Source organism: Bombella saccharophila (assembly GCF_026385475.1).
GTDB lineage: Bacteria > Pseudomonadota > Alphaproteobacteria > Acetobacterales > Acetobacteraceae > Bombella > Bombella saccharophila.
Genome location: NZ_JANIDW010000002.1, coordinates 55,213 through 111,694, shown reverse-complemented (window position 1 = coordinate 111,694; position 56,482 = coordinate 55,213). Strand labels below are relative to the sequence as shown.

Annotated in this window: 56 protein-coding genes and 3 tRNA genes (2 of these 59 running past the window's edge); 31 read left to right on the top strand and 28 right to left on the bottom strand. The window is 53.3% G+C overall.

What is annotated here, in order from left to right; translation table 11 throughout:
- Together NQF64_RS04835 and NQF64_RS04830 are read right to left on the bottom strand one after the other, a co-directional pair.
- Positions 1–215, bottom strand: the start of a protein-coding gene (locus tag NQF64_RS04835) for a hypothetical protein (protein WP_266106666.1). It extends 361 nt beyond the left edge of the window; 215 of the gene's 576 nt are visible here — the first part of the coding sequence; it begins with the start codon at positions 213–215; its stop codon lies off the left edge, out of view.
- A 56-nt stretch (positions 216–271) separates the two neighbouring features.
- Complete coding sequence (locus NQF64_RS04830; protein ID WP_257875114.1) at positions 272–1,012, bottom strand: Crp/Fnr family transcriptional regulator; 741 nt, start codon at positions 1,010–1,012, stop codon at positions 272–274.
- Positions 1,013–1,279: 267 nt separating this feature from the next.
- On the opposite strand from NQF64_RS04830, the gene NQF64_RS04825 reads away from it, so the two are divergent.
- From NQF64_RS04825 to NQF64_RS04810, 4 genes are all read left to right on the top strand, one after another.
- Complete coding sequence (locus NQF64_RS04825) at positions 1,280–2,137, top strand: OmpW/AlkL family protein (protein ID WP_099026577.1); 858 nt, start codon at positions 1,280–1,282, stop codon at positions 2,135–2,137.
- 221 nt (positions 2,138–2,358) lie between these two features.
- On the top strand, positions 2,359–3,474 hold the full coding sequence (locus NQF64_RS04820) for an efflux RND transporter periplasmic adaptor subunit (protein ID WP_266106665.1): 1,116 nt from the start codon (positions 2,359–2,361) through the stop codon (positions 3,472–3,474).
- A gap of 14 nt (positions 3,475–3,488) precedes the next feature.
- Positions 3,489–6,581: an efflux RND transporter permease subunit gene (locus NQF64_RS04815; protein WP_266106664.1), complete on the top strand. Its 3,093-nt coding sequence runs from the start codon at positions 3,489–3,491 to the stop codon at positions 6,579–6,581.
- Positions 6,582–8,153, top strand: a complete 1,572-nt coding sequence (locus NQF64_RS04810; RefSeq protein ID WP_099026580.1) for an efflux transporter outer membrane subunit — start codon at positions 6,582–6,584, stop codon at positions 8,151–8,153.
- Positions 8,154–8,225: 72 nt separating this feature from the next.
- Here the strand turns inward: NQF64_RS04810 and NQF64_RS04805 are convergent, their stop codons facing one another.
- The 4 genes from NQF64_RS04805 to NQF64_RS04790 all read right to left on the bottom strand — a co-directional run bounded on the left by NQF64_RS04805 (position 8,226) and on the right by NQF64_RS04790 (position 12,193).
- Positions 8,226–8,822, bottom strand: a complete 597-nt coding sequence (locus NQF64_RS04805) for a histidine phosphatase family protein (RefSeq protein WP_266106663.1) — start codon at positions 8,820–8,822, stop codon at positions 8,226–8,228.
- A 52-nt stretch (positions 8,823–8,874) separates the two neighbouring features.
- The gene (locus tag NQF64_RS04800) at positions 8,875–9,810 is read right to left on the bottom strand and encodes a ribose-phosphate pyrophosphokinase (RefSeq protein ID WP_099026582.1); all 936 of its coding nucleotides are present in this window, start codon (positions 9,808–9,810) and stop codon (positions 8,875–8,877) included.
- A gap of 179 nt (positions 9,811–9,989) precedes the next feature.
- Positions 9,990–10,979: a hypothetical protein gene (locus NQF64_RS04795; protein ID WP_266106662.1), complete on the bottom strand. Its 990-nt coding sequence runs from the start codon at positions 10,977–10,979 to the stop codon at positions 9,990–9,992.
- A gap of 137 nt (positions 10,980–11,116) precedes the next feature.
- Positions 11,117–12,193 (bottom strand): energy transducer TonB, encoded by a 1,077-nt coding sequence (locus NQF64_RS04790; RefSeq protein WP_266106661.1) that lies wholly within the window; start codon positions 12,191–12,193, stop codon positions 11,117–11,119.
- Positions 12,194–12,255: 62 nt separating this feature from the next.
- Here NQF64_RS04790 and NQF64_RS04785 point away from each other — a divergent pair, with 62 nt between their 5' ends.
- The 7 genes from NQF64_RS04785 to NQF64_RS04755 all read left to right on the top strand — a co-directional run bounded on the left by NQF64_RS04785 (position 12,256) and on the right by NQF64_RS04755 (position 16,390).
- Entirely contained in the window at positions 12,256–12,921 is a 666-nt protein-coding gene (locus NQF64_RS04785) for a DNA-3-methyladenine glycosylase family protein (RefSeq protein WP_266106660.1), read from the top strand.
- A 129-nt stretch (positions 12,922–13,050) separates the two neighbouring features.
- Entirely contained in the window at positions 13,051–13,269 is a 219-nt protein-coding gene (gene infA, locus NQF64_RS04780; protein WP_043559458.1) for a translation initiation factor IF-1, read from the top strand.
- A gap of 8 nt (positions 13,270–13,277) precedes the next feature.
- Entirely contained in the window at positions 13,278–13,898 is a 621-nt protein-coding gene (locus NQF64_RS04775; RefSeq protein ID WP_266106659.1) for a Maf family nucleotide pyrophosphatase, read from the top strand.
- The gene (locus tag NQF64_RS04770; RefSeq protein ID WP_266106658.1) at positions 13,858–14,979 is read left to right on the top strand and encodes a ribonuclease E/G; all 1,122 of its coding nucleotides are present in this window, start codon (positions 13,858–13,860) and stop codon (positions 14,977–14,979) included. Before NQF64_RS04775 ends, NQF64_RS04770 begins: the two co-directional genes overlap by 41 nt.
- Positions 14,961–15,182: a DNA gyrase inhibitor YacG gene (locus NQF64_RS04765; protein ID WP_407651810.1), complete on the top strand. Its 222-nt coding sequence runs from the start codon at positions 14,961–14,963 to the stop codon at positions 15,180–15,182. Before NQF64_RS04770 ends, NQF64_RS04765 begins: the two co-directional genes overlap by 19 nt.
- Positions 15,183–15,291: 109 nt before the next feature.
- Positions 15,292–15,367: transfer RNA gene (locus NQF64_RS04760), tRNA-Phe, on the top strand.
- Positions 15,368–15,532: 165 nt separating this feature from the next.
- Positions 15,533–16,390 carry an aldo/keto reductase gene (locus tag NQF64_RS04755; RefSeq protein WP_266106656.1) on the top strand — a complete coding sequence of 286 codons (858 nt, stop codon included), beginning with the start codon at positions 15,533–15,535 and terminating at the stop codon, positions 16,388–16,390.
- Positions 16,391–16,394: 4 nt separating this feature from the next.
- On the opposite strand, the gene NQF64_RS04750 is transcribed toward NQF64_RS04755, so the two are convergent.
- Entirely contained in the window at positions 16,395–18,284 is a 1,890-nt protein-coding gene (locus NQF64_RS04750) for a glycoside hydrolase family 32 protein (protein ID WP_266106655.1), read from the bottom strand.
- 78 nt (positions 18,285–18,362) lie between these two features.
- On the opposite strand from NQF64_RS04750, the gene NQF64_RS04745 reads away from it, so the two are divergent.
- Genes NQF64_RS04745 through NQF64_RS04735 form a run of 3 tightly spaced genes read left to right on the top strand, consistent with a single transcriptional unit; the run spans position 18,363 to position 19,974 of the window.
- The gene (locus NQF64_RS04745) at positions 18,363–18,512 is read left to right on the top strand and encodes a hypothetical protein (protein WP_180794206.1); all 150 of its coding nucleotides are present in this window, start codon (positions 18,363–18,365) and stop codon (positions 18,510–18,512) included.
- Complete coding sequence (locus tag NQF64_RS04740; RefSeq protein ID WP_266106654.1) at positions 18,509–19,471, top strand: bile acid:sodium symporter family protein; 963 nt, start codon at positions 18,509–18,511, stop codon at positions 19,469–19,471. Before NQF64_RS04745 ends, NQF64_RS04740 begins: the two co-directional genes overlap by 4 nt.
- 8 nt (positions 19,472–19,479) lie before the next feature.
- Positions 19,480–19,974, top strand: coding sequence for a DUF892 family protein (locus NQF64_RS04735; RefSeq protein ID WP_266106653.1), 495 nt, complete (start codon positions 19,480–19,482; stop codon positions 19,972–19,974).
- 55 nt (positions 19,975–20,029) lie between these two features.
- On the opposite strand, the gene htpG is transcribed toward NQF64_RS04735, so the two are convergent.
- The 5 genes from htpG to NQF64_RS04710 form a co-directional block, all read right to left on the bottom strand.
- Positions 20,030–21,904, bottom strand: coding sequence for a molecular chaperone HtpG (gene htpG, locus NQF64_RS04730; RefSeq protein WP_266106652.1), 1,875 nt, complete (start codon positions 21,902–21,904; stop codon positions 20,030–20,032).
- Between the two features lie 169 nt (positions 21,905–22,073).
- Positions 22,074–22,871, bottom strand: a complete 798-nt coding sequence (locus NQF64_RS04725; RefSeq protein WP_266106651.1) for an SDR family NAD(P)-dependent oxidoreductase — start codon at positions 22,869–22,871, stop codon at positions 22,074–22,076.
- 50 nt (positions 22,872–22,921) lie between these two features.
- Positions 22,922–23,632 (bottom strand): copper resistance protein B, encoded by a 711-nt coding sequence (locus NQF64_RS04720; RefSeq protein WP_407651820.1) that lies wholly within the window; start codon positions 23,630–23,632, stop codon positions 22,922–22,924.
- A 206-nt stretch (positions 23,633–23,838) separates the two neighbouring features.
- Positions 23,839–25,554, bottom strand: coding sequence for a copper resistance system multicopper oxidase (locus tag NQF64_RS04715; RefSeq protein WP_266106649.1), 1,716 nt, complete (start codon positions 25,552–25,554; stop codon positions 23,839–23,841).
- Positions 25,555–25,619: 65 nt separating this feature from the next.
- Entirely contained in the window at positions 25,620–25,982 is a 363-nt protein-coding gene (locus NQF64_RS04710; protein ID WP_143813633.1) for a hypothetical protein, read from the bottom strand.
- A gap of 101 nt (positions 25,983–26,083) precedes the next feature.
- Between NQF64_RS04710 and NQF64_RS04705 the strand changes: the two genes are divergently transcribed.
- Positions 26,084–26,293, top strand: coding sequence for a heavy-metal-associated domain-containing protein (locus NQF64_RS04705; protein WP_099026593.1), 210 nt, complete (start codon positions 26,084–26,086; stop codon positions 26,291–26,293).
- Between the two features lie 72 nt (positions 26,294–26,365).
- Positions 26,366–27,817, top strand: coding sequence for an MATE family efflux transporter (locus tag NQF64_RS04700; protein WP_266106648.1), 1,452 nt, complete (start codon positions 26,366–26,368; stop codon positions 27,815–27,817).
- Here the strand turns inward: NQF64_RS04700 and NQF64_RS04695 are convergent.
- Positions 27,814–29,787 (bottom strand): S9 family peptidase, encoded by a 1,974-nt coding sequence (locus NQF64_RS04695; protein ID WP_266106647.1) that lies wholly within the window; start codon positions 29,785–29,787, stop codon positions 27,814–27,816. The genes NQF64_RS04700 and NQF64_RS04695 overlap by 4 nt on opposite strands.
- A 35-nt stretch (positions 29,788–29,822) precedes the next feature.
- Between NQF64_RS04695 and NQF64_RS04690 the strand changes: the two genes are divergently transcribed.
- The 4 genes from NQF64_RS04690 (at position 29,823) to NQF64_RS04675 (ending at position 32,625) form a co-directional block, all read left to right on the top strand.
- Positions 29,823–30,584: a DedA family protein gene (locus NQF64_RS04690; protein WP_266106646.1), complete on the top strand. Its 762-nt coding sequence runs from the start codon at positions 29,823–29,825 to the stop codon at positions 30,582–30,584.
- Positions 30,581–31,006 (top strand): DUF805 domain-containing protein, encoded by a 426-nt coding sequence (locus NQF64_RS04685; protein WP_266106645.1) that lies wholly within the window; start codon positions 30,581–30,583, stop codon positions 31,004–31,006. The genes NQF64_RS04690 and NQF64_RS04685 overlap by 4 nt, the downstream gene beginning before the upstream one ends.
- 35 nt (positions 31,007–31,041) lie before the next feature.
- On the top strand, positions 31,042–32,040 hold the full coding sequence (locus tag NQF64_RS04680; protein WP_266106644.1) for an FRG domain-containing protein: 999 nt from the start codon (positions 31,042–31,044) through the stop codon (positions 32,038–32,040).
- 108 nt (positions 32,041–32,148) lie between these two features.
- Positions 32,149–32,625, top strand: coding sequence for a DUF805 domain-containing protein (locus NQF64_RS04675; RefSeq protein WP_323670698.1), 477 nt, complete (start codon positions 32,149–32,151; stop codon positions 32,623–32,625).
- Positions 32,626–32,658: 33 nt separating this feature from the next.
- On the opposite strand, the gene hemJ is transcribed toward NQF64_RS04675, so the two are convergent.
- The 3 genes from hemJ to hemE are packed head-to-tail and all read right to left on the bottom strand — an operon-like array spanning position 32,659 to position 34,890.
- Positions 32,659–33,105, bottom strand: coding sequence for a protoporphyrinogen oxidase HemJ (gene hemJ, locus NQF64_RS04670; RefSeq protein ID WP_266106643.1), 447 nt, complete (start codon positions 33,103–33,105; stop codon positions 32,659–32,661).
- Positions 33,106–33,123: 18 nt separating this feature from the next.
- The gene (locus tag NQF64_RS04665; protein ID WP_099026598.1) at positions 33,124–33,822 is read right to left on the bottom strand and encodes an HAD family hydrolase; all 699 of its coding nucleotides are present in this window, start codon (positions 33,820–33,822) and stop codon (positions 33,124–33,126) included.
- Positions 33,823–33,825: 3 nt separating this feature from the next.
- Complete coding sequence (hemE, locus tag NQF64_RS04660; RefSeq protein ID WP_155572520.1) at positions 33,826–34,890, bottom strand: uroporphyrinogen decarboxylase; 1,065 nt, start codon at positions 34,888–34,890, stop codon at positions 33,826–33,828.
- Between the two features lie 153 nt (positions 34,891–35,043).
- Here hemE and NQF64_RS04655 point away from each other — a divergent pair, with 153 nt between their 5' ends.
- The 5 genes from NQF64_RS04655 (at position 35,044) to NQF64_RS04635 (ending at position 38,318) form a co-directional block, all read left to right on the top strand.
- On the top strand, positions 35,044–35,634 hold the full coding sequence (locus tag NQF64_RS04655; RefSeq protein ID WP_266106642.1) for a Maf family protein: 591 nt from the start codon (positions 35,044–35,046) through the stop codon (positions 35,632–35,634).
- 103 nt (positions 35,635–35,737) lie between these two features.
- A tRNA-Ala gene (locus NQF64_RS04650) sits at positions 35,738–35,813 on the top strand.
- A gap of 141 nt (positions 35,814–35,954) precedes the next feature.
- A complete protein-coding gene (locus NQF64_RS04645; protein ID WP_266106641.1) occupies positions 35,955–36,854 on the top strand; it encodes a metal ABC transporter solute-binding protein, Zn/Mn family in 900 nt (299 codons plus the stop codon).
- Positions 36,851–37,513: a metal ABC transporter ATP-binding protein gene (locus tag NQF64_RS04640; RefSeq protein WP_266106640.1), complete on the top strand. Its 663-nt coding sequence runs from the start codon at positions 36,851–36,853 to the stop codon at positions 37,511–37,513. The genes NQF64_RS04645 and NQF64_RS04640 overlap by 4 nt, the downstream gene beginning before the upstream one ends.
- Complete coding sequence (locus NQF64_RS04635) at positions 37,506–38,318, top strand: metal ABC transporter permease (RefSeq protein ID WP_266106639.1); 813 nt, start codon at positions 37,506–37,508, stop codon at positions 38,316–38,318. Before NQF64_RS04640 ends, NQF64_RS04635 begins: the two co-directional genes overlap by 8 nt.
- Here NQF64_RS04635 and NQF64_RS04630 read toward each other — a convergent pair.
- Positions 38,315–38,497 carry a hypothetical protein gene (locus NQF64_RS04630; RefSeq protein WP_099026604.1) on the bottom strand — a complete coding sequence of 61 codons (183 nt, stop codon included), beginning with the start codon at positions 38,495–38,497 and terminating at the stop codon, positions 38,315–38,317. The two genes, NQF64_RS04635 and NQF64_RS04630, sit on opposite strands and share 4 nt — an antisense overlap.
- Before the next feature lie 270 nt (positions 38,498–38,767).
- On the opposite strand from NQF64_RS04630, the gene NQF64_RS04625 reads away from it, so the two are divergent.
- Genes NQF64_RS04625 through NQF64_RS04615 form a run of 3 tightly spaced genes read left to right on the top strand, consistent with a single transcriptional unit; the run spans position 38,768 to position 41,698 of the window.
- Positions 38,768–39,448 carry a histidine phosphatase family protein gene (locus NQF64_RS04625; RefSeq protein WP_266106819.1) on the top strand — a complete coding sequence of 227 codons (681 nt, stop codon included), beginning with the start codon at positions 38,768–38,770 and terminating at the stop codon, positions 39,446–39,448.
- A complete protein-coding gene (locus NQF64_RS04620; protein ID WP_099026606.1) occupies positions 39,445–40,812 on the top strand; it encodes a lipopolysaccharide biosynthesis protein in 1,368 nt (455 codons plus the stop codon). Before NQF64_RS04625 ends, NQF64_RS04620 begins: the two co-directional genes overlap by 4 nt.
- On the top strand, positions 40,760–41,698 hold the full coding sequence (locus tag NQF64_RS04615) for a hypothetical protein (protein ID WP_266106638.1): 939 nt from the start codon (positions 40,760–40,762) through the stop codon (positions 41,696–41,698). Before NQF64_RS04620 ends, NQF64_RS04615 begins: the two co-directional genes overlap by 53 nt.
- Positions 41,699–41,704: 6 nt before the next feature.
- On the opposite strand, the gene NQF64_RS04610 is transcribed toward NQF64_RS04615, so the two are convergent.
- The 8 genes from NQF64_RS04610 to mnmE all read right to left on the bottom strand — a co-directional run bounded on the left by NQF64_RS04610 (position 41,705) and on the right by mnmE (position 49,355).
- On the bottom strand, positions 41,705–43,135 hold the full coding sequence (locus NQF64_RS04610) for a nucleoside/nucleotide kinase family protein (protein ID WP_266106637.1): 1,431 nt from the start codon (positions 43,133–43,135) through the stop codon (positions 41,705–41,707).
- 235 nt (positions 43,136–43,370) lie between these two features.
- Positions 43,371–43,721 (bottom strand): DUF3147 family protein, encoded by a 351-nt coding sequence (locus tag NQF64_RS04605; protein WP_099026608.1) that lies wholly within the window; start codon positions 43,719–43,721, stop codon positions 43,371–43,373.
- A gap of 36 nt (positions 43,722–43,757) precedes the next feature.
- Positions 43,758–43,833 (bottom strand) — tRNA-Lys (locus tag NQF64_RS04600).
- Positions 43,834–43,920: 87 nt separating this feature from the next.
- Entirely contained in the window at positions 43,921–44,814 is an 894-nt protein-coding gene (locus NQF64_RS04595) for a ParB/RepB/Spo0J family partition protein (RefSeq protein WP_266106636.1), read from the bottom strand.
- A 5-nt stretch (positions 44,815–44,819) separates the two neighbouring features.
- Positions 44,820–45,644, bottom strand: a complete 825-nt coding sequence (locus tag NQF64_RS04590; protein ID WP_407651808.1) for a ParA family protein — start codon at positions 45,642–45,644, stop codon at positions 44,820–44,822.
- Positions 45,604–46,182 (bottom strand): 16S rRNA (guanine(527)-N(7))-methyltransferase RsmG, encoded by a 579-nt coding sequence (gene rsmG, locus NQF64_RS04585; RefSeq protein WP_266106634.1) that lies wholly within the window; start codon positions 46,180–46,182, stop codon positions 45,604–45,606. The genes NQF64_RS04590 and rsmG overlap by 41 nt, the downstream gene beginning before the upstream one ends.
- Positions 46,182–48,053: a tRNA uridine-5-carboxymethylaminomethyl(34) synthesis enzyme MnmG gene (mnmG, locus tag NQF64_RS04580; RefSeq protein WP_266106633.1), complete on the bottom strand. Its 1,872-nt coding sequence runs from the start codon at positions 48,051–48,053 to the stop codon at positions 46,182–46,184. Before mnmG ends, rsmG begins: the two co-directional genes overlap by 1 nt.
- A 9-nt stretch (positions 48,054–48,062) precedes the next feature.
- The gene (gene mnmE / locus NQF64_RS04575) at positions 48,063–49,355 is read right to left on the bottom strand and encodes a tRNA uridine-5-carboxymethylaminomethyl(34) synthesis GTPase MnmE (RefSeq protein ID WP_266106632.1); all 1,293 of its coding nucleotides are present in this window, start codon (positions 49,353–49,355) and stop codon (positions 48,063–48,065) included.
- 88 nt (positions 49,356–49,443) lie between these two features.
- Between mnmE and NQF64_RS04570 the strand changes: the two genes are divergently transcribed.
- From NQF64_RS04570 to cydB, 3 genes are all read left to right on the top strand, one after another.
- Complete coding sequence (locus tag NQF64_RS04570; RefSeq protein ID WP_099026719.1) at positions 49,444–49,905, top strand: methylated-DNA--[protein]-cysteine S-methyltransferase; 462 nt, start codon at positions 49,444–49,446, stop codon at positions 49,903–49,905.
- 226 nt (positions 49,906–50,131) lie between these two features.
- Positions 50,132–51,547: a cytochrome ubiquinol oxidase subunit I gene (locus NQF64_RS04565; protein ID WP_266106631.1), complete on the top strand. Its 1,416-nt coding sequence runs from the start codon at positions 50,132–50,134 to the stop codon at positions 51,545–51,547.
- Position 51,548: 1 nt separating this feature from the next.
- A complete protein-coding gene (cydB, locus tag NQF64_RS04560) occupies positions 51,549–52,568 on the top strand; it encodes a cytochrome d ubiquinol oxidase subunit II (RefSeq protein WP_155572504.1) in 1,020 nt (339 codons plus the stop codon).
- A gap of 228 nt (positions 52,569–52,796) precedes the next feature.
- On the opposite strand, the gene rho is transcribed toward cydB, so the two are convergent.
- From rho to NQF64_RS04545, 3 genes are all read right to left on the bottom strand, one after another.
- Positions 52,797–54,107 carry a transcription termination factor Rho gene (rho, locus tag NQF64_RS04555; protein WP_099026616.1) on the bottom strand — a complete coding sequence of 437 codons (1,311 nt, stop codon included), beginning with the start codon at positions 54,105–54,107 and terminating at the stop codon, positions 52,797–52,799.
- Between the two features lie 279 nt (positions 54,108–54,386).
- Complete coding sequence (locus NQF64_RS04550; RefSeq protein WP_099026720.1) at positions 54,387–55,919, bottom strand: GMC family oxidoreductase; 1,533 nt, start codon at positions 55,917–55,919, stop codon at positions 54,387–54,389.
- Positions 55,920–56,350: 431 nt separating this feature from the next.
- Positions 56,351–56,482: the 3' portion of a gluconate 2-dehydrogenase subunit 3 family protein gene (locus NQF64_RS04545; protein WP_266106630.1), read on the bottom strand. Its footprint extends 501 nt past the window's final position; the window shows 132 of its 633 coding nt (coding positions 502–633); its start codon lies off the right edge, out of view; it ends in the stop codon at positions 56,351–56,353.

Sequence of the window (56,482 nt, the reverse complement as noted above, 5' to 3'; positions counted from 1 at the left end):
TGAAGGGCTTTGATCTTCCCTTCTTCATTCTGAATGGATTTGGAGACGCTATCCAAGCTGCTCTGGACAGAAAGCGGGTCATTTGGATCATACGCATGGGCATGCGGGATCAACGCAAAAGAAGATGCGAGAAGCATTGTAGAGAATAGGATGCGGGTTTTCATGTCAAACTCCCATAGATTATGCAAAAAACGTGCAGCAACACTTAACACCATAGCCATACGCTTAAAAAGTTAAAAAAAGGCCATTTACCAAGCCTTGATCTACGCTCTCACTCTAACCCATTAGCGATATCAGCCAAATTCCCCAATGCCAATAACGTCACAGAGCTCGCTCCCTTTGTGCTAATGAGCCCCTCTCTTTTAAAGAGGCTAAAGGTCCGACTTACCGTCTCTATCGTCAACCCTAAATAATCGGCAATGTCCATTCGTGACATAGGCAAAGGCAGGGTCATCGGGCCATTCTCATTCCGCCATTGCTCTGCATAAACGCAGCAAGGGCGTGCCTGCTCTATCAAAAACGTGGCCAATCGCTCCCGCGCTGTTTTACGGCCCAACAGCATAAGGCGTGATTGCATCTTCACAAGCTCGCTTGAGGCCTCCTTTTGCAACCGCCCTCGTAAACGAGGAAAGCGTTCCACTAGCCGTTCAATCGACGAATGTGAAAAACGACATAACGTCACATCACCCAATGCTTCTGCGGTAAAAGCATAAGCATCCGACGAGGCTAGACCCAAAAAATCCCCTAACTCAGCAAAACCAATAATTTGCCGGCGCCCATCCACCATAAGATTAAATAATTTAGCACGCCCCCCTGTCAGAACATAAAAATGATCCGCCGCGCATCCTTCCTCTATAAAACAACGTCCAGACGGAACAATTACACGTGAAGACTCTGCCACTAACGCAGGGAGGTCCGCATCATCAATAACATTACAGATACTAACAGACCGACCAGAGCAGTGCCCGCACCGCTCCCCAACAGCCTCCATAAGGTCGCGACCTGTCTCCATTCTTTGTCCCCTGCTTGAGTACTCCGCCATGGCATAGGCGATGCAGGCTCAGCATGAAAAAACAACCTTTTCTATAACACTTATCAGGAAAAGCTATTCTTGCGATAAAAATTAAAAATTTATAGTTTATTCTTTCAAATCTATTACAGTTATAAATTTCCTCTTGCCTTCCTCGAAAAATGGTTTTAGGGGGAAGGAGGAACGATTAAATTTTGTCCATCTTTCGTCCTTCGCCTTACTATAGACACATTGAGGATTCTAGCAAAAATGAGCCGCACATTCACTCGGATGGCCGCTGCCGCGCTGTTTACGTTCGGTGCCACTTCCTTTGGGGTTGCTAAAGCCGCTGCTTCAGCGCCCGTGACAGCCTCCACCACCATGCAGGCTGCTCCAGATGCATCCGTTCATCTCCAGCCGCCAGCCAGTGAGCATTGCGGTCTCTTTAAAACATGCGCCAATACAAAGATCGGCCTTGGCAAAGGGGACTTTGTGGTACGCCTCTCTGCTTTAGGGGTTATTACCAATAACACTGGCTCTCGCGTACGTTTGGCTGAAGGCTCCCCTGCAGCGGCTCTCGCTGGCGGTAATACCTTCCGCCATAATGTATCTGTCACAAATCAGGTAATGCCTGAGCTAACGCTAGAATATTTCCTGACGAACCATATCTCTCTTGACCTCATCGCCTCCTCCACCCGCCATGAAGCGGCGGCCCATGTAGGTAACCTTGGCAAGCTGGATGCTGGCAGCTTCTGGATTCTCCCCCCCACACTGACAGCAGCCTATCATTTCCGCCCCAATAAACGCTTTAACCCCTATGCAGGGCTTGGTATCACAGTTGCCATCTTCCATAACATGCACCCTGCTCAGAACCTGAACGGGATTGGCAACGGTGCTGTTTTTGATGCCATGCATATGAAAACCAACGTCGGCCCAAGCTTCAACCTTGGTTTTGATTATCAGTTAGTAGGCAACTGGTTCTTCAACTTTGACATCAAGCAGATCCTACTCTTCAACCAGAGTATCCATCTTAGCAAGCGTAACAATGGCATCACAGGCGGGCGCGTCCATGTTCATGATGATGTACACCCAACCGTTGTTGGCGCAGGTATTGAATATCGCTTCTAACCCTACCGTTTGAGAAGCAACGCAAAAAACGAGCTGTAGAATGACTACAGCTCGTTTTTTTGTATTTATTTTACGATATGATTTTTAAACCATAATACAGCTGGTTACTGCGTTTTAAATACCTTTTTACACTCACCCTATCGTGACAAAAAAACCTATCTATGCGAGAAAGGTGCTGGTCTTTTGCTGTAACAAGCTAATGAGCGGAGAATCTTCTGATAATGCGTCTCTCGCGTAACTTCATAATTATCGGCACTTCCCTGCTCGTTCTTCTTCTCTGTCTTGGGTTATGGGCCCTCATACCTGGCCGCTCTATCGAGACTAATCCCCAACCGGCCGTTATCCATGATGGTGACCTCCTCCGCATCCGTGCGGGAGGCCCGCTTGATGGCCGCCTGACGGTCGAGCCTGTAGCAACAACTCTATCCCCCCACCAAGTTGCTCTACCAGCGCAAATTATCACCGCCCCCGGACAAAGCGTTGATATCCACTCCCCTGTTGTTGGGCGCGTGGCAAGTTTGCATGTCCAGACAGGCCAGCATGTCCAAGCAGGCGATAGCCTTGCGACCCTTTATTCTGGTGATTTAGCTCAAGCTTGGTCAGATTCCCGCAAAGCGCAATCTGCCCTTACCCTAGCGCGCAATGCGTATCGCCGCGCGGTAGGTGTTTTGGCCGCGGGGGGGAATGCTGTCAAAGATATGCAATCCGCCCAGAATGACCTTAAACAAGCTGAAGCCGAGGCCCGCCGTGCTCAACAAAGACTACAAGCCCTTGGTACCAGCGGGGATGAAGGCTCCCAGCCGCTTATTGCACCTTTCTCTGGTGTTGTTACGGCAATTTCCACCGGGGTAGGACAAAATATCACAGACATGACGGCCATCCTCATGACCGTCTCCAATATCAACACCGTATGGGTGCAAGCGAGCTTACCAGAATCTCTTTTGCCCATGTTGGGCACGACTATGACGCTGGAGGCCCCTTTCCCCGGTCAAACATGCAGTGGTCCCGTAACAGCGCAGGACCCGGCCTTCCGTACCGATACACGGCGGATGAACCTCTATTTGCGGTGTAATAACCCCCAAGAGCGGCTCCATCCCGGCCAATTTACCACAGCGACCCTAAATATCGCACAACAAGCACAGGCATTACTGCCCAAAACAGCCCTGCTTATGGATAATGATCAAGTGTCTGTCTTTGTGGAAACGGCCCCTAAAACATATCGCCGGCGTTATATTACAATCAGCTATGAAGAAGGAGAATCCGTACGCATCCTTTCCGGCCTCCATGCAGGTGAGCGCGTCATCACCCATGGCGCTATTCTGCTCAATGACTACTAAAGGCTTCTGAGCAGATGTTTATCGAGAAATTTATTTCATGGTGCTTTTATCATAGCAAAGCAGTAGCCTTCCTCACCTTTGCCATGTTCGCAACAGGGATGATCGCGTGGAAGCAACTCCCCGTGGAAGCTTATCCCGACCTCGGTCCTGCAAGCGTGCTTGTCACCACCCAGGTGAATGGCCTTGCTGCTGAGGAGATGGAACATCAAGTCACCACCCCGGTAGAGCGCGAGCTGGCCGCCGTCCCCGGTGTGGTGGAGAGTCGTTCTAGCACCACCTTTGGCCTCTCGCTCATCACGCTTATTTTTGATGATAACGCCGATATTTACCGCGCACGTCAATTAGTCCAAAGCCAACTAGATGGCCTACAGCTCACCGGTGGGGCGCAACCCTCTCTCGGCCCTATCTCCGGCCCTAGTGGGGAGATTTACCGTTACACGGTAGAATCAGACGATCGCGACCTCATGACCATTTCGGACGTGCAACGCTGGGAGATTATCCCCGCCTTACAGCGCGTCCCCGGCGTAGTGAATATTGATAATTTCGGCGGCTTTACGCGGGAATATCAGCTCATTTTAGACCCGCATGCCCTTATTCGTTACGGCATTAGCATCAGCGATGTGATGAACGCCATCCGTAATAGCAATGTCAATGCTGGGGGTGGGCGTGTAACCCGTGGGGAGCAATCTTACATCATCCGTGGTGTGGGGCAGATTCACTCCCTTGATGATATGCGCAATACCGTCATCGGCCATCATGATGGTGTGCCGGTCCTTCTCTCCGAGCTTGGTCATATCGAGTTTGGCCATCAAGTGCGTGAAGGGATGTTGGGCAAAAACGGTAACCCCGATACGATTGAAGGGGTCGTGACCATGCTCCGCGGGGCCAATCCCTCCCAAGTGTTGGATGACCTCCATGCAGAGGTTGATAAGCTCCAAAAACAACTCGCCCCACGGCATATCCGCATTGTTCCTTATCTCGACCGCGATAATCTCGTTAAGTCCACAACCGATAAAGTCAGCGAGACCATTTTAGAGGGGATCGGCCTTGTATTGGTCATTTTGACCTTCTTCCTTGGTTCTCCGCGTAGTGCGGCTATCACGGCGGTAACCATTCCTTTTGCGCTCGCTTTCGCCTTCATCCTTATGCGTGCATGTGGGATGGCCGCTAACCTGTTCTCCCTCGGCGCGGTGGATTTCGGCGTGATTGTTGATGGCGCGATTGTTGTCACAGAGGTCATCCTCCGCCATCGTGAAGATTATCATACAAGGCCGCTCGACCCTTCCGATATTTTGGACATTACCCGCCGAGCGGGACGCGCTATTTTTGCCTCCACGCTCATCATTGTTGTGGCTTATAGCCCTCTCTTTGCCTTTGTTGGGAGTGAGGCCAAAATCTTCCGCCCTATGGCATGGACTGTTAGCTTCGCCCTCCTTGGGGCCTTGCTTTGTGCCCTCTCACTCACCCCGACAATGTCCTTTCTTGCCCTGCGGAAGCCGCGGCCCATCTGGCATAATAAGCCACTCGCATGGCTGCATAAAAAATATGATAGATTGCTAGGGTACTTCCTCCATCACCCGACCATTCCTTTCATCAGTGCAGGCGTGGCCTTGGTCGCCGTTATCGCTCTTGGTGCAACTACAGGGCGGGAGTTCCTCCCCGACTTGGATGAAGGTGCACTCTGGCTGCAAATACAAATGCCTACCGGTATCTCACTAGAGCAAGGGCAAGAAAAAGCCTCCGAGGTACGCCGTGCTGTGCGTGAGTTCCCGGAGACATCCTACGCCATTACTCAACTTGGCCGCTCTGATGACGGGACAGACCCATGGACGCCATCTCATATTGAGATGCCTGTTGGCCTAACCCCTTATAATCAGTGGGCAAATGGAGAGACGAAGGCGCAGTTCATCACCAAATTACGGGCACGGCTGAACAAAATCCCCGGTATTTCCTTCTCTATCAGCCAGCCGATTGAAGATAATCTGAGCGACCAGCTCGGCGGGGCGCATAGTCCGCTTGTGATGCGCATCTATGGTGATGACCTCACCGGTTTACGCGTTCTTGGTCAGCAGATTGTCAATATCTTATGGCAAGTACCCGGTACAGTGCAGGCGGATATCTTCCAAGAGCCTAAAATCCCTCAAATAGAAATCACGCCAGACCGCCTCAAAGCCGCCCGTTATGGCATTAGCATTAATGATGTGACAGACCTCATTAATAGTGCCATTGGGGACGAACCTCTTACCAGCGTGATTGAAGGTGACCGTTTTTATAACGCAACGCTACGTGTTGATAATGCCCAGCGCTCTAACCTTCAGCTCCTAGGGCAATTACCCTTGATCACGAGTGATGGCAGTGCCGTCCCCTTAGCGGATATCGCGCGTATTCGCCTCCAAATGGGGGAGAGCAGCATCGCTCATGAGATGGGTCAGCGGCAAATCACCCTCCAAGTGGATAATGGCAGCCGCCCTATGTCCCAATATTTAGCGGATGCCCAAAAACTCATTGATCAAAATGTCCATTACGACCCTCAAAAGTTCCGTATCGAATGGGCAGGGACATTCCAGCAAGCACAACGCGCGCAAATCCGCCTTATCGCGGCCTTAGGGGTGATGTTTGCTGTAATGTTGGGCTTGCTTTATGCGGAGTTCCAAAAGCTACGCCATGCGCTGCTCATCCTCGGCATTGTTCCACTAGCTGCCCTTGGTGGGCTAATCGCGCTGCATGCCCGTGCGGAAACCCTTAATATTGCAACCGCTGTGGGCTTTATTGCTCTCTTTGGTGTGGCCATTCAAAATGGGATCATTATGGTCTCCAACATCAATCGTCATATTAAAGAAGGAATGGGCCTGCGTGATGCCACCCAACTTGGGGCGACGGAGCGTTTCCGCCCCGTTTTGATGACTGCCACGGTTGCTAGTGTCGGTATGCTCCCTGCAGCTATGGCTACCGGGGTAGGAACAGACGTACAACGCGGCCTCGCCACGGTTGTTGTTGGCGGGCTTGGTATTGCAACCTTGCTCACCCTTTTCATTCTACCTGTCTGCTTCTGCCGATTGGAGGAGCAAGTCAAACATCGTGCCCTACGCAATGGGGAGGATGGCTAAATGACCACGCCTTTGCATCAATCTCCACGCCCTCATAAAGGCCAGTGCAATCCTCTTTTGCGGGCTTGTAGTACCCTCGCTTTACTCGCCGTAGGGCTGGGCGGGTGCATTGTAGGGCCATCCCCTAAAGACATCCCCCCCCTGCCAGACAAAACCGATTATACAAAAAAGCCAATTACCCAAACGGCAGGCGGGACTAATACAGCAAAAGATAGCCTCCTGCGGCGACAACATTTTACGGCTGGGGCTGATGTTGCGGGTAAATGGTGGGAAGCGTTCCAAAACCCACAACTCAACCAACTTGTTGAGCAAGCTCTTGCTAACAGCCCAACGCTTAAAGCCCAACAGGCGGGCCTAAAGGCCGCATGGGAGCAACGGCGTGTGGAAGGTGCTTCGCTTTATCCGAGTGTGTCCGCGCAGTTCCTCCCCACGCGCAACAAGACCTCCAAAGCCCTCTCCCCTGTGCCGAACAATAATGAATGGCTCTATAACTTACATACGGCTCAGCTCAATATCGGCTATGTCCCTGACCTCTGGGGGGGATCGCGGCTAGCCATCCGTAATGCTAAGGCACAGGCGGATATTCAGCGTTTTCAACTAGAAGCCACAACGCTGACCTTAATCTCTAACCTCGTCAATACCGCCATTACTGAGGCTGGCTTACGCGCTCAAATCCGCGCTAAAGAGATGTTGATCGCCCAGCAAACGGCCATGCTCACCATTAATGGCAATCAAGTTGGCCTTGGCGACCAATCCCGACAGAGCCATCTTTTGCTGCGGGATTCTCTTGCCCAACTTCAAGCGGATTTACCACCGCTGCAAACTCAACTCGCCCAAACACGGGACCAACTCGCCACCTTGGCGGGCCTCACCCCCAATGCGGACCTTCCGACATTTGAGCTAAAAGATTTCACCCTGCCGGAGGAGCTACCGCTCTCCTTACCCGCGCAGCTGATTCTTCAACGCCCTGATGTAGCCGCAGCGCAAGCGCAAATCCGCTCTGCCGGGGCGCAGCTGGGCATTGCTATTGCCAACCGCCTGCCCAATGTGCAGCTTAGTGCGCTACCGGGTGAGGCTGTTAATAGCATGAGCCAATTATTCAAACCTGGTATGGGCAACTGGATGTTAGCCGCTACCGTCACTCAGCCTATCTTCCAAGGGGGGTCACTCCTCCATGCACAGCGCGAAGCCAAAGCAAACTACACACAAGCCAAAGAGTATTATCAAGCCGCTATTCTCTCCGCTGTGGGAGATGTTGCTGATAGTTTGCACGCGGTGGACCTCGACAGCAAAACCCTCATGGCTGATCAATCCGGTTTAGAGGCTGCAACGCAAGCCCTACGCATTGCAGAAGCCCAGCATAGATTAGGCGATAACAGCAAAATCGACCTTGCCCAAGCACGGATGGAAGTCGCCCAGGATGAACTCTCCGTAGCGCAAGACAAGGTTACGCGTCTTTCTGACACGGTCGGGCTTTTCCAATCCCTCGGCGGGGGATGGTGGAACCGCAATGACCTTGGCGTCAGCCGCAAAGACGCTAACCGCCTCTCCACAACGTTGGTGCCTTGGTAAACACCTCACATCCCTACCCCCCTATCGCCCTTTAAACGGGCTTAGGGGGACTAGATGAGACGGCCCTCGCACTTACGCAGAGAGCATCTCCAGCACCCAGTTCTCCTCACTCGGGGTTGCTTTTAGGGGAACAGCATTGGGCAGACGGACGTTAATTTCCAGCCCCATCGCTGCCCGTAACCCACGAAAAAGAGCCCCATGCGCTACAATTAAGGGTGCGCCAGTGCCACGCTCATGCGCGCGATTAAGGGCAGCTATACCGCGTGCCTTGAGCGTTACAAATCGTTCTCCTTGCTCGGGGACGAATGTACCGTTGATCCATGTATTGTACCAATCGCCCATCGGCTTGCCTTCCTGCACGCCAAAGCTCACCTCTTGCAAATCAGCATCATCACTTAACGGGAGGGTAACCCCTGTCCGCTGAGCAATCGCCTCGCGCACATGCTCGGCTGTGACAAAAGCGCGCTTTAAGGGGGAAGAGACAATATGGGTAAAAGGCCGCTCCCCTTTTTCAAAAAGGTCAGCTAATTGGCGACCAGCACGACGCGCTTGCTCTAGGCCTGTCTCATTGAGAGGGATATCTGTGCGTCCCTGGGAGAGATGGCGTGCATTCCATTCCGTCTCCCCATGTCGGAGAAACCAGAACGGCTTTGTGCAAAGCTGTGTCATATTTTAACCTCTCTCCCATCATCTCCCTACAAAGGGCGGTTTTGAAACGATCTTAATCAAATAATGTGGAAACAGAACTCTCATCCGCTACGGCCCGTACGGCCCGGCCAAGCAGATTTGCTGTCGAAATCTGCCGAATATTGGATGTTGCCTTTAATGCATCTGTAGCGGGGATGCTATCGGTCAATGTCAACATAGAGAGCGGGCTCTTCTGCACACGCTCACACGCATTGCCCGTAAGCACACCATGCGTGACATAAGCTTCCACCCCCGCAGCCCCATATTTCATCAAGGCATCAGCCGCGTTGCATAGTGAACCACCACTATCAACAATATCATCCACTAAAACACAAAAACGCCCTGCAACATCCCCGATGACATTCATCACCTCAGAGACGCCAGCCCGCTCGCGGCGTTTATCAATAATGGCAAGGTCAACATTCAAACGGCGTGCTAACTGCCGTGCCCGCACCACACCCCCAACATCAGGCGAGACAATCATAAGATTGTCCGTATTGGGGTGACGGCTTAACAAATCCCGCACAAAAAGCGGGGCTGCATATAGATTATCCGTTGGAATATCGAAAAAGCCCTGAATCTGCATCGCATGCAAATCCATCGTTAAAATACGATTAGCCCCGGCTTCTGTCAGCAAATTAGCCACTAACTTAGCACTAATTGGCGTACGCGGGCCGGATTTACGATCCTGCCGGGCATAGCCGAAATACGGCATCACCGCCGTAACACGCCGTGCCGAGCCGCGCCGTAGCGCATCCAACACGACGAGCAGCTCCATCAGATGATCGTTCGTTGGTGTGCATGTGCTTTGGAGGACAAACATATCCTCCCCACGCACATTCTCCTGAATCTCGACAAACACTTCCCCATCAGCAAAGCGGCGGATAGAGGTCTTGCACAAGGGGATTTCAAGCTCATCAGCCACGGCCTGAGCCAAGGGCATATTACTGTTACAGGCGACGATCTTCATGATAGATACTTTTCATAAGAAAGCAGAAGGAACGGGACAGCCCCTTTTATCAGCACACCCCGCTTATGTCATGGTTTTCCCTCCACGATGCTGCCTTACAATGTAAAGTGCTTCCCCTCACGCTACAAAACCATTACCATCGCCCTCCCTGTGCTTGCTCTTACCTATTTATGCGCGGCCTATTTACGCGCGGGATGGTCCGTCCCAGAGATGAACCGCTTCATCCCGTCTTTCTCTTTAGAGGCATCCCCCCCTACATCAGATTGCGCCGTGGGGGCTTTACGCTCCCGGCCGGAATAATTGGTGATAATCGTCCGCACCGCTCCTGCGGCTTCTTGCGCGGCGGCCTCAGCAACATCTGCCCATGATTTATCCAAAGAATGTGCTGGCACGTCATGAATCTGCGTTGCCGCACCGGCCTCTTGCCCATCAGGCGTAAGGACATGCCAAATAATCGTCACTTGCTGTTGCGGCCCCGCACTGGGAGGGCCTGCATCAGGCGAATCCTTTAGGCTAACGGTTGTTTTAACAATATAATCCGCCCCCTCATGCTTTGTTTGCACTTTATTATGTGCATCGGGCAACATGGTATAAAAGGCTTGGCCAAGCACCGTATTGCCATCCCCCGGCGCACCTTGGACACCATCAAAGCAAATACGTGCAGGGCGGTTCATCAAGCTCTGCGGGTTATCCATCATCATCCGTGTTTGGATTTCCGTTAGTTGATGAGCAATTTCTGGGGCCATTTGGAGGGCAACCGTATTTAATGCATCAGGGTCCGCACCACGCCAGCCTGCTTCATCAATAACCGCGCCATAGCCTCTAGCCCTTACTTTGCCATCTGGCCCAACAATCGCATAACGAGGGCGAATACCGCCATTATCGGCCTTCACAGCACCGAGGCGCACCCACCAATCCCCCGGTTGCGGCATTTTTGCTACGGCTGGGATGGACTGCCCAACAAGCGCAATAACCATATCCCGCGCCCACATCGCCGTTGCAGCCCGCCATGGCGCATTCTCTGGCACAGGGACAGGCACCGCCAAACGAGCAGGCGGCATGTTCGCTTGCACAAGACGTTGCGCTTGGCCACCGGGATTATGCTCAAAAGGCTTATAAACACTCAAACAACCGCCTAACCCTAGGAGAGGCACACATAACCCAGACATAAACAGCGCACGACAAAAGCGCATGGATAACCCACTTTCCCTACAATTTTTGGACAAACCCCACGTCCCCCAATGAGAGATGCGGCTGCAACTTAACGCCCTTTTTCCCCCCTGACTACAGGCGAAAGAGGGAGATTCTAATGGCGGATGAGGATGTAATTAATCGTCACATCTAGGTCGAAATGATCGCCCTGCATATCAGGTGGGACAGGCGGTAACTGCGCCCCTTGGAACATCCCAGCCGTTGCCGCATCAAGCGAATAAGAATTAGACGAATCCGTCAAACGCACACGAATAACCTTCCCACTTCGATCAATCACAACATGGACGGAAGATGGCCCTTCCTCCCCATTCTGCGCGGCTTCATCAGGGTAGAACATATGGTTGCGAATCCAGCGATCCACCTCACTCCCATAATCAGAGCTAACCCCTTTAACGCTGCTGCGCGTCTTATAGGGGGCGTTGATCTCGCCATTCATACTGAGCGGGCCAAGAGAGAAATCAACCGGTCCCCCCGTGCCCCCACGGCGGCCCCGCCTACGAGGCTGCGGTGTTGGCTCGCCATCCAAAGAGAGATTCATAGGCCGAGCAAAGGGGTTGGCGTCACTCTGCCGGGTCACAGGATGATGGCTTGGCGTAGCCCGATTATGCCGTGGCAGACGCGGAGCCGCTTTGGAGAGCGGATGCTGTGCTGATTCCGCACTCGTCAACTCCCCCGTAGGCGATGTCGTCAACGATGGAGAGGAGGGCGCATGTGGCACAGGCTCCATCGGTGCGGGGGTGGCTTCTTCCTGACTACTGGGCGGGGGCGCACTGGCCGCACCACCAACCTCATGCGTTGGCGGGCCTTGCATACTATGTTTAACAGGTGGGGCATCAAACACCATTTCCACCTGTGGTTGCTCCGCTCCGTTCATCGTCCCATGCTTGCCAGCATCCGTCATGGTGACTAGCCAAAAGATAAGCCCATGAACACTAGCCGCCAAAAGCAACGGGCCAATGAGAGGGGGGTCCACCAGCACTTGCGTGCGCCGCATAGGCGTGCGCGCCTCTGTCCGCAATCCCATAGCAGGAGCAGCATAATCACTCAGCCGCTCCCGGCGCGTCTGCAAAGAGGCATCCGGCATCGTCACAGGGCTAAAACCCGTTGGCAGCAAGAGGGACAGAAAGCGGCTATCATCATAACCTTTCCCTTGTGCCTCAGAACAACCCATATTGTCATCACCGGAAACACCCTCTAGCCCTACTTTTCTGTAACCTTTAGTAAAAGCAAGCTATGTCTCCTCCCACTCTGCCCGCCTGTTTTGAGCAAGATCGTGCCCTTGCTGCCTTCATCGCACAGATTGGCCCCTGCCGCCTTGCTGAACAAACACGCCCCGACCCACAAACGCAGGACCCTTACGCTTCCCTCATCAAAGCCGTAACGGGCCAGCAGCTTCATAATGCCGCAGCACGCACCATCTTTGGCCGCCTCTGCACCCTCGGGCCGCAGCGTGATAAAAACGGCCCACCACCCACGCCAGAGATTTTGCTTGCTTTAGATGACACAACCCTCCGCCAATGTGGCCTCTCTGGTGCTAAAATTGCGAGCCTCCGCGCGATTGCCCAAGGGCGATTAGAAGGGATTGTCCCAAGCCTTACCGAGGCTCATAAAATGGATGATGAAACACTCATCACCCAATTAACCACCCTGCGCGGTGTAGGCCGCTGGACAGCGGAAATGATGTTGATGTTCCATCTCCGCCGGCCTGATATTCTGCCAGCAGGGGATTTAGGCGTGCAAGAAGGCTGGCGGCGATTACAAAGGCAGCCTAAACGCCTCACCCCAAAGGCATTAAAAGCAGTCACGATAGCCTTTAGCCCTCATCGCTCTATTTTAGCGTGGTATTGCTGGCAAGCTAAGGAAAGGCTCCCTCCTTCACCATCAGCCACCATTAGCTAACAGCGAATCCCCGCCTCAATAGCAAAAAACCTTGACGTCCTCCCCCCTTGCTCGCACATAATGCGCCGCCATTGCTGGGCTTGTAAAAAAGCCTGCATTTTGTTGACCTCCTTCCTGCAAGGGATATTCATGCCTAAAGAAGATTTGATCGAGTTTACCGGTACAGTGACAGAGCTCCTACCCAATGCCATGTTCCGCGTCACGCTGGATAACGAGCATACCATCCTCGCCCATACGAGCGGCAAAATGCGCAAGAATCGCATCCGTGTTTTGGCCGGGGACCGCGTTAATGTTGAGATGACCCCGTACGACCTCAGCAAAGGCCGCATCACCTTCCGCTTTAAATAAGCGTTTTCATGGCTGCGTCATCTCGGCCTGCCCTTGTGCTGGCCTCCGCCTCCCCGCGCCGTATCGCTCTCCTCCGCCAAATCGGGGTAGAGCCAGATGCCATCTGCCCAGCCAATCTGGATGAGACCCCCCATAAGGGCGAGCTCCCCCGCCCCTATGCGCTCAGGCTTGCCCGCGCAAAAGCCGCTCATCACGCCCATCAATATGGAAAGCCAGCCCTTATCATTGGGGCTGATACAGTTGTGGCCGCTGGGCGGCGTATCCTCCCCAAAGCCGAGGATGAAGACACAGCTCGCCGCTGCCTCACCCTCCTCTCTGGCCGCCGTCATAAAGTCTTTACCGCCATCGTCTGCCAACCTACGCCAGAATGGCCAGAAGGCCATTATTGCGAACGCGTGGTCGAGAGCTCTGTGACCTTCAACCGCCTCACCTCTCAGCAGATCGAAGCCCTCATTCACAGGGGGGATTGGCAAGGCAAAGCGGGGGGATATGCCCTCCAAGGACAAGCGGCGGCTTTTATTCGACAAGTTGGCGGTAGCCCCTCTGGCGTCATTGGCCTTCCTTTATTTGAGATAGTGCAACTCCTGCGTGGCCAGCCCCTCCCTGCGGGGCAAAAATGGGTGGATTAACCCTGTCATGGAATTACGCCTTACAAGCTCCCCCGGGGAAATCCGAATCGCCCTCCTTAAAGACGACATCCTCCAGGATGCCGCTCTTTGGCGGCCCGGCGCGCCAGATGGCTGGGGGGATGTGCATATTGTCCGTATTACCGCCCATGCACCTGCCCTTGACGGTGCTTTTGTTGAACTCGCCGGGGAAGCAGGGGCTGCTACTACGCAGACAGGCTTTATAAAGGGACGTAAACTTCCCCCAGAAGGGAGCCTCCTCTGCGGGCAAATTACGCGCGCCGCCCAAAATGGGAAAGGCCTCCGCCTTAAAGTCGCCCCCCTACCAACTGGGATGACACCAGGCCATACGCCGCGCCTTCTCAAACATGGTCCCACACCTTTAGAGGACATCCTCCAACATACCCCGGCGGACTGCCCTATTTTAGTCGATAATGCCGCCTTGGCCGCACGCCTACCTGCCGCTCTACGCCCACGTTTAGAGCGTGTTAGCCGCTGTTTTGATGATGTGTTAGAGGCCGATTGGGCCGCTTTATACGCCCCCACGGCCCTCCTTGGCCCCCTCATCGCACATATCACCCCCGCCGCCGCCCTCACAGCGATCGATTTAGACGCCCAACAACAGCCCGATTTTGCAGCGAATCTAACCTGTTTTCCCGCCCTACTCCGGGAGATTAAACTGCGTAACCTCTCTGGCCCGATTCTCATCGACCCTGCCGGTGTACGCAGTGCCAAACGCCCCGCCTTAGTGCCCTTCCTCCGCAAAGCGGCCACGCAAGAGCATGACCCGCTCTTCCCGCGCATTACCGGCATAACCCCCAGCGGCTTACTGGAAATCACCCGCCCCCGCCGCCGTGCCCCATTGCATGAGCTCCACCACTCCCCACACGGGCAAGGCCTTGCCATCCTCCAACGCATCCTGACAGAAGGCCTTAAAGGCGAGCAGCTTTTTGCCCCGCCTGCCATTATCCATGCGCTAGAGGCCGACCCCATCGCTTTGGATGACCTCTTCCATGCAACTGGCCAACGCCTTACACTCCATAGCCGCCCTCTCTCTCCATCATCATGCTGGAGCCTTTCATGAGCTGCCCTATCTGCCATAAACCAACCCAAACCACCTTCCGCCCCTTTTGCTCCCAACGTTGTGCTGATGTCGATTTAGGACGCTGGTTTAAAGGCGCGTATCGTACCCCTTCCTTCCGCCAAGATAATGACCCTGCCGACCTCGCCGAGGCCGAGGGCAAAGCCATACTCTCATCACACGATACCTCCCACCAACAACCTTAAATCCCAGCTTTAATCCGCACACACTTTCTTCATCAAAGAGGGTTGATCCCCCTTCATCCATAGGGTAAACCCCTCTTCATAGCCGGGCGGTATTCCTGCTCGGCCCGGTGCCCAAGTAGCTCAGTTGGTAGAGCATGCGACTGAAAATCGCAGTGTCGGTGGTTCGATCCCGCCCTTGGGCACCATTTAATTCCCCTTAAAAATCTTGTTCTTGTGCGTTATGTGCCGCAGGATGGGCATAACAGGCATGCTGGGCTCTCTCTTTCCCCTGTCCTCATGCTGCGCTTACCTATCTCTATCAAAGCGTGCCTATGAGGATTCGCCTCTCCACGCTTTAGGAGACGCCCTTTATGACAACGCCTTCAGCCCCCACTATTACCCTTAATGGCACCTCCCTCCCTGCTCTAGGGATGGGCACATGGCGCATGGGCGACAACCCTGCCCACCGAGCAGATGAGATTCGCAGCTTGCAAATGGGGCTAGAGGCGGGCCTAAACATTATTGATACCGCAGAAATGTACGGCCAAGGCCGTGCGGAAGCTGTTATTGGCGAGGCTATAAATGGGCGGCGTGATAAGGCCTTCCTCATCAGCAAAGTTCTCCCCAGCCATGCCTCTTACAAAGGTACGCAAGAAGCGTGCGAACGCTCCCTACGCCATCTTAATACCGATTATTTGGACCTCTATCTCCTCCATTGGCCCAGTGCCATCCCTTTTGAGGAAACACATCGCGCTTTTGAGACCCTTAAAAAACGCGGTCTCATTGGGGGGTGGGGTGTCTCAAACTTCGATACGGAGGATATGAAGACCCTCCTTGCTCATAAGTTCCGCCCCGCAGTTAATCAGATTCTCTATAGTCTCGACTATCGAGGGACGGAATATGACCTCCTCCCCCATGATGAGACAGCGCATATCGTCTCAATGGCTTATTGTCCTATCGGGCAGGGGGGAGCCTTGTTAAAACACCCGCTCCTCCATGAGATTGCCCAACAACATGAGACCACACACGGCCCTGCTACCCCCGCGCAAATTGCCCTTGCATGGGTGTTACGCCGCCAAAATATGATCGCCATCCCCAAAGCAGGCACACCACATCACCAAGCCCTTAACCTCGCTGCGCAGGAAATTATCCTCACCCACGCAGATTTACAGGCTCTTGATGCCGCTTTTCCCCCACCACACCGCAAGATGCCGCTCGCTGTTATTTAAGTCTTTAATTTTGCTCCAATCGGCTGACCGTTTGGCGCAATGGGTAAAGCTCTAGCTTGTGAATCACCGCTGCGGCGTTAGTGACCTGCACACTGAGTGTCTCAAGTGGGTTAGCGGGATAAATGAGAGCTGTACCAACGGACATGCCCTCATTCGCAAAGACTTCTAGCGTACTGGCATCCAACACAATCCGCAGCTTAAACCGCCGACTACCGGGCACGAGTGCAGAGGAGAACGTCCCGGTAAAGAAGGGATGGCTAAAGCCATGTAGATTGCTTCTATCAAGCCATAATTGGCAGGAGAAGCCATCAAACCCGATGCTTAAACTCTCCCCTTGTCGGTTAGAGAACACCACAACAAAACGCCCTGCGCGCCCTTGCTCACCATCGGGCAGATTGCTGTTATGACGTTCCTCCAACGCTGCATCTAACACCAGCTCTATCGCCTCCCCAGCAGGGATGGCCACTTGCCGGCTGCTCTGCGCCTCTAGCCGTGAGAGCGGGAAAGGGATCGCCGCCTTACGCAAGGCTTCCAACTTATACGGGTTTTGAGCGATACGCAGCCACCCAGCCGTATCCCGCCGTAACACCACTTTCCGCGGCAGGGTCATAATACCGCGCCAGCTTTTATTGGGCAGTTCCTCGCAATACTGCCAATTATCTAGCCAAGCGATATAGACAGTTTGCTTCCCCGGCATGTTCTCATAGGTCTGAAGCGCGTAACTATCTTTGCCGAAATCCGTAAGGTCTACAATCGTATCATCTGGGATGAAACGCTCGCCATCAAACTGCCCGACAAAATATTGTGTTATGCTCCCCCCTTGTGGCCCGCCGGGGTTGATAGACACAAACAACACCCAGCGTTTCTCACCGGGGGCTTCGCCCTCAACCTCAACCTCCGCTAGGGCCGGACATTCATAATCCACCCCGGTAATGCCGGAAGGACCAAAGTCGCTCAAATGCATCCAATGTTTTAGGTCAAAGGAACCATAAAAAGAGACCTTATGCTCGCGAGAGCGGACCACGACCATCACCCATTTTTCAGTCGGACCGTGCCAAAACACTTTCGGGTCGCGGAAGGAATTATGCCCAATATCCAGCACGGGATTGCCCTCATAATCCTTCAAGGTCTGCCCGCCATCAGGGCTCCATGCGAGATATTGCGTCTGTCTTTGTGGCGTTGCCCGCGTGTAAATTGCCACTAACCCACCAGCCATAGGCGGCAAAGCCGGTGCCATCGGGACAGGAACATCCTTCCCTGCCACAGGATCATCCCTTAGGGCGGCTAAATACTCAGACTTTTGATGCCCCCGAAGGGGCCCTACAGCGAGGCGGTCAATATCCCGTTGGTCTTGCTCTCCCTTGCCCTCCAAAAGACGCGCGGCTTTTTGTGCGGCTGTCTCGACAGAGCCGGGCTGTGGTTTATCCTGCGTTCGTGCAGGAAAAAGGCCAGAGCGATTATCCCTATCTAAAATCGCACACCCGCTATAAGCCTCCCCGGCTTCTGTCTCATGAATCGCAATCGGGAGGTCCTGCCATGTATAGAGGTCCGTACTCACAGCATGCCCCCAATGCACATGCCCAGCATAAGGCCCAAAGGGGTTATGCTGATAATAGAGATGGTAATATCGCCCATCAAAAATCAGCCCATTAGGGTCATTCATAAAACCCTTTGGAGGCGAGAAGTGGATCTTAGGCCGATATTGTTGGTCCGCCACCGTCTCATGCACATGCTGAGGGATAGGTGCCGTTGCATTACCCGGCTCCGCATGGGCGTTATTAGGCTGAGCCGGTGCAGCGTTAGACCCGCCCCCCTCTGCTGCGCGCACTTTACCGCCCATAAAAGCCCCTGCTGCCAGAAATGATCCTAAAACCATACGCCGCTTAACGGTCATTCTTTGACCCCTCCCTCGCTTTATTAGGATATATCCCTTCTTCAAGCTCAAAGGGAAAATGCCCTTATCAGGTCCTATTTGGCAAGCCGTTTACTCACCCCTTTAGATGAAACTTTATACAGGCTCCTTACCCCCTTTTTGCTCTACACATTGGCAGCGCGGCTAATCTGCTCTACCGTCTTTCTCACCGCAGATCGCCTCGTTGCTTTGCAGGAGCCAGCCTTATGAGACGTCCCGACCCTTTTTTAATGAGCCTCATCGCCGCTGTCCTGTTAGCCTCCTTTCTCCCCTGCCCTCCCACATGGCAACCTTGGCTCTCCCGCTTAACATCACTGCTTGTTATTTTGATGTTCTTCTTCCAGGGAGCAAAGCTGCAACGCTCTGCTTTAGTTGAGAGTATCCGTAATTGGAGGTTACAAGGCAGCACGCTCCTCGTTAGCTTTGCGCTGTTCCCCCTCCTTGGTGTGGGGCTTTATACGCTCTGCCATCTACTCTCCCCCACGGGGTTTTTAGGCCCTGACCTCTGGATAGGGGTCCTCTTTTTATGCTGCTTACCCTCGACCGTACAATCCTCCATTGCCCTTACCTCTATTGCGCGCGGTAATGTCCCTGCCGCTATTTGTGCTGCGACTGTCTCCAATATCTTGGGGATTCTTTTCACACCACTATTAACGAGCCTCCTCCTCCATCGCAGCCATGGCGGCTCTGGCGTGCAGACTGTCCTTAATGTCGCCCAAGAGCTTCTTCTGCCCTTTATTGCAGGGCAGATTCTACAACCATGGGTTGGTCCCATCGTGCGCCGCCATAAGATTCTTCTCTCTTTTTCAGATAGAGGCTCCATCATCGTGATGGTCTATGCGGCGTTTAGTGTTGCCGTGCTGCAAGGCTTGTGGCATCGCGTCCCGCTCCTCACCTTATTGGGGGTTGGGCTGGTCGATACACTCCTCCTCGCCCTTACCCTTGCCCTCACCTTCCTCTTAGGCCACGGTATAAAGCAATCCATTGAGGATAATATCGCCCTGCAATTTTGCGGGTCTAAAAAATCGCTCGCCTCAGGGGTGCCGATGGCGAATGTTATTTTCCCTAGCGGGGCAGGTATTGTTGTCCTGCCTTTGATGATTTTTCATCAAATACAATTATTTATCTGTACTGTTCTCGCCCGCCATTACGCTAACCGCCCCCAATAGAGGTCACAGTGCCGCGCTCTTTTGCTAAATCCTCCCCCATTGCTGCTCTTTATATAGAACGTCTCCATGAGCATCTCGGCCTGACATCTATTGTACGGGAATACTTGCTCGAATTACTAAGCCGCCCCGCTGCCCCACCGACCTTGCAACATTGGATCACCACCATTTTGGAGCAAAATAAGGAGCAAGAACGGCAAATCAGCCATCGCCTCCGCCAACATGGGGAAAAACCACGCAACGAGTCCGATACATTATCGGGTCTGCTTGATACGGTGGTGACCTGCTTCCCCACAGGGGAACAGGCAACGCATCTATTAGGGGTCATGCTTGATATTGCGGGCTATCTCGCCCGCCTAAGAACATCCCTCGCCCTGCTCTTACTCTTAGCTGAGAAGCTCTCCTTGGCCGAGGATGCGGCCATCCTCACACAACTCCGCCATAACAGCCAGAACGCTTCCCGCAGCCTCAAAGAGGTTCTGCCTGCCCTTTTGGATGAACCATAAAGAAAAGGCACGCCCTAAAAGACGTGCCTTTCTCCGTATCATACGGCCTTAATCGTTAGGCCGTCACAGTCCCAGCGAGCAGGCCTGCGAGTGTACGGGCGAAGCCACTGGGGTCGGGGAGTGCCTCACCTTCCTGCACACGAGCGAGGTCCAGCAGAATACGGGCATGCTCTGCAACGCTCTCGCCCTTCTCCGCACGCTCCGCCAGAGCGCAAATGAGAGGATGACGAGGGTTAATCTCCAAGACCGGGGGCAGAGCAGGCATTTCCTGCCCGGAGCGGCGCATAAGGCGTTGCATGGCTAAATCTGGCCCGCCTTCGCTAGCCAACACCACAGCACTCCCTGTCAGGCGTACAGTGCTGCGTACCTCCTTCACGGCCTCACCAAGAGCATCCTTCAGAGCGGGGGTTAGTTTTTCAACATTAGCTGCATCCCCTTGCTCCTCCGCCTCTGGAGCGAACTTCTCCAACTCACCATGAGCCTGCGCGACAGAGCGGAAGGTCTTGTCTTTGTAAGAGTGGAGGCGGTCTGGCCAGAAGCTATCCACAGCATCAGAGAGCAACAACACCTCCAACCCACGGGCACGGAAGCCTTCTAGCTGGGCAGAGGCCTTGAGGGCGTTCAGATTATCCCCAACGAGATAATAGATGGTCTCCTGCTCTGGCTTCATCCGGCTGATATAATCATCCAGCGTTGTCAGCTCATCATCATGAGTGGAATGGAAGCGAGCAAACTCCGCAATCTCCTGCCGATGTTCGGAATCCTCCCATAGCCCTTCCTTAATCACGAGGCCGAAATTATTCCAAAAGCCAGTAAAGGCCTCACCACCTTCCTGCGCGCGTTTTTTAACCTCGCTGATAACACGTTTGGTCACCGCTTTGCGGATGCGTGCCAATACAGGGGTGGATTGCAGCATCTCACGCGAGACATTCAAGGGGAGGTCATCCGTATCAACCACACCTTGGACAAAGCGCAGCCAGTTCGGCACTAAATTGGCCTCATCCGTGATGAACATACGCCTTACATGCAGGTGAATCCGGCTCTCCCGGCTGCTCTGCTCCATAAAATCGAACGGGCGCGCACCGGGGAGGAACAACAGAGAAGCAAACTCCACCGTGCCTTCGGCCTTCCAATGCAGGGTCGCATAAGGCTCATCAAAAGCGCGGACTGTATGGCGATAGAACTCGGTATAATCCTCAGATGTAATCTCGGATTTTGGACGCAACCAAAGGGCCTTGCCCTCATTGATGGTTTCTTCCTTCTCCTTACCATCCTCATCCGGCTCATGCAGCACGACTGGCCATGCGATATGGTCAGCCCATTTACGGATAATGCTGCGCAAACGCCACGGGTCTAAAAACTCCTCCGCATCATCTTTAATATGGAGGGTAATATCTGTCCCCGCATGCGCGCGCTCAGCAGGGCCAAGGCTGTAAGAGCCTTTACCTTCCGACACCCAGCGGGCAGCCACATCCTCCCCCGCCCGGCGGGAAATCACATCCACCTTATCAGCCACCATAAAGGCCGAATAGAACCCCACGCCAAACTGACCAATCAGATTAGGGCGGTCCTCCGGCTTGGCGTTGCTCAGCTTCTCTCCAAACGCTTTGGTGCCAGAGCGGGCAATCGTCCCCAGGTTTTGGGTCAACTCCTCCGGGCTCATCCCCAATCCGTCATCAGAGAGCGTGATGGTTTTGGCCTTTTTATCCGCCTTGATATGGATAGACGGGGCCTCTGGCAGGGATAATGCAGGGCTCGTTAAAGCCTCAAAGCGGCGTTTATCCATCGCATCAGCCGCATTCGCCACAAGCTCACGCAGGAAGATTTCCCGGTCGGAATATAAAGAATGAACAACCAAATCAAGCAGCTGCCCGACCTCAGCGCTAAAGCTATGCTGCTTCATCTCCGCTGCATTTTTGCCATCACTCATGATGTGTTGCACTCCTCCAAAATGGCAGACTCCAAACAGGCTTCATCTTCGGCGGCCGCCTGCTCTACCGCAAAAAGATGGAGCAGATATGGGAGAGGCCTCCCCCGCTTTCAAGCATTCTTGGCAGCGTGAGAGGCTCCAGCCTCATTATGGGAACAGACTAACCGCCTTAGACGAGGCCGAGAGATGTCCCCTCATCCACCACAATGGCCGAGCCATGCATCGCCACAGCCCCGGGGCCAGCGAGGAACAGCACAACCGCCGCAATATCCTCAGGGGTGGAGAAAGTCCGCTTGCTGGGGTTGGCCTCTGCCACAGCCTGCAACGCCTCTGCCTTTGTGGGGTCGTTTATCAACGCATCATGCATGGAGGTCTTAACCCGGCCCGGCTCAACGGCATTAATGTTAATACCTAGCGGCCCAAGCTCTAAAGCAAGGCTACGCACAAGGGCGGTAGCCGCGGCCTTACTGGCAGCATAAGCGGCATAACCGGCAAAGCTGTAAAAGCCACAAATGGAGGAAATCGCCACAATCTTCCCCCCATGAACATGGCCTTTCTTACGCCGAATATAAGGGAGGGAGGCCTGCACAACATGCCACATGCCGCTGACATTAATGCTCATCATTTTATCAAAGGCTTCAGGTGTTTCATCCGTAATGGGTGTCTCAAAAAACACCCCGGCGGAATGAACCACGACATCCAACGTCCCTACCTTTGCGGCAATCTCTGCCAATAGGGCTTTTACCGCTGGGAAGTCCGTAATATTCACCCCATTAGCGCAGACGCGCACATCATGCCCAGCGGCTTTACCTGCGGCCTCAACAGCTTGTACGGCCTTTGTGTAGTCACGCTCCGGGCTGCTGCCTATCAGGATGAGATGGTCTCCCTCCTTCGCAAAGGCCTGTGCGATGGCAAGCCCAATGCCGGACGTACCCCCTGTGACTAATACATGTCTCGCATCTGCCATCTTCATACTCCCTTTCCGAACGTGACAACCATGATACAACCTTCCCTACCTTAGAACCAACTCCGAATCCCGAATGTAAAGCGCGCTTCGCTCGCTTTATCCCCACGGCGGCGGGCCATATGCCGCCCTTGGGTCAGGGGGGAATCATACGTCACGGCCACATAAGGGGCCATTTTGCGCCATAACTCATAGCGCAGACGCAACCCGGTATCGATATCCGCAAGGCCAGAGCCAATCCGCCGTTGTTTATCCGCTCGGCTATACAAATTTAGCTCCACCTGCGGCTGAAGAATGAGACGATTGGTAAGAAGAATATCATAAGAGCCTTCAAACCGCCCAGCCACGCCTCGGTCACTAAAATACCCTGTCGCTTGGACCTCAAACTGATACAAGGCCAGCCCCTCTATCCCAACAGCTCCCCACGCACGTGTTGGGCCGCTATCAAGGTCTAACCTTACGCCACCTTGAAGGTTGAAATAGGTGGAAATCGCCCGGCTATAAAGAAGCTCTTGGTCGCCATCGCGCACCCGCCCTTTCGTCATAGTGCCCTCTGTTTTAAGCCAGAGGCGGTTATAATCACCACCATACCAAGCCTCACCATCCCACCGCAAAGATGACCGCCCACCCGCTTGATAGCGGCCTTCAAACTCATCCAACACACCATGAAACCACCGCCCTTGATCCATCCCCTGTAGATGATGGCCAATATCCACCACCGGCTCACCGGGCGCATCTACCGCTTTATGCACAAGGCGCGGCATCTTTTTTACAAGCGCAAGCGGGGCGGCTTGCGTCTTATCCTGCTGAGGCCCCTGTTGAGGCGGTGCTTTTGGGTTCGGCTTCTTAGCGGGCATGGTCATATCCGCCATATCCATGCCAGACATATCCATATCCCCCATATCTTCAGCATGAAGCGGCGTGACAGCGAGGCCCACCACAAGAGCAGCCCCTATCATTGTGATGTGTTTCATGACACCACCACCTCACGGAACATCCCCGTTTGCATGTGATACATAAGATGGCAATGATACGCCCAAACCCCACGAATATCCGCCGTTACAAGCACACTCATACGGGAGCCGGGTTGGGAAATAACCGTATGTTTGAGCGGGCGATGCTGGTCATCCGCCCCTGTCTCCAACTCGCTCCACAGACCATGAAGATGAAGCGGATGTTCCATCATCGTATCATTAATGATGGTAAAGCGAACACGCTCCCCATAAGCGAGGTGAATCGGCCCGGATTCGGAATATTTCCGCCCGTTAAAACCCCATATATACCGCTCCATATTGCCTGTCAGATGTAAGATAATCTCGCGTGAGGGCGGGCGTTGGTCCGGCGGAGGACGCAGGGCGATAAGGTCGCTATAAGCAAGGACGCGGCGGCCCAGCCCTTCCAACCCATCACCGGGGCTTGTGACGCGCTCTATCGGGTGAGCTGCAACATTTTGATTCTCCACATTCACAGGGGGCGGGCCGGGGTCATCAATCTCATCAGCTGGGGCGCGGGCAATGGTGGGGGGCATCGCCATCTTCGCAGCCCCGTTTTTCATAGGCATGGCCATGCCCATATCCACCATACCCCGCACAGGCCTGGGGTCCATCGCAGGGAGCGAGCCTAAAAGCCCCTCATGCGGTGTTAATGTCCCACGCGCATAGCCAGTACGGTCCTCACTTTGGGCAAAGATTGTATAGGGCTTACCCCCTTGTGGGGTGAGTAGCACCGCATATGTCTCACCCGGCCCAATGCGGAACTCATCAAGATTAACCGGAACAACCGGATTCCCATCGGCCTCCACCAGCTGCATGGTAAGGCCGGGGATGCGGACATCAAATAACGTCATCGCCGCAGCGTTAATCACCCGTAAGCAGATGCGCTCACCGGGGGTGAATAACCCACTCCACCCCTCCTGCGCGGGCTTGCCATTCATTAAATAACGATACAACACACCACTTACATCGGAGATGTCAGTCGCGCTCATCCGCATATGCGACCATTGCAAGCGGCTCTTTAACGCAGCCCCTAATCCCCCAGCAGCACGGCTCTCCTGCGGCAGGGAAGCTATACTCCGTTGGCGGAAATTATAATAATCATCCTGCATCTTCAGATTATCAACAATCTGCGCGGCTGAAACATCAGACCAATCAGAGAGGAGAATTGTATAATCACGCTCCGCTTTAGGCAGGAGAGAGGCCCCCGCAGGCTCGATAATCAACGCCCCGTAAAGCCCTGCGGATTCCTGATGGCCCATATGGCTATGGTACCAATATGTCCCACTCTGCTGAACAGGAAAGCGATATGTATAACGCCCCCGCGGTGGAATCCCAGCAAAGCTTAGCCCCGGCACACCATCTTGCGCACTCGGCAGACGGACCCCATGCCAGTGCAGAGCAGTCGGCTCATCCATATGATTATAAACATGGATGATAACCTCCCGCCCTTCTTGCCAGCGCAAAAGAGGGCCGGGCATTTGCCCATTCACGCAATAACCCACACCATGCTGCCCTGCGATATGCATCGTCCGGCGCGTGATGTGAAGCTCAAACTCCAACGGTGGTAGCAAAGGCGCAGCTGGGGCAGTTTGCCGCCCCTTTGCCCGCGCACCTAACGGCGTGACTAGGCCCGACCCAGCCGCACCCAACCCCGCCAAAAACTGACGGCGTGGCACATGATAAGATGACATTATATATTACCTAAAAAGACACATCATGAACGGCTAAGCCTTCCCAGCTTCGCCATAAAACGCAGTCAAACAGGTAATAAAGCCGGAGGACGCCACGGCGCGGCCAATAATGAACGCGCTTTGATACAATCCTGATAAACAAGCAGCCTTGTGCCACTAAAGGACATAGGATGCAGCCCCTGGCCAGCAGGCCATAAGCCTGCATCACACACGCTATGATGACCCTGACAACAGGCAGGCATAGCCCCTGTCTCCCGCCCTTCATGAGCTAAGACAGGCCCCGCCCTCATCACCGCTGCGCGCTCCATCCTCATCATAGGCGGCTCCATCCCATCGGCCATTGCAGAGGGCATGATAAAAGCTGGCAGCTGCATCAGCAGACACAACACCACCCCCATCATCACCCGCCAAAATGACCACATAGGCATGAGACGCCTTTTCTCCTTTTACAGACGACACCAGATTAGAAAGGTTCTTCCTTTTTGGAAAGACATTCCCTTAATCGCCCTCTAAAAAAGGACTACCCCTCATGACGACTCCTCTAACCATCCCCGTTGCTGGCATGACATGCGAAGGCTGCGTGCGTGCGCTCACCCGCGTGTTAGAGGCCTCCCCCGCCATCAAACAAGCAACTGTCACGCTAGAGCCGCCACAAGCGCGTATTCTCTTTCAGGCTGCCCCACTCCCACAGGCAGAGATTAATGCCCTCATCCGGCAAGCTGGTTTTGAGCCCGCCTAACACAACATGCTATAACGTGGCGTATAATTCAGCACTGGCCCTTCTTCTATAAACAAGGCACAATAGGCCACGATGCCGCATCATGACCGCCATGCCCCGTCTGCCCCCTCTCCTTCCCCCGTGAAGGACCGCTCGCCCTGCGCAAAAGCGCAGCATCAACGGCGGCACGCTCGGTTTGTCCATGGCAATATTATGCGCCATGTCATCACCATGGCCGGGACGGGGGCTATTGGGCTGATGGCCGTCTTTTGTGTCGATCTGCTCAATTTCTTCTATATTTCACATCTGCATGACCCCACCCTCACCGCCGCTATTGCCTTTGCGACCTCACTTGGTTTTGTCCAAGTTGCTGTCTCGCTCGGTATGTCCATCGGCCTTGGGGCCAATACGGGGCGGCTCATTGGGGCATGCCGCCATTTCCGTGCGCGGCGTCACGCCTCGGCCTTTCTCGTCCTCATGCTGGTTGTTACGACCGCCCTAGGGGTCACAACGGCGTTGCTCGCTCACCCCCTCCTCGTCCTCCTTGGGGCCCGTGGGGAGGCCCTAAAGCACGCTTCTCACTTCATGTATATCACCTCCCCTGCTTTACCCCTCGTCTGCTTAGGGATGGCTCTATCCTCCCTTCTCCGCGCTGTTGGGGATGCAGGGCGAGCGATGCGCGTTACCCTTACAGGGGCCGCTTGTACGGTGATTATCGACCCCATCTTAATCTTCGGCTTCCATTTAGGCTTAGAAGGGGCAGCTATTAGCACCGTCCTCTCCCGTTGTGTGATTTCACTAAGCGGGTTCCTTAATCTCCGCGGGCATGACATGCTCGAACGCCCCCGCCTAAAAATTATCCCCCATGCTAGCCGCGATATTGGCAGCATCGCCCTGCCCGCTATCGGCACGAATATGGCAACACCCATCGGCAATCTCATCGTCACCCATGCGATGTCCCGCTTTGGGTTGGAGGCTGTCTCTGGCCAAGCGGTGGTGGACCGCATGGTCCCTGTCGCCTTTGCCTTTGTCTTTGCCCTTACAGGCTCAGTTGGCCCCATCATGGCGCAAAATCTGGGGGCGTGCTTGCCTCAGCGCGTCCAAGAGACCTTCCTCGCCGCCCTCAAACTCACCGCCCTCTGTGTAGGGTTGGATTGGCTCTTCTTCGCGCTCGGGGAGCCGCTTATTCTCCATCTCTTCCACGTCCAAGGTGATGCAGTCGGGCTTGTAAAGCTGTTCTGCCATTGGGCCGTGGCGAGCTATATGTTTGTCGGGTTGCTTTTTGTCTCTAACACCGCCTTTAATAATCTAGGCCACCCGCTTTATTCGACCATGTTTAATTGGGCGCGTGCCACAGTTGGAACCATTCCCTTTGTCGCAATAGGCGTCCATTACGGCCCGCGGGGGGTCATGGTCGGCCAAGCCCTTGGCGTAACACTCATCGGCTCTTGCGCGCTCATCACGGCATTAACAGTGATTCGCCGCCTCCCCCAACGCCCCCAGCGACCACCGCGCAAGAGCCATACAAAACGCAAAGCCCATTAGGCCGCTGCTTGCGCAAAAACATCCCGGTAGAACGCCAATTCTCGCTCCAAAGACTCCGCTATGACCTCTGCCGAGCGAAAGCCATGCCCCTCCCCTTGGTAAATATGCAGCGATGAGGCAGGAAGCTGGCTCTGCAACGCCTCTGCTTGGGAGAGCGGTACGACGCGGTCCGCATCCCCATGGAGGAACAACACCGGTGCGGTGATAGCCTCCGGCCATGAAAGGGGCGAACGCGCCCGATAAACCGCCTCGCCCTCTGGCCAAGGGGCGATTAATCCATCTAAATAACAGGCCTCAAAACGGTGCGTCTCTGCCACTAAGCCGCGCAAATCCGTCACGCCATAAAGCGATGTCCCTGCTACAAACAGCGATGAATGCGCAAGGGCGGAAAGGACCGTTAGCCCCCCTGCACTACTCCCCCGGATGACACAGCGTTGCGGGTCCACCCAGCCTTTATCCACCACCCCTTGCACCGCGCGACAACAATCTTGCACATCCAGCACGCCCCAGCGGCCATCTAAAGCCGCACGATAAGCGCGCCCAAACCCTGTAGAGCCACGATAATTTACATCCAGCACGGCAAAGCCACGGCATGTCCACCATTGCACCTTAAAGGAGAGGTCCGTCCGTGCTTGCCCTGTTGGCCCGCCATGGACAATCACCACCAGCGGGGGCTTACCCTGCACCGCCTCACAATGTGGCCCTTGGGCAGGGCGGTAAAATTGTGCATAAAGCGGCCCCGGCCCTTCCTCTACAGGGAAGCTCACCGTCTCTGGCACGGCAATATCAGCCGGGGTTACACCATCAGGCAACGCCCAAGCTTGCCGCACACATATGCGCCCCTCTATCTCACTCTCTAAAGAGCCCATCATCACACAAGGCGGGGCATCTGGAGGGCTATTTAGCCACGCAAAATCTCTCCCCCCCTCCACAGGCACGGGCACATCATCGGGGACAGCCCCTATCAGCACATCCTTCCAGCCTGTTTGCGGGTGATAAAGCAACGTCACAGGCACACCATGACGCACCCCACGCGCTAATAATTGCCCCTCCGGCAACGCAGCGCAACATGATTGCCCAAACACCCATGCTGGCAAGCCTATCTCTGCCGGGGCGGGGGGTAAGGGCTGGGGTTGCCAGGTCACCTCCTCCCCTGCGGCGTCAGCTTTGGCCTCAAAGGCAATGGGCGTCCAATGCCGGTTATAATCCGCGGCTGCATGCTCTGGCACCCCATCAGAAAGCGCATAAAGCCGCTCCCCCGCCCAAAACGGGCCCATCACGCTACATGCCTGCCCCGCCCCACCGGCGAGGCACATTGTCCCTTGTGCGCCAGTGAGGTCCTGCACATACAGTCCGGTTTCCGTCCACGGCATATGAGGGTTCTGCCACGCGATAAAGGCTAAAAACCGCCCATCTGGCGATAAACGCGGGGCCATGTAAAAATCCGCCCCGCTTTGCAGGGAACACACCACCCCAGAGGGCATAACCTCCACAAGTTCAGCATGAATCACCCCATCAGGATGTTCCGCTTCCCGCACACAGACCAACCGCTCCCCTTGGAAGGCTAGATCCGCATAAGAATAAGCAATGCCTCCCTCACCATAAGCCGCACCACATACGGGCTGCGCCTCTCCCCCTTGCACGCTGCGCCATAACCCGCCTCGCTTCCTATCGCTAAACACCACATGAATCGCCGCGCCATCATACATAGCGGCCCACGCGCCCCCGCCATAAACATGCATCTCCGTCCCCGGCTGGGCGTCTGGTGGGGTGAGGTCATGCAGGCTGCCATCTGGCGCACGCCCGACAATCACGCTACGCCCTTGCTCATCAGGCCGGCTCTCTTGCCATAAGACCCAGCCTTCTACAGCACGAATCTCGGCAAAATTGCGGGTTTTACGCGTCATCAATGCTGGGGTTACCCATGGATGCACCACGCTAGATGAGCCTGAAGAACGCCGCGCTGTCATAATATCTCTCCTGCATAAAACGCTCTTGCCTTGCTGTGAGCTCCCCCCTTATCGTGCTACCACAAAGCAAACGCACATCCCTCTTACAGGAAGCCCTTGCCCTGATACAGCATCTCTCCTCCTTTCTAGAACATCTGCCCCCCCTTTATGCGTATCTAGCACTCGGTGGCATTATTTTACTGGAAAGCACGGGCGTCCCCCTCCCGGCGGAGAGCTTGCTCATCTTTGCTTCCCTTTATGCTTCCCATACCCATCACCTCACGCCGGAAAACCTCATCATCGCGGCCATTAGCGGGGCTGTTATCGGCGATAATATCGGCTATCTGATTGGCTATCAGCTCGGTTATCGCTTGATGGAAAAGCACGGCCATAAAGTCGGCCTGCATTATGACCGCATCGTCTTAGGCCGGTATCTCTTTCGCCGTTATGGGGGGATTGGTGTGTTGGTCGGGCGGTTTGTGGCCTTCCTGCGTATTCTCATCGCCCTTTTAGCAGGGGCCTCGCGCATGCCGTGGCATAGCTTTACCTTCTATAACGCATTGGGAGGCACCCTTTGGGGGTTGTGTTATGTCCTCATCCCCTATGAGCTTGGTAGCCGGATTGATAGCTTCACCGGCCCGGTCGGACTTGGCTTTGCCGCCTTTATGCTGAGCCTACTTGTCGGCTCCTTCTTCCTCCTCCGCCATCATGAAAAGACCCTCATCCGCAGGGCTCTTATTGATGAAAAACGCCTCAAGACCAAAAAATCACGCAAACGCCCGCAACGCCCTTCTTTGCGAAAGGAGTCCACAAAATGACAGTGCAATCCCTAGTTTCCCTCTTTAAGAGCAGCCTGAACCATTATTGCACATATCCACTGAATATCCGCAAACGGACAACACGTGCTGAATATTGGCCTTGCTTTATAGCAGGCTTCACATTACTTTGTACGTTATTGGTTTTATGGTTTATTTTCTCTCAGCTTTATATCCGCTATGATAGCGGAATATGCCTTTTATTAGGGATTATACTTTACTTTGTTTTGCTAATAAGCGGGGCTGTCATCACCATCCCCACCATCACCGCCCTCATCCGCCGCCTGCATGATACAGGCCGCTCCGGCTGGTGGCTGTGCATCAGCTTTACCATCATCGGCTATATCCCGTTAATCATCTTCCTCTGCCAAAAAAGCCAACCAACCGCTAATCGCTACGGCCCCGTCCCAAAGCAGCGGAAGTAAAGCACCTTACTGATTATAATGTTACGGAATAACTTATGTCACATACAGACCAACCAGAAGATACCTCCAATAACCCAACCGAAGTAAAAGAATATTGGATACAAGAGCTTCTCGATAACGCCGATAAAGCTCCAGAAGATATTCATCTCTCTGATTACATGAAGGTATTGGAAGAGTTACAAAAGAGATTTCTCCCCCCTATAACAAATCCTTCTACCTTTTTCCGTGGGCAGGCTAATAAAAAATGGCAACCAATCCCCAGTATATTTAGAGACAAAAAAATCTTTTCTGAAGACAAACTTATCAATGAAATTCTTTCTAGCCAAGCGGATGAGTTTCGCTATGATAAAACAACTTTTGAAAAACTCGTCCGTATGCAACATTTCGGCATACCCACCCGGTTGCTTGATATTACACGCAATCCTCTAATAGCCCTTTATTTTGCAGTAAATACATCGACAGCCGAGGATTGTGCAATTTTTATGTATTTCGTGCCATCAAAAAATCTTTTTGATCCCCAAAAAGAGTATATCAATTATACTCACAGTATAAAAACATCTATCCTATCGGAAATAGCTTCTCTATCAGCCTACGACAAGAACTGCTTAGCTTTCTTTTTTGATAGGAGCGATCATAATTTAACATTAATGAAACAGCCACAAGAAAATCATTGTAAAGATGATATATTAGATATCTTCAAAAGAATTGGACTCAAAGATAATGTTTCTGACACAGACATAAATCAATCATTGCTTTGTAAAAATATTATTGTCATTCCTCTAAACACCAATAAAAGACTCATCTCCCAACAAGGAGCATTCATTTTATTCGGAGGCTTTTCCACAGGAGAACACTCTGTCAGTATCCAACAACTAATCCCCCTCGGTATGCAACTCATAAAAATCATCATTCCCGCTAACGCAAAGGAAAATCTTCGTAAAGAACTCGATTTTATCGGGATTAACGGCATGACCTTATTCCCCGACCTCGAAAATGCGGCAAGCTATATTAAGGAGAAGTACGACCGCCCCTAAAACACGGCGGCCCCATGCCGATAAATAGCCATTGCATCACATTAACACTGTCTTTACAGTTTTGGGCCATTAAAGGGAAGAAGCCCTCTCCCTTGCTCATTTTCGAGGATGATGATGACTAATATGGTCAAGAAAAGATCGTTCTTTTCACAAAGCCTGCATAATGTCTTTAACAACTATGCTAACTTTACAGGCCGTGCAACACGTGGGGACTTCTGGTTTCTATGCCTCTTTACGTTCCTTCTTAAATTATTTTGCCTTTCTATTATGATAATAATTGCGCTTCATTTTAATGGAATGCTTAAAATCTTATCCATCACACAGTCAATAGATGCTAGATTAGGAGCTGATTTTATTATTACACTATCCCTCTATGTGTACTTTGTCTTTCTCTTCTATATTCTCCTCTTCTCCCTTACGCTTCCTATCGTTACTACAAGCGTAAGGCGGCTGCATGATGTAGGCCGGTCTGGTTGGTGGTTGCTACTAACCCTTACGGTTGTTGGGGCTATTCCGCTCTTTATTTTCTTCTGCTTAAAAAGCCAACCCCACGATAATGACTACGGCCCGGCCCCGCTAGCCTAACAGCACAATAGGGGGAGGCTTCCCTTCCCCCTATTAAGGCCGCACCACAATCATAATCACAATCACAATCATCAAAATGGTGGGGACTTCATTAGCGATGCGGTAAAACCGCTCGCGATGGTGGTTGTGCCCTTCGGCAAAGCCGCGCCGCCATACCGCACAAGCCCCATGGAAAGCGAACATCCCAAAGAGGCAGGCTATCTTCACCCACCACCATAAAGCCGACCAATCCACCACACCGGGGAGGGAAGCCATCAAAGCCCCGGTAAAAAACGTCACCACCATCGCAGGGGCCATAATCTGACGTTGCAGACGCCGTTCCATCAGGCAAAAGCGCACATATTCTTCAGAGTTCGGGGCCATTTGCGTGTGATAGACAAATAAACGCGGCAAATAAAACAGCCCTGCCATCCATGAGACAAACGCCATAATATGTAGTGCGACAAACCAGCTAAGATGTGTCAGTAAAAATAGCTGCATTACCACCCCTCCCCAGCGTTATTGTTTTAGTTCTGGAGCCAAAGCTGGCTCTAAAAGGGGAAGAACCTCATCCAAATGCTCTACCCGCACAAACCCCTCCACTGGCCAAAAGGACGGCAGCGGATGGCTGGCAGGGCGCAGTAAAATGCACGACATCCCCGCCCGGCGTGCGGCCTCAGCCCCAGTATCGCTGTCCTCAATCACCACGGTTTGCTCTGGCCTGACACCTTCCTCAGCCGCGCCATGGAGATAGACAGCCGGGTCCGGCTTGGGGGCCCCCATATCCGCTGCTGAGTGAATCCGCTCCGGTGCGAGCAGGCGGTCCATCCCTGTATGGCCAAACTTAGCCTCCATCTCCATCACAGAGGAGTTAGAGCCGACACGCACAGGGATATGGCGTTTCTTTAACGCTTCTAAAAGCGTAATAGCCCCTGCTATGGGCTCAACCCCCTGCTTCATCAAGGCCACCAAATTCGCATGCATTGTGGCATGTGTATCAGGGGGGAGCGAATGGCCAAGCTCTGCCTCCATCTCCGCAATAACCTGCGGCAAGGCCTTCCCTGCAAAGCGCGCTATGCCCTCCTCATCCGAAATATCCAGCCCGACCGAGCGCGCAAAACGCGCCGTGCCACGGCAAGCAGGGGCTTCGCTATCAATCAGCACGCCATCACAATCGAAAATGACAAGCTTAATGCCCGCTCTTAAGGCGTCCTTCATGTTTTAGACGCTCCTTATTGTCTCAACTAATGTAGCAACATGCTCTGGCGGTGTGGTTTTTATCACCCCATGGCCCAGATTAAACACATGTGGCCGCCCTTTTAGACTATCACGAATACGGCGCGCTTCTTCCTGCAACGCCTCACCACCATTCAGCAAAATCATGGGGTCGAGATTACCTTGTAAGGTCACGCTTGGGGGGACCATCTCCGCCACTTTGGCCATATCGGCCACCGTGTCTAACGCTAAGGTGTTAATGCCCGTTTTCTCGGCATATTCCGCAACCATAACACCCCCAAGGCGGGGGAAACCAATCAACGGAACATCAGGGTAACGTGCGCGAATATGGGCAACAATCTGCTTTGTTGGCTCAATCACATAACGGCGGAAAGCCTCTGGTGGGAGAATCCCCGCCCATGAATCAAACAACATGACCGCTTCCGCCCCGGCCTCAATCTGCCCACAGAGCATCTCCGCCGTGCTGCGGGTCAGCAACGCCATAAGCTTATCAAACAAAGCCGGGTTCTGCTGCATCATCGCCCGAATATGGGCAAAATCACGAGAGCTACCACCCTCCACCATATAACACGCCACCGTAAAGGGGCTACCCGCAAAACCGAGCAAGGTTGTCTCTGCTGGCAACTCCACCCGCAAGCGGCGCAACGCCTCCCGCACAGGGGCTACAGCCTCCATCACGCGGCCTTCATCCAGCCGAGCGAGGTCAGCTTCATCACGGATGGGCGTCATGACGGGGCCGCGCCCTTCCTCAAAGCGGAGGTCCTGCCCCATCGCCCAAGGGAGGATAAGAATATCGGAGAATAAAATCGCCCCATCCATCCCATAACGGCGGATGGGTTGTATGGTCAGCTCGACAGCAATCTCCGGCGTCATACAGCGTGTGAGAAAATCCGCCTGCTCCCGCATCGCGCGGAACTCCGGCAAATATCGCCCCGCTTGGCGCATCAGCCATACAGGCGGGGGCCATACAGCCTCCCCCTTTAACGCGCGCAAAAGCGGTTTGTGGCGTATTGTCTGCGTCGCTAGGCTTCCGCTTTGCTGCTGCGTCATGCTGCTTATCCTGCTCTCATATCCTAATATGTTGCTTATCCTTGCCTTGGAGAGGCGGCAAGCGTCAACTCTGGAATAACCGGACTTTCCTTAAAGCAACGCTTATAAGGCTATGATATTATAACCCCACATCCCCCAACCAAAGGTGCCTTTATGCTCATCCTTGCCAGTGGTTCCGCCATACGCCGCCAACTCCTCCAAGAGGCGGGCGTGCCTATAACCACACATCCCGTTGCGGTGGATGAGGACGCCCTACGTCATCACGCCGAACAGGAAGGGCTTTCCCTCCGCGAGACAGCCCTCACCCTCGCCCGTGCCAAAGCCCGCGCGGCAAGCTCTGCCTTCCCTCATCACTACATCCTCGCAGCGGATCAGCTTTTAGACCTAGAGGGCACAGCCTTTGCCAAAGCCCGCACAATGGAGGAAGCCCGCTCCCATCTCCTCACCCTTCGGGGCAAAACACACGCCCTCCATACCGCTTTAACCCTATGGAAAGACGGACAAGAATCGTGGGCGCATAGCGAAAGCCCCCGCTTGACCATGCGGTCTTTCTCCCCCGCCTTTTTGGACGCTTACCTCCATAAAGAAGGCACCGCCTTATTAGCCTGTGTTGGCTGTTATCGGATTGAAGGAATGGGGATTCAGCTCTTTCATCTCATTGAGGGAGGGCATGATGCCATTGCAGGCTTACCATTACTGCCCCTTCTCCATGCCCTGCGGGAGCGCAGTATCCTGCCCTCATAACGCATAAAATTACGGAAAAAATAACTTTCCCTCTTGCCTTCCCTCCAACGGGAAGGCTATATCCCTCCCCACGGGCGCATTATGTGCGTTCTGGTATAAATGTGGGGCCATAGCTCAGTTGGGAGAGCGCTTGAATGGCATTCAAGAGGTCGTCGGTTCGATCCCGATTGGCTCCACCATTTTCCTCTTTTAGATATGTACCCTCCCCTAACGCCTCATCATCATAATGATGACGGGCTTGGCTTATGTGCGAGCGTTTCTTTTTGCCAAGAAAATGTTATTATATAACATTACCTACGGTCTCGGCTTGGATGTCCTGCATGTTTGTTCTGCGTCTTTTAGCGCATATACCGCGTTTTTTGCGCCTAACCCTTAGCCTCCTTGCCATCCCCGCCTATGCCCAACAGCCATCAAGCGCCGCCCCCGCCCTGCAGCTAAGCTGTGTGGAAGCTGTATGGTGTGATATTGCCCAACAAATTGGCGGCTCTACGGTGCAAACGCACGCACTCATCCATAGTGAAGGACTAGACCCGCACCATCTACAGCCCTCCCCCCTTATGGCCCAGCAGCTCGCGCAAAGTGATGCTATCTTGCTCAATGGGGCTACGTATGATGATTGGGCCAAGCCATTACATGCGGCCCCATCCAAGCTTTTTATCGCCGCCGATTATGCTGACTGGCATATAGGTGACGACCCGCATCTCTTTTTCGACCTCCCCACGGTCCACAAAACAGCGCAGCGCATTGCGGAGTGGCTCAGCACAAACAGGCCCCAAGCGCGCGCAGACATCAACCAAAATCTTGCTCGTTTTGAGCGTGATGTGGCTCGCCTCTCCACCCAGCTAGAACGACTTCGCCATGTCGCCCCTAACGCCCCCTTCGCCATGACCGAACCGGCAGGGGAACGCCTCCTTTACGCTGCGGGGCTGCATATGATTAATGAAGGCTGGGCCAGAGCCTTGATGAACGAATCCGGCCTCTCCCCGCGCGATACAGCCCAGCTTGAAACCGCAATTCAACACAAAGAGATTCGCTTCCTTGTGCGCAACCCCGCCCTTGAGGCCCCCCAAGCCCACGCGGTGGAAGCCCTCGCCCAACAAGCGCACATCCCCATCATCACGATCGGCGAGAGCCTCCCTACCGGGCTGCATTGGCAGGACTGGCTAGGCCACATCCTCACCACTATAGAAACCACCCTCACCCAACAGGCCACACCATGAAGGAGGCTCATCTCTCTGCTCAGGATGTCAGCCTGCGTGTGGGCTCCCAGTCTATTCTCAACCACGCTACATTCGCCCTCCCCTTAACGGGCCTAACCATCCTCCGGGGCCATAATGGAGCGGGGAAAACATGCGTCCTCCGCGCCTTATTAGGCATACTCCCCCACCAAAGCGGCACGCTCCTCCTCCTTGGCCACCCACCAGACATTGCACGGCATCAATGTGGTTATATGCCCCAAAAAGCGGACCAAACGGCCCCGATGCTCCCCGTCATCAGCCATGTGATGGCCTGCCTTAACGGCGCGCGCTGGGGCTTTCCCTTCTCTAGCAAAACCACCCGCCATCACGCCGAGGCCCTCCTAAGAGATGTTAATGCGTTCCCCCTCGCCCATCGCCCGCTAGGCTGCCTCTCTGGCGGGGAGAGGCAACGCATAGCCCTCGCCCAAGCCCTCGCTAATAGCCCTAAACTCCTCATCCTTGATGAGCCTTTCGCCGCTTTGGACACACAAAGCCATAAGGCGTTGCTCCAGCTTTTTGGGCAATTATACCAACAGCGAGGGGTCAATATCCTCATCACCGCTCATGGCCCTTTAGAGACAGCCTCTCTCCCCCTGCCTGTGCGTGAAGTGACGTTAGCAAGAGGGCACATCCATGGTTGAGCCACCCTTTCTCGCCTTCCCCTTTATGCAGCATGCTTTTATTGGCTGTTTTCTCGTCTCGCTCCTCGCAGGGAGCTTAGGGTGGTGCCTCCTCCTCCGGCGGCAAGCTTTTGCAGCCCATGCCCTACCCCATATTGGCTTTAGCGGGGCCGCAGCGGCTGTGTGGCTCCATATCTCCCCTTTATGGGGAATGATTGCCACCAGCATGTTAGGCGGGGTCTTTATGGGCCATGAGGGACGCAGCAAACATCATCCCGCCCAGCGCGATATGATGACAGGACTTATCCTCGCGGCAAGCCTCGGTATAGGGGTGCTATGCTTGCATGAGGCTAACGGGGCCTCCTCCCAAACAACAACGCTCCTCTTTGGGGATGTTTTAGGCTTGGACCTCCCAAGCTTGGGCATCCTTGCTCTCCTCACCCTTCTCTGCCTTGGAGGGCTGGCACTCCTCTGGCGGCCCTTGCTCTTTATCAGCATGGCCCCCAGCCTAGCGCAGGCACAAGGACTCTCCGCCTCTCGGCTTGGGCAACTTTTCCTCCTCCTCGTCGCCTTAGCCTCCGCCGCCTGTGCTGAAATTGCCGGGGCGTTGCTCTGTTTTAGCCTCATGGTCGGCCCAGCAGCGGCGTCCTTAAAGCTGGGACTTTCCCCCTTTAAGGGGATTCTCTGCTCTATCTTCGGGGCCTTACTCCTCTCTTGGAGTGGGCTTATCCTCTCTTGGTATAGTGATATCCCCCTCCCTTTTTGGATAAGCTTGGGCGGGGTTGGGCTTTATGCTCTAGCCAGCTGTCTCAAACGCTCGCTTTAAAAATCTTGCAAACTAATTAATTTCCAATGAAAAACGATCAGAAGCATGACAATAACGACATGAAATAAGATCAAACATTTACCATCAAGGACAAAGACCTCATTATCACCTTTAGGCCACAACATACGGGCCAGCTTACTTAAATTAGTCAAATTAACAGGCCCCGCTGTGGCTTTCATCGCTCTTTATCCTTATCTTATCTCCTCTCAGTCCCTTAACAGATTCATCTCATTTTATAAATCATCCCTAAAGGCAAAAAAGCCTTTCACCCCTTTTTGTCGTATAAAAGTGCTGACAATTACGCAATTTTTGCAACTTCTGCTTGAGGCTTGTTCCGTTCCCGGCTATGCGCCCTTATCGTAAGGTAGCGATTTACCTGTGGAAGGACCTTCCAACAGGAGGTCGTCATATGTTCATTGAGCCATGAGGTTTTTGTGTCGCAACCTGCCATGCCAGACCCCCAAGAGCATTTTCTGGATGGGCCAGAGCTCCCCGCTGGGGTAACACGCTTCTGGTTGGTCCGCCATGCGATTGTTGAAGCACATGCCCGCAAGACCATGTATGGCTCGCTTGATGTCCCCTTATGCCCGCATCATCTCAGCAACCAGAAGGCTGCTTACCACGCCTTAGCCCGGCGTTTACCGCGCCATGCCCTCTGGTTTTCCTCCCCTCTACAGCGGGCTCAACACACAGGCCATACTATCCAACAAGCCGGGGGATTTTCTACCACTATGACCATCGACCCCGCCTTTGCCGAACAATCTATCGGACAATGGAACGGGACCCCACATGCAGACTTCCCTGCCTTGCTCAGCAAGCCCACCGGCCCCTTTTGGTCTATCGCCGCAGATGAATGCCCCCCAGAGGGCGAAACCATGCTTGATGTCCGCCACCGTATTGGCCATGCTCTTGATAAACTCACCCAACACCATGCGGGGCAGGATATGGTTATCCTCAGCCATGGAGGGGCTATTCGTATGGCTCTATCGCATTGCCTTGCCATCCCTGCTGAGACGGCCTTGCGCTTTTGCATCCAAAATCTTTCTCTCACCATCATCGAGCATATTGCCGGGCAATGGCGTGTTGTTGCGGTCAATGAACTACCAGATTTCGGGACCAACGCAGCATGAAGGGATTATTTAGCGATGATCTTTTTCGCGTTGTTCTGAAAAACGCAGGTAAGCTTGGCTCAACCAAATTAATTGGGGCTCTTATCGGGCTGCTCGCTCTTGTCAGTACCGGTCGTACCCTGCGCCCACATGATTTTGGTGTCCTCACCCTCATCGCCTCCTATATTGAGACCATCGCCGCGATTGGGCAATTCCAAAGCTGGCAGATTGTGTTGCATTATTCGGCCATCCCTTGGCAAAAGGGAGAACGCACCACCGTACAAAACAGCATCAACCTCGCTGTTGGGTTAGATATATGTGCCGGTTTACTCTCCATGGTCCTAGGGGCGTTAGCCTTCCTCTTATTTGGGAAGATGCTTGATGTGCATGACCAGCACACAGCCCTTGTTCTACTTTATTGCACCTTAATCCCCGGCCTTGGTAGCACTACCCCCTATGGTATCCTCCGCTTATTTGACCGTATCGACCTCGTCTCCCGCCAACAACTCATCACCCCTGCGGTTCGCGCGTTAGGTTGCCTCTTAGCGTGGTTAAGTGGCACAAAATTAACGGGCTTTGTCATTGCTTGGTATTGCGCCACATTGGCCGGGCAACTTTACCTTTGGGGGACAGCCCTCTTAGAACTTAAACGCCATGACTTGCTCACAAACCTAAAGCCAAGCATCATCAAAGCCTCCCGCCAAATGCCTAAAGGGTTATGGGGCTTTGTCTGGACAGCCAGCATCACCACACTTTTAGAGACCGTGTGGGAGCCCATCAGCAAATTGCTTGTCGGGCGGATTGTCAGCACCTCCGCTGCGGGGCTTTATTCCCTCGCGATGGAGTTTTTAGACGCTGTCCAACGCCCAGCCAAACTCCTTGAGAAAAGCTATTACCCTGAAGTCGTGCTGATGGACCCACGCACCCCCGCCCCATGGAAACTTGCACTCAGGACAAGTGCGCTCTCCGCCATTATGGGCCTTGTGGCAATGCTTGTTGTTTACCTTGGGGGCAAGCCTGTTATCAGCATCTTCGGCCATCGTTTTGGCGATGCTGCAACCTTAATGATGTGGATGTCCCCCTCCCTTGTCTTTTTTACCGCAGGGCTGCCGATGGAAGGCGTCCTCTATACCGCGGGCCGCTCTCATTACATCATGCTCGCCCAGCTTTGTGCTGTAACGTGCTATATTCCCATGCTTATCTATCTAGGTAATCATTACGGACTTAATGGGGCGGGACTCGCCTATGCACTAGGGATGTTCCTCGCTACGCTCATTACATTCGCCATTATGGGGGTTACCTATCTCCGCCGGCATAAAATCATCCTCCCCCATGAGCGCGAAATCCGGCAGGCCTCCACTGCATCTCCCCCGCCTCACACATAACCAACCCCCTAAGGAATTATTTGTGCCCTTCTTCCCCTTCTCCCGTAAGGCTAGCTCGCGCCATTACCCCGCTTTTCCACAAAATATGTTCGATACCGTCTTTGAGCATATCCTCTTAGATGATGTCCCCCATCCTACAACGCCACTCCCAAAGGATGTCCTCCCCCTTTGTACAGCACAAGAGGTAACCGAGGGTTATAACCTCTGCTGGCAGTTGCTTGAGGATGGGGTGGACCGTAAAGCCTTCCGCCGTTTAATCCTCAAGATCGCTTTCTCCGGCCAAGCTGATGAGGAAGAACGCCTCGCTTTTAAATATGAGCGCGCCAAGTTTAAGCATATGCGGTTTGCATGTGCTAATTTTACACGCAAGCACCGCTATCCCTTATTGCTCCACATCGTCACCATCATTATGGGTGATATGCAAGACGCTTTTAAAAACCACCAACGCCGCGCGACCTTAATCCTTGGCCTCATCTTATGGGTTGCGTTATCACCAGCCTATTACTGGCTCATCGCAGCCCCACTCACCTCATGGCGAGAGGATAGTGCTGCTGGCATCCAAGCGTATCAAAAACGAGAAAATGCCCGCCTTGCTAAGATGGTTGCAAAATTGGAAGCCACAACGGGTCATGAGTTCCATGTCGTACGCAAAATCATCAGCCGCCGTGTCGCCTTTAATGATACGCTACGTACCATTCGCCCCTCGCATGAGCTCAACCAACTCTCCGAGTATTTAGCGACAATCAACGGCATGATGGGCGACCTGCATGACCATCTCATCGAGAAAAAACTAGACGGTACGCAAAATTATAAGCGCGACCGCTTCCAATCTCCACAAGAGATTCCCCAGCGCATCCGCGCTTTTCTCAGCCATTCCCCCCAATAAGAGCCTTTAGATAAGGTTATGCTTACATAGCAGAGTGACCACTTGCTCCTGCACGGCTTCGTATGATTGCCGTGCATCAATCACCTCTAGCTGAGCATGATTAAAGGTAATCTGGGGCATCAAGGCCGATTTTGCCTGCATAGCCTCTTTGTCATGGTCTGGCTTACGCTGGAAGGCCGTCTCCGCATCCACGTCCAGTAAAATCACAAGGTCCGGCTTAAATTGTGCAATTTTGCGATAAAGCCCACGTTCCAACCATGCGAGGAGCCGAATAAAGGGATTATGGCTATATGCGGTGGAAAGACCCGGCCCATCACATTGATGGCCGGAAATCTCTGCTTGAGGGTACCGGTCCGTTACCACGAAGAACCCAGCTTCCACCGCCCGCTTTACCCGCAAAAACCGCCGATACCGAATCACAGAGAAGGTAAACATCACAATCGCGGTTAGCATACCGGGGATTTTCTCCCCCTTTGTGCGCGCTTTTTTAGCCTTGCTATTCAGCTTCTTCTCCACAGCAGGACCAATAAGTGGCAAACGACCAATCCGGCGGCCTAAATCCCCAGAGCCTAAACCAAGATAGCCATAGCGCATTGGTTTTTCAGCAGCGAAATGCTCCACCAAATATTCACTAATGCTCGATTTGCCAGAGCCATCACACCCTACCAAAGCCACCAATATGCCTGCCCGCTGGCCATTCTTATGACCTGACTTGCTTACTGGTAACGTAGCGGGAGCAGGGTAGAGGGCGAGCACCTTCCGCACAGTCTCCTTCGCTTGGGTGAGTACCTCTGCCAAAGGTGCGGTGGCATCAATATCCACAATCGGCGCCCCAGCAAACTCAACTTGGCTCACATCCTCAATCTTACGCGCAAGCTTATAAGGCACATGGTCCGGTTTGCGCTGCAATGCTGTAGCCAAATCCACATTTAAGCGAATCACCACATCAGGGCGAAAACGCGCCATACGACTATAAAGCGCGCGCTCTATCTTGCTAAATAAGCGCATCCCCATGCCATCCCGGTTCAATGCCGCGAGGGAAGGGCCATCCATAGGGCCGGGAACGACATTTTGTGGGTAACGGTCTGTCAAAATCGCCAAGCCACGCTCATGCTTAGCACGCATGGCCATAAAGCGTACAACACGCCGCATAGAGAATATAAAACCAGAGATCGCCGCTAACACACCCGCTCGCTTGCCAGAGCGCGTTCTCGCAGTTTCCTTTTTAGATTTACCCCTTATATAAGGCCCAAGAAAGGGTATAGGCTCCAAAGCACGGCCCAAATTACCAGCTTGTTTGCCTAGATGACAAAAGGCCGTCGGCCGTTCTGCCTTTAGCTGCACCAGCAGAGTCGTCCCTACTGTGGATTTCCCACTTCCATCACACCCAACCAAGGCTATCACTGGCTGGTGCCGTCCCTCAATTGGCTGGGGCATGAACTCGCTTACACGCATAGCACTCTCATTGCTTTTGATGCTGCTATCATAGCCTGTCTTGCTCCTCCATAACAGGCTTATGATAAATATACCCGCACAAACTGCCCCCAACTACATATACAATATATAATAAAGGGTTACACGCTTATAAACTTCACCTTTACTCTAACAGCTCGCCATACACAAAGTTTGAAGGGGCGTTTGGTAAAAGATCACACGCTCGTTATATCATCGCTTATAAAGCCATCCCGTAACGCCGCGCACACCACACCATGGCTGTATAAAGTACGATGGTCATAACACATCCCACAGCCAAGCTTCCCCAAAAAGGCCAACCACGCCTCAATAACGCCGGAATAAGCAAAAACATGGGAAGAGACGGTAAAACGTACCAAAAGGTGGCCTCACTATGGGTTTCCATCATCGCCCGGTCAGGCTTTTCTACCCACAGAAACATCATCCCCAAAACAGAAACAAGCGGGAGTGAAGCAATCAACGCACCAAAAGCAGGCAGACGCCGCCCCACCGTAGCGATAGACGCAATTAAAATAGCAGAAAGCCCTGTTTTAAGGAGAAACGGTACCATAAACGTCTCTATCACATAGGAGAGAATGGCCGATCATGGTGGGCACACTAGGGCTCGAACCTAGGACCCGCTGATTAAGAGTCAGCTGCTCTACCAACTGAGCTATGTGCCCACAATCGCTAACCGATGCCCTTCCTCTAACAGACCGCCGATGACCGGGCAAGGGCTTTTGCACCAATTCTGACAAAAAGATTACACCCTAACGTGTAAGATGAGCCATCAAGGCTTCAAATTGTTCTAATGAGGAATAATTGATCTTCAAAGAGCCACTTTTGCCATTAAACCGTATTTGCGTTTTCAGGCCAAAGCGGGCCGATAAATCCTCCTCCAACCGTGTGATCTCTGGGGCGGGATGCGCTGTTTTAACCTCTGCCGACTCTGCCTTATTCAACCGCGCAACCATAGCTTCCGTCTGACGGACATTCAGCCCCTTAGACAGCACCTCCGCCATGCCCGCTACAGGCTCAGGATGGCCTAATAAAGCCCGCGCATGGCCAGCACTTAAAGCCCCTTCGCGTAGTTGAACCAACACAGGCTCGGGCAAATTAAGCAAGCGCATTGTGTTTGTAATATGCGAGCGAGACTTCCCAATCGCCCCAGCAAGCTCCTCTTGAGTCAGGCTATAATCCTGCAACAAACGCTGCAATCCCATAGCTTCTTCCACCGGGTTGAGGTCCGAGCGTTGGAGATTCTCCACCATGGCCGCGGCCATAGCATCGGTATCATCAAGCTGACGGATATAAACGGGCACCTCATGCAGCCCCGCCTTTTGTGAGGCCCGCCAACGGCGTTCCCCCGCGATGATTTGATACCGCCCCTTATGCTCTGGGTCTGGTCGTACCAAAATAGGCTGAATCACCCCGCGTGAGCGAATGGAATCGGCAAGCTCAGCCAAATGCTCCTCATTCATATCCCGCCGCGGCTGAAACGGGCTAGGGGAGAGAAGGTCCACCCCCAAACTCCCCGGCTGAGATGGCGCGCGGGCCTCTATTTGCGGGGCCCCCGCACGGGCTAAATTAGGGGCTTCATCCCCCAGTAATGCAGCAAGCCCGCGCCCTAACTTACGCGACGATGGTAATGCTTTTTTTGCCATGACGCTCAGCCTTTCTTCTTCAACCGTTTTAGCAGCTCAGCTCCCAAAGCCTCATAAGCCTGCGCCCCGGTAGATGAGCGGGCATAATCCAACACAGGCTGGCCATGGCTTTGCGCCTCGGAAATACGAATATTGCGCGGGATGACCGTCTTAAAGACTTGCTCGCCAAAAAAGCCGCGCGCATCTTCTGCCACAAGAGTGGAGAGATTATTACGCGTATCAAACATCGTCAGCACAATCCCTTCTAAATGAAGGTCCGCATTAAAAGCCAAACGCACACGCTCAATTGAGCGTACAAGCTGGCTGATCCCCTCCAAAGCAAAGAACTCACATTGCAAAGGCACTAACACACTTTGCGCCACAACAAGGGCGTTTAATGTCAGCAACCCAAGGCTTGGGGGACAATCAATTAAGATAATATCGTAACGATGTAGTAATGGTTGTAGTGCATCCCGTAACCGATATTCCCGCCGGTCTTGGTCGATCATCTCCAGCTCGGCCCCAGCAAGGTCGGCATTTGCGGGCATGACATCCAGCTTTGGCACCACGCTTTTGCGGAGGAGCGTCTCTGCGGGTTCATCCTCCAACAAGGCACCATATGTGCCACGGCCACGCTCATCATACTCCAAACCAAGGCCTGTTGAAGCATTGCCTTGGGGATCGAGGTCCACCAACAAGACACGCTTGCGCCGCGCAAGGGCAGCTGCCAAGTTCAGGCTGGTTGTTGTTTTGCCCACGCCACCTTTTTGGTTGGCGATGGCGATAATATGCACAGTATGAGAGGAAGGCTTAGACACGTCTAAAATCACTAATCTTGAGGAGGACCCCATCGGGGTCTGTATGGCTAGGGAAGCTCTTATATAGCATGTGCCAGTCAGAGCGGGCTTTGGTCAACTCATCTGGCGTTTTTCTTCCCTTTAAAAACAAACAATAGCCATCCTCTTTTAACAAAGGCCGCGCCCACGTTAAAAGTTGGGGCAGGGGGGCAAGGGCACGGGCGGTGATAATATCGGCAGGCTCTAGCACAGCTTGCTCGATCCGTTTTGCCAGCACGCTAACACGCGCCCCACATTCCCGCGCGGCCTCGCGTAAGAAGGCGCATTTGCGTTGGTCAGACTCAATTAGCGTAACAGGATTACCCGTTGCTATAGCGACAATCAAACCGGGGAAGCCCCCACCTGAGCCAAGATCGGTTATCCTTGCCCCTTCAGGCACATACGGCACAAGTTGGAGACTATCTTCAATATGCCGCTGGCGAAGATGGGCAATATCTTTAGGGCTTACGAGGTTAATTTTCTCATTCCAGCGCGTTAAAAGCTGGGTGAAGTGAGCGAGCTTCGCTTCAGTTTCATGTGAAACATGGTGCATTAGGGACGGCTCCTCATATAAGCCAGCAGCGCAATCAAGGCCGCAGGAGTAACACCACGCACACGCCCAGCGGCTGCAAAATCAGCCGGGCGGGCTGCGCTTAATCGCTCTTGCATCTCTTGGCTTAGCCCCCCAATCGCCCCGTAATCCAAATCCTCCGGCAAACGAAGGGAAGCCTCACTTTTAAGTTGCTGAATCTCCCGCTCTTGCCGGCGCAGATACCCCCCATAGCGGGCCTCTGTTTGCACATGCCGCCCAATGCGCAACGGCAAAGCCGCAAACCACGGGGCCAGCTGGGCAAGCTGTGCTTCATCAGCTTGTGTGGCTAATACATCCAGTAAGCTGCGCCGCCGCCCATCTTGGGAGACCTCAATCCCATGTGCGCGCAAATCTTGGGGCAGAAAAACCGGCTGACGTGCCTGCTCCATCGCCGCCTCAATCTGACATACCGTATCCTTAAACGCAGCCTCACGCTCTGGCCCAACACAGCCAGCCTCAATCGCCTTCGGGGTGAGGCGTAAATCCGCATTATCTGCCCGCAATAACAAACGATATTCCGCCCGTGAGGTGAACATCCGATAAGGCTCGCTAATGCCATGGAGGGTGAGGTCATCAATCAACACACCAAGATACGATTCCTCCCGCCCTAATGTGAGCGGCTCCTTCCCCCCTACAGCGCGGGCCGCATTCAGCCCAGCGAGCAACCCTTGCGCCCCGGCTTCCTCATACCCTGTTGTCCCGTTAATCTGCCCAGCCAAATACAAACCGGGAAGGGCTCGTAACTCCAAAGAAGGCCTCAGCTCTCGCGGGTCCACATAATCATACTCCACCGCATAGCCGGGTGTGACGATGCGCGCTTGCTCCAACCCCGGCATAGAGGCGATCATCAGCTCTTGGACCTCCGCTGGGAGAGAGGTGCTAATGCCATTAGGATACACTAAATCCCCACCCGGATTGCCCGGTAGGGCCTCTGGCTCCAAAAAGATTTGATGACTATCGCGCCCAGCAAAACGAACAATTTTATCCTCAATAGACGGGCAATAACGCGGCCCCCGCCCGGTAATCTCCCCCCCATACATGGCAGAGAGATGGAGATTCTCCTCAATAATCTTATGGGTTTGTGGCGTTGTTTGGGTAATACGGCACGAAATCTGCTTATTCGGCAAAGAGGTGGTGAGCGTACTAAATGCCTCTGGCTGCACGTCTCCCTCATCAGCAGGCAGGGCCTCCCAATCGATACTCTCGCGGGCAAGGCGCGGGGGAGTGCCCGTTTTTAACCGCCCCATCTTCAACCCCAGAGCCTCCAACCGCTCACCGAGCATCGTCGCAGGGGCATCCCCAATACGCCCCGCTGGTCGGCTCACCCGCCCTGTATGAATCACCCCTCGCAGGAAGGTCCCGCTCGTCAACACGACAGCCCCCGCCATGAAGCGGCGGCCATCTTCACACACTACGCCACACACATGGCCTTGCTCGACAATCACATCCCCCACAGCCCCGGCAAGTATGGTCAGATGAGGGGTTTGGGCCAAAAGCCCCTGAATCGCCGCCCGGTATAAGGACCGATCCGCCTGCGCACGCGGGCCATGCACCGCCGGCCCTTTGGAGCGATTAAGCAGCTTAAAATGAATCCCCGCTTGGTCCGCTGCTTTGCCCATCAGGCCATCAAAGGCATCAATCTCCCGCACGAGATGGCCTTTACCAATGCCCCCAATCGCTGGGTTGCACGACATGCTGCCTATCGTGTCCAGCTTATGGGTTAAAAGCAATGTGTCTGCCCCAAAACGGGCCGCGGCGGCGGCGGCTTCCGTCCCTGCATGGCCGCCCCCCACGACGATAACATCATAGCGTTGCGTATGTGATGTACTCATGCCGTAATGTTACTTTCCTATACAAAACTGGCCGAAAATTGTATCGAGCAGGGCCTCTACATCCACATGGCCTGTCAGCCGCCCTATAGCCTGCATTGCTAAGCGCAACTCCTCCCCGCGTACCTCCGGCCATGAGGCCTCCAACGCATGGGTAAGATGCTGCTGCGCCTCCTGCAACCCTGCACGATGGCGCGCCCGCGTTAAAGGCGGTGTGCCACGTTGTGCCATAAGCGTGGCAAGATGTGCTTTTAGCCATTCACGCAAGGGGGTTAAACCGGCCTCATCCTGCGTATGCACCCCAAGTTCACCTCCTTGAGCCGGAGTCAGGTCTGTTTTAGTGCGTAATTTTACAGCATGGGGGGCGAGCAAAGGCGTCTCATCCCCCGGCCCGACGAGATGAAACAATACATCCGCCTTCTCCACATGCTGCATGGTCCGGCGGATGCCTTCAGCCTCAATCTCATCCTCTGTCTCGCGTAACCCTGCTGTATCAATCAAGCGAACCCGAATCCCCTCAATCATCCACTCAACACTTATCGCATCCCTCGTTGTGCCAGCTTTTTGCGTCACGATGGCTGCATCCTGCCCACTAAGAGCATTAAGCAAACTCGACTTCCCGACATTTGGGGCCCCAGCGAGCACAATCTTCAACCCGTCCCGCACAATCTCGCCCCGCTCATCAGCAAGATGAGCCTGCATCTCCTGCGCTAAAACCCGACAATCTTCTATAAGGGCACCCTCCACCTCTGGGGGAAGCTCCTCATCGGGGAAGTCAATCAACGCTTCCTGTTGGGCTAAAATCTGCCGCAATCGCGCTGCCCATCCTGTATAAAGCTGGCTTAATGCCCCATCAGCTTGCCGCAAGGCTTGATGACGCTGCGCTTGTGTTTCCGCCTCAATTAAATCCGCAATCGCTTCCGCTTGGAGAATATCCATCCGCCCCGCTTGGACAGCCCTGCGGGTAAACTCCCCCGGCTCAGCAGGGCGGCCACCAAGATGCACAAGAGCCTGCGCTACGGCCTCTATAATCGCCGGGCCAGCATGGAGGTGCAGCTCAAAACTATCTTCCCCTGTATAAGAGCGCGGCCCCGGCAACCATAAGATAAGGGCATGGTCTAACACATCCCCCTCATATGTTAAGGCCCGCACGCTAGCATGACGCGGCGGCGGTAAAACCCCGCATAATGCCTTTAAAATCTTACCACTCTCCGGCCCGCTTACCCGCATAACCGCAATCGCCCCCTGCACGGAGCCTGTCGCTATAGCAAAAATTGTGTGAGTGGATGCGCCAGATATGTTCATGCCGCCTTTCATACAGCACTCCTGCCAGAAAAGCAGCGTTTTGTAGAAAGAATTGACGCTCATCACTAAAACAGGCAGCTTAGAGCTTATGCCACAGCTTTCTTTTCATTCCCCCCTTGGTGCCCTCACTCTTAGCGAAGAGGACGGGCGCATCGTCTCCCTTGATGAAGGCTGGGGACGCGACCAGAGTGAAACCCCACTCCTGCTTCAGGTACGAGACATGATGCAGGATTATTTTGATGGCAAAGTGGTGGATTTCCAATCCATCCCGCTCATGCTGTGTGGTACAGCCTATCAAGAGCGCGTATGGGCTGCCTTACGCACAATTCCCCATGGCCAAACCCGCAGCTATGCCGAGCTAGCCCGCAGCATCGGCGGTAGCCCGCAATCCATCGGCCAAGCCGTAGCGCGCAACCCGTTGCTTATCCTCATCCCCTGCCATCGCGTATTACCCTCTCATGGCAAAAACTACGGCGATTATAGCGGTTTTGAAGGAGCCGAGAGCAAAGCCTTCCTGCTCGACTTAGAGCGCGAGATGCTCACCCCGTAAAAACGGACTGTTATAAAACATACCCTATAAACTCCATAAAAAATTGTAATAATAGCTTTTCCATACCTGCCTCATCTGCCAAAAACGGGCATTTAACAAGTACCAATACCCATTACGTAAACAATACCTATCACAGAAAAAATAAAACCAATTTTATAATGTCTCATAAGTCCAATAACGAAAAACTATGGAGTCTTCCTAATTTAACGGAAAGGAACGATTATTTATGGTTACCGACCATAATATACCCCTGATAATCGCACGAATACAATTTGCACTTACCGTTGGCGTACATATAATATTTCCTGCATTTTCAATCGGACTATCTGTTTTTCTCACATTTCTTGAAGGGATGTGGTTAAGAACGACTGATAATCGTTATTTAAATCTCTTTAAATATTGGTTGAAGGTCTTTTCAATCGTCTTTGGGATGGGTGTCGTCTCCGGGATCGTTATGGCTTACGAATTCGGCACAAACTGGGCTAGATTCTCCGCCAAAGCAGGACCGATCACCGGTGTTCTACTCTCCTATGAGGTTATGACAGCCTTCTTCATGGAGGCAGGCTTCCTTGGTGTTATGCTTTTCGGGCTAAACCGAGTTGGGCGCAAAATGCACTTCTTTGCCACTTGTGCTGTCACCACGGGAACACTCATCTCCATGACATGGATCCTTGCGTCAAACTCATGGATGCAAACCCCGCAAGGCTATATCATCGACCCTAAAACCGGCCATTTTTTACCAAAAGATTGGCTGGCCATTATTTTTAATCCGTCATTCCCCTATCGGATCATCCATATGGGACTGGCCGCTATGCTCTCTGTCGCCTTTACTGTAGCGGCGGCTGGAGCGTGGCATCTGCTCAAAGCGAAAAAGAACAAAATACAGGCTGATGGTACAGTCCGCCTTATGTTCTCCCTCTCCCTTTGGATGATTGTCGCCACAGCCCCGCTCCAAATCTTGGCAGGTGATATGCACGGGCTAAATACCCTGAAATATCAACCCGCTAAGGTTGCAGCGATAGAAGGAGACTGGATAAGTGAGAGACGGGCTCCCGAACTGCTCTTTGGCATCCCGAACATGAAGACCGAGCATACAGATTATGCCATAAGTGTCCCACTACTTGGCTCTCTCATCCTTACCCATGACATTAATGGCAAAGTCCCCGGGTTAAAAGATTATCCAGCAGACCAACGGGCCCCCTCGCCAATTGTATTCTTCTCCTTCCGCATCATGGTTGCCTTGGGAGGGATTATGCTGCTCTGTGGTTTATGGTCACTCTGGCTACGCCATAGGGGACGGTTTTTTACACATCCACTCTTCTTGCGGGTAATGCTCATCATGGCCCCGGCCGGCTTTGTTGCATTGCTCTGCGGCTGGGTCACCACCGAGGTAGGCCGCCAACCATGGACTGTGTACGGCTTACTCCGCACAGAAGACAGTGCCTCACCCCTTGCTCTCTCTAGCCTGTCTTTCTCCATGCTCTTTTTTGTCGTGATTTATGTTTTTGTCTTTGGCTCTGGCCTTCTCATGCTCGTCCGTCTGCTCAGAACCGCCCCAGAAGCCACCGATAACACTCATGATGACACCATGATTCTAGGTAGTCATCACCATACGGTCTCTCATAACAAAGAGGTGCCCTGACATGTCCGGTCTTGCTTATTATTTGCCCTTCATCTGGGCTTTCATCGTCATTCTAGCCATCTCTATCTATGTCATTCTGGATGGTTTTGACTTAGGCATTGGTATGCTCTTTGCTTTTGAGAAAAAGCCAGAGCACCGCGATGTTATGATCAACACCATTGCCCCTGTCTGGGATGGTAATGAGACATGGATGGTTTTAGGGGGTGCAACATTATTTGGTGTTTTCCCCGGTGCTTACAGTACATTACTACCCGCTTTTTATATTCCCATCATCATAATGCTGGGTGCCCTAATCTTCCGTGGTGTTGCCTTTGAGTTCCGCATCATGGCGCACTCCCCCGGTTACCGGACATTCTGGAACAAGGGCTTCATGGCAGGCTCCATGCTCGCATCCTTTTGCCAAGGATGTATTCTTGGAGGCTATGTCCAAGGAATCCACACTCATGACGGTGCTTTTGCCGGTGGCCCAATGGATTGGCTAACACCCTTTAGTGTTCTTTGTGGCCTCTCTGTCATCATCGGCTATGCCCTTTTAGGCACAACATGGTTGGTCTGGCGCACATCCGATGAGCTAGAAGCACAATGCCGCCGTTGGTCTAAACGGCTATCTATCCTAATGCTTCTTTGCATCATTGCCGTTAGCTGTTGGACGCCTTTCCTCCATGCGCCCTATCTTCATCACTGGCTTGCTTTCCCGAACATTCTATTCGGCCTGCCTGTCCCGCTACTCGTAGCCCTATTTGGGTTTATGATGTGGCACAGTTTGGATAAAGACCACACTATTACACCCTTCCTCTGCACTATAGGATGGTTCCTACTAAGTTTGGTGGGGCTAGCTATCACCATCTGGCCCTACGCTGTTCCCCCAACATTAACCCTGTGGGATGTAGCATCACCTGTTCCCAGCCAGCTCTTCCAACTTGTTGGGACCGTTATCTTACTCCCTATCATTACAGGATACTCAATTTATTCTTACTATCTCTTCCGTGGAAAGGTCACCAAAGCCGATGGATATCACTAAATTCATCACATATGATGCAAAAAAGGTTCCCACTTCTTTTTGTAAGCGTCTAGGCTGGTTCCTCAGCCTCTGGATAGCGGGCACGGTCACCATTATTCTGGTGGCCAGCCTGCTCCATATGTTGATCCCTCATTGAAGGACAGCCCACTAACATAGACCCGTTATAAAAAAGGCAGGCCCCTTAATGAAGGCCTGCCTTTTTTGCAGCAACTTACTAACTATAATAATCTAGTTATTCATCGCATCGAAGAAATCCTGATTTGTCTTGCTATAGCGCAGCTTATCAAGCAGGAAGTCCATAGCATCCATCGTGCCCATGGGAGCCAAGATACGGCGAAGGACCCACATTTTGGAGAGGGAGGCACGATCCACCAATAGCTCCTCCTTACGCGTGCCGGACTTGGTGATGTCGATAGCGGGGAAGGTCCGCTTATCAGCCAATTTACGATCCAACATCAGCTCGGAGTTACCTGTACCCTTAAACTCTTCGAAGATGACCTCATCCATACGGGAGCCTGTATCAATCAAGGCTGTAGCGATAATGGTAAGGGAGCCGCCTTCCTCAATATTACGCGCCGCACCGAAGAAGCGTTTAGGCCGTTGGAGGGCATTAGCATCCACACCACCGGTCAACACCTTACCAGATGACGGCACAACCGTGTTATAGGCACGCGCAAGACGTGTGATGGAATCTAACAAGATGACCACATCGCGCTTATGCTCAACAAGACGTTTGGCTTTCTCCAACACCATTTCCGTCACCTGCACATGGCGATGAGCGGGTTCATCAAAGGTGGAGGACACAACCTCACCGCGCACAGAGCGGGCCATGTCTGTCACTTCCTCAGGTCGCTCATCAATAAGCAGAACAATGAGGAACACATCAGGATGATTTGCCGAGATAGAGGCCGCAATGCTTTGCAGCATGACCGTCTTACCCGTCCGCGGGGGGGCGACAATCAACGCACGCTGGCCCATCCCAATAGGAGCGACAAGGTCAATCACGCGGGAGGTATAATCTTTTTGGTCTTTACGGTCCCGTCCCTTGCTTTTTGCTGGGGCAGGGGCGGCATTAACAGCATCTTGCTGCTCTGTCTCCATCCGCAAAGGACGCTCAGGAAAGAGCGGTGTTAGGTTATCAAAATTAATCCGCGTGCGGACTTGCTCTGGGGCTTCAAAATTGATCGTATTGACATTTTGCAGGGCAAAATAACGCTCGCCATCCCGTGGGGCGCGGATTTCCCCTTCCACCGTATCACCCGGCCGCAAGGCAAAACGCCGCACTTGCGCAGGGGAGACGTAAATATCATCAGGGCCGGGAAGGTAGTTTGCCTCTGGGCTACGAAGGAAGCCAAAACCATCCGGCAAAATCTCAAGAGTGCCCTCGCCGTAAATAGCCTGTTCACGCTCGGCAAGAGTTTTGAGAATAGCGAACATCATATCCTGCTTCCGCAGGGATGAGGCATTCTCAACCTCCAATTCTTCAGCAAAAGCCAATAGATCAGCGGGAGATTTCTTCTTCAATTCGGCGAGATGCATGAAATGATGCGCCTTGATAAGCCCCTCTCACGAAGGGTGAAAATAGGAAAGAAAACGGAAGTCCAGACTAAGGGCCGATAAAGGCCCCCAAATACTACCAATCAATAGAGACAAGCAAAATGACGTTTCTCTAAAGAAAGACTGGCAAAACTGCCTTCCGGTGCGAAGGGAATGACCCGGCAGGCTAGGCAGGACGCCGCCTCCATAAGGTCCGACCCCTCATTAAGTGAAAGGGGCCGATACTGTCAAGACGCCCCCTCTCACTTAACATCATCATACTTACACAACCTTTAGCAGCGCATCCGCTGTTCGTAAGGAAAGTGCCATAATGGTCAAAGCAGGATTAGCCGCCCCAGAGCTAGGGAAGGTAGAGTGATCGCTTATCCATAGATTCTCAATATCAAAACTACGGCCATAGGGATTAACCACCGCAGAGCCTGCATCTTTACCCATACGGCATGTGCCAATCATATGGGCAGCACGGCTTATGACCCGTATATCCTTCGCCCCGATCGACTCCCACATCTTCACCATCAGACGGGTAGCATGGCGGTGCATGGCCTCCTCATTAGGGCCATAACTGTAATCAATGCGCGGTTTTGGCAGACCAAAAGCGTCTTTCTCCTCCGAGAGGGTTACGCGGTTTTCCTCCCGTGGGAGGCTCTCCCCATGCATCCCAATACCGGCACTATAATTATAGGCGGCCAAAGTTTGGCTTAAAGCTTCACCACGCCGCCCATCAGCACGCACAAGATTTGCCGCCCATGTCAGAGGCATCATACCAAGGGATTGTAGCAAATAACCCCCCGCAAAATCCGCATCCTTAGGCCGGAGCATATCCTCAGTAATCGTAAGAGATGGGTATCCTTTATTCGGCCGGATTTCCTCATCAAACACGCCCCACACTTGGGTGGAGACATGTGTCATGTAATTCCGCCCCACTTGGCCGGAGCTATTGGCCAGACCATTATGCAGTAATAAGCGAGCCGTCTCCACCGCCCCAGCGGCAAGAACAACAGCCTTACATTTTTGCCGTTCTTCTCGCCCATCTTTTACATAAATGACAGCTGTAATCCGCCCCTGACTATCACGCTCAAAAGCTGTTGCCATACAACCGGGACGCAACTCCGCCCCATGAGCGCAAGCTAACGGTAAATAGGTATTATCAACACCTGATTTCGCCCCATTGCGGCAACCTTGATGGCAGGCCCCGCAATTAACACACCCTTCACGATGACCAAAATGAGGCTGCTCACGCCCTTGCGAAATCACAGCTACAGGCCCATCCGCATGGCGTAACCCTACATTATCGCACGCTTTCCGCATTTTAAGGGCTGCTGCATTAGGGGCCAAAGGAGGATAGGCATAATGGCGGCTTTCATCCCACGGATAATGCGCTGGGCCGCTAACCCCGATAAAGCGTTCAACCTCCTCTATATAAGGTTGAATCTCCTCAGCACCGAAGGGCCAATCAACCCCTTGGCCGGTCTCACTATGGAGATGAAACTCCCGCTTATCCATTCGTGGTAAAAATGCCCCGTAATGAAGCAAAGAGCCCCCAAGGCCCGTCCCGCTATTATTGCCACCAAAGGCTTGTGGGGTCTTCCCACCGGAGAGCCGCTCATGCAGCCAATAAAGCTCCTGCGCGGTTGGCTCATCAGGCGTATGGGACCGCGCTTGAAAAGCCGGTCCTGCTTCCAACGCTACGACCTTTCGCCCTGCTTGGGCCAGCCGCGCTATAAGAGGGGCACCACCGGCCCCTGTACCGATAACAACAACATCAGCAATTTGTTGTGAAACATCATTCATCATGTTCTGCGTCATCAAACTATGTCCATCACCTTATGGATAAAGTGGTTTAGGTTGGGGTACATGGGGATTGTACGGGCTTTTATGAGAGCGGTACCGAGTACTGGGGACGGTACTGTACCCCCTTATAAAAAGGGGATTGTACACAGGCCCATTGTGGAAAAAGAAGGATAACATCCTAGAGGCCTTGAGTCTTCTTGCTTAGTGAAGTTGTACACAGTGTGAGTAAGCTGGGGTACATTTTTAGAAAGCCGGGTACCCCAGTTTTCACAGGGTTTAACCACATCATCAATTTATAATTTTATAAATTAAAATGTTGTGTTGTCGGTCTTTCTTCTCACGCACGCTATGATTTCACGTCATTTTCGCTTTAAAGCTGAACCCTCTACGGATGGAACTTTTCTCTCACATATAGCCCTTTATCCCACCATGTTTTATGGATGATTCCGATTCAAAAAACGGCGTTCATTTTCAGGCTCAAACGCTTCTTTTTGCTCTAAGCTATGAGCCGAAAATCCTTGTATTTCCTTATCTCCACCGGTCATATTGGCAGAAATACCAAGCTT

What these genes read in the sequence shown, in the direction of transcription:
- infA (WP_043559458.1), top strand. Translation starts at nt 13,051, where the DNA reads ATGCCTAAAGAAGATTTGATCGAGTTTACCGGTACAGTGACAGAGCTC.
- NQF64_RS04765 (WP_407651810.1), top strand. Translation starts at nt 14,961, where the DNA reads ATGCTGGAGCCTTTCATGAGCTGCCCTATCTGCCATAAACCAACCCAA.
- mnmG (WP_266106633.1), bottom strand. Translation starts at nt 48,053, where the DNA reads ATGAGTACATCACATACGCAACGCTATGATGTTATCGTCGTGGGGGGC.
- NQF64_RS04595 (WP_266106636.1), bottom strand. Translation starts at nt 44,814, where the DNA reads ATGGCAAAAAAAGCATTACCATCGTCGCGTAAGTTAGGGCGCGGGCTT.
- NQF64_RS04695 (WP_266106647.1), bottom strand. Translation starts at nt 29,787, where the DNA reads ATGACAGCGCGGCGTTCTTCAGGCTCATCTAGCGTGGTGCATCCATGG.
- NQF64_RS04705 (WP_099026593.1), top strand. Translation starts at nt 26,084, where the DNA reads ATGACGACTCCTCTAACCATCCCCGTTGCTGGCATGACATGCGAAGGC.
- NQF64_RS04700 (WP_266106648.1), top strand. Translation starts at nt 26,366, where the DNA reads ATGCCGCATCATGACCGCCATGCCCCGTCTGCCCCCTCTCCTTCCCCC.
- NQF64_RS04710 (WP_143813633.1), bottom strand. Translation starts at nt 25,982, where the DNA reads ATGCCTATGTGGTCATTTTGGCGGGTGATGATGGGGGTGGTGTTGTGT.
- NQF64_RS04715 (WP_266106649.1), bottom strand. Translation starts at nt 25,554, where the DNA reads ATGTCATCTTATCATGTGCCACGCCGTCAGTTTTTGGCGGGGTTGGGT.
- NQF64_RS04725 (WP_266106651.1), bottom strand. Translation starts at nt 22,871, where the DNA reads ATGGCAGATGCGAGACATGTATTAGTCACAGGGGGTACGTCCGGCATT.
- NQF64_RS04740 (WP_266106654.1), top strand. Translation starts at nt 18,509, where the DNA reads ATGAGACGTCCCGACCCTTTTTTAATGAGCCTCATCGCCGCTGTCCTG.
- NQF64_RS04625 (WP_266106819.1), top strand. Translation starts at nt 38,768, where the DNA reads ATGCCAGACCCCCAAGAGCATTTTCTGGATGGGCCAGAGCTCCCCGCT.
- NQF64_RS04630 (WP_099026604.1), bottom strand. Translation starts at nt 38,497, where the DNA reads ATGAAAGCCACAGCGGGGCCTGTTAATTTGACTAATTTAAGTAAGCTG.
- NQF64_RS04805 (WP_266106663.1), bottom strand. Translation starts at nt 8,822, where the DNA reads ATGACACAGCTTTGCACAAAGCCGTTCTGGTTTCTCCGACATGGGGAG.
- NQF64_RS04615 (WP_266106638.1), top strand. Translation starts at nt 40,760, where the DNA reads ATGAGCGCGAAATCCGGCAGGCCTCCACTGCATCTCCCCCGCCTCACA.
- NQF64_RS04550 (WP_099026720.1), bottom strand. Translation starts at nt 55,919, where the DNA reads ATGATGAATGATGTTTCACAACAAATTGCTGATGTTGTTGTTATCGGT.
- NQF64_RS04675 (WP_323670698.1), top strand. Translation starts at nt 32,149, where the DNA reads ATGATGATGACTAATATGGTCAAGAAAAGATCGTTCTTTTCACAAAGC.
- NQF64_RS04590 (WP_407651808.1), bottom strand. Translation starts at nt 45,644, where the DNA reads ATGGGGTCCTCCTCAAGATTAGTGATTTTAGACGTGTCTAAGCCTTCC.
- NQF64_RS04635 (WP_266106639.1), top strand. Translation starts at nt 37,506, where the DNA reads ATGGTTGAGCCACCCTTTCTCGCCTTCCCCTTTATGCAGCATGCTTTT.
- NQF64_RS04790 (WP_266106661.1), bottom strand. Translation starts at nt 12,193, where the DNA reads ATGGGTTGTTCTGAGGCACAAGGGAAAGGTTATGATGATAGCCGCTTT.
- NQF64_RS04800 (WP_099026582.1), bottom strand. Translation starts at nt 9,810, where the DNA reads ATGAAGATCGTCGCCTGTAACAGTAATATGCCCTTGGCTCAGGCCGTG.
- NQF64_RS04830 (WP_257875114.1), bottom strand. Translation starts at nt 1,012, where the DNA reads ATGGAGACAGGTCGCGACCTTATGGAGGCTGTTGGGGAGCGGTGCGGG.
- NQF64_RS04680 (WP_266106644.1), top strand. Translation starts at nt 31,042, where the DNA reads ATGTCACATACAGACCAACCAGAAGATACCTCCAATAACCCAACCGAA.
- NQF64_RS04655 (WP_266106642.1), top strand. Translation starts at nt 35,044, where the DNA reads ATGCTCATCCTTGCCAGTGGTTCCGCCATACGCCGCCAACTCCTCCAA.
- NQF64_RS04785 (WP_266106660.1), top strand. Translation starts at nt 12,256, where the DNA reads ATGTCTCCTCCCACTCTGCCCGCCTGTTTTGAGCAAGATCGTGCCCTT.
- NQF64_RS04570 (WP_099026719.1), top strand. Translation starts at nt 49,444, where the DNA reads ATGCCACAGCTTTCTTTTCATTCCCCCCTTGGTGCCCTCACTCTTAGC.
- htpG (WP_266106652.1), bottom strand. Translation starts at nt 21,904, where the DNA reads ATGAGTGATGGCAAAAATGCAGCGGAGATGAAGCAGCATAGCTTTAGC.
- NQF64_RS04755 (WP_266106656.1), top strand. Translation starts at nt 15,533, where the DNA reads ATGACAACGCCTTCAGCCCCCACTATTACCCTTAATGGCACCTCCCTC.
- NQF64_RS04815 (WP_266106664.1), top strand. Translation starts at nt 3,489, where the DNA reads ATGTTTATCGAGAAATTTATTTCATGGTGCTTTTATCATAGCAAAGCA.
- NQF64_RS04720 (WP_407651820.1), bottom strand. Translation starts at nt 23,632, where the DNA reads ATGCCGCGCCTTGTGCATAAAGCGGTAGATGCGCCCGGTGAGCCGGTG.
- hemJ (WP_266106643.1), bottom strand. Translation starts at nt 33,105, where the DNA reads ATGCAGCTATTTTTACTGACACATCTTAGCTGGTTTGTCGCACTACAT.
- NQF64_RS04640 (WP_266106640.1), top strand. Translation starts at nt 36,851, where the DNA reads ATGAAGGAGGCTCATCTCTCTGCTCAGGATGTCAGCCTGCGTGTGGGC.
- NQF64_RS04645 (WP_266106641.1), top strand. Translation starts at nt 35,955, where the DNA reads ATGTTTGTTCTGCGTCTTTTAGCGCATATACCGCGTTTTTTGCGCCTA.
- hemE (WP_155572520.1), bottom strand. Translation starts at nt 34,890, where the DNA reads ATGACGCAGCAGCAAAGCGGAAGCCTAGCGACGCAGACAATACGCCAC.
- cydB (WP_155572504.1), top strand. Translation starts at nt 51,549, where the DNA reads ATGTCCGGTCTTGCTTATTATTTGCCCTTCATCTGGGCTTTCATCGTC.
- NQF64_RS04610 (WP_266106637.1), bottom strand. Translation starts at nt 43,135, where the DNA reads ATGCCCCAGCCAATTGAGGGACGGCACCAGCCAGTGATAGCCTTGGTT.
- NQF64_RS04665 (WP_099026598.1), bottom strand. Translation starts at nt 33,822, where the DNA reads ATGAAGGACGCCTTAAGAGCGGGCATTAAGCTTGTCATTTTCGATTGT.
- NQF64_RS04685 (WP_266106645.1), top strand. Translation starts at nt 30,581, where the DNA reads ATGACAGTGCAATCCCTAGTTTCCCTCTTTAAGAGCAGCCTGAACCAT.
- NQF64_RS04795 (WP_266106662.1), bottom strand. Translation starts at nt 10,979, where the DNA reads ATGTCTGGGTTATGTGTGCCTCTCCTAGGGTTAGGCGGTTGTTTGAGT.
- NQF64_RS04810 (WP_099026580.1), top strand. Translation starts at nt 6,582, where the DNA reads ATGACCACGCCTTTGCATCAATCTCCACGCCCTCATAAAGGCCAGTGC.
- NQF64_RS04750 (WP_266106655.1), bottom strand. Translation starts at nt 18,284, where the DNA reads ATGACCGTTAAGCGGCGTATGGTTTTAGGATCATTTCTGGCAGCAGGG.
- NQF64_RS04620 (WP_099026606.1), top strand. Translation starts at nt 39,445, where the DNA reads ATGAAGGGATTATTTAGCGATGATCTTTTTCGCGTTGTTCTGAAAAAC.
- NQF64_RS04820 (WP_266106665.1), top strand. Translation starts at nt 2,359, where the DNA reads ATGCGTCTCTCGCGTAACTTCATAATTATCGGCACTTCCCTGCTCGTT.
- NQF64_RS04605 (WP_099026608.1), bottom strand. Translation starts at nt 43,721, where the DNA reads ATGGTACCGTTTCTCCTTAAAACAGGGCTTTCTGCTATTTTAATTGCG.
- NQF64_RS04775 (WP_266106659.1), top strand. Translation starts at nt 13,278, where the DNA reads ATGGCTGCGTCATCTCGGCCTGCCCTTGTGCTGGCCTCCGCCTCCCCG.
- mnmE (WP_266106632.1), bottom strand. Translation starts at nt 49,355, where the DNA reads ATGAACATATCTGGCGCATCCACTCACACAATTTTTGCTATAGCGACA.
- NQF64_RS04825 (WP_099026577.1), top strand. Translation starts at nt 1,280, where the DNA reads ATGAGCCGCACATTCACTCGGATGGCCGCTGCCGCGCTGTTTACGTTC.
- rsmG (WP_266106634.1), bottom strand. Translation starts at nt 46,182, where the DNA reads ATGCACCATGTTTCACATGAAACTGAAGCGAAGCTCGCTCACTTCACC.
- rho (WP_099026616.1), bottom strand. Translation starts at nt 54,107, where the DNA reads ATGCATCTCGCCGAATTGAAGAAGAAATCTCCCGCTGATCTATTGGCT.
- NQF64_RS04565 (WP_266106631.1), top strand. Translation starts at nt 50,132, where the DNA reads ATGGTTACCGACCATAATATACCCCTGATAATCGCACGAATACAATTT.